The sequence below is a fragment of the Mesorhizobium sp. WSM3859 genome, assembly GCF_002295065.1.
Lineage (GTDB): Bacteria > Pseudomonadota > Alphaproteobacteria > Rhizobiales > Rhizobiaceae > Mesorhizobium.
In genome coordinates this window covers 173,015-217,479 of record NZ_NSGG01000013.1, presented here as the reverse complement: position 1 = coordinate 217,479, position 44,465 = coordinate 173,015, and the positions used below count along the sequence as shown (strand labels likewise).

The 44,465-nt window shown below is 62.0% G+C and carries 50 protein-coding genes and 3 tRNA genes; 35 read left to right on the top strand and 18 right to left on the bottom strand.

Annotation, left to right across the window (positions count from 1 at the left end; genetic code table 11):
* From CK230_RS24750 to CK230_RS24740, 3 genes are all read left to right on the top strand, one after another.
* Positions 1–2,506, top strand: a 2,506-nt coding sequence (locus CK230_RS24750; RefSeq protein ID WP_141246084.1) for a type I secretion C-terminal target domain-containing protein, incomplete at its 5' end; no start/stop codon positions are given.
* Between the two features lie 92 nt (positions 2,507–2,598).
* Entirely contained in the window at positions 2,599–2,967 is a 369-nt protein-coding gene (locus tag CK230_RS24745; protein ID WP_041010296.1) for a hypothetical protein, read from the top strand.
* A gap of 41 nt (positions 2,968–3,008) precedes the next feature.
* A complete protein-coding gene (locus tag CK230_RS24740) occupies positions 3,009–4,388 on the top strand; it encodes an ABC transporter substrate-binding protein (protein WP_245430054.1) in 1,380 nt (459 codons plus the stop codon).
* 319 nt (positions 4,389–4,707) lie between these two features.
* Here the strand turns inward: CK230_RS24740 and CK230_RS24730 are convergent, their stop codons facing one another.
* Genes CK230_RS24730 through CK230_RS24705 form a run of 6 tightly spaced genes read right to left on the bottom strand, consistent with a single transcriptional unit; the run spans position 4,708 to position 10,188 of the window.
* The gene (locus CK230_RS24730; RefSeq protein WP_095819740.1) at positions 4,708–5,703 is read right to left on the bottom strand and encodes a phosphatase PAP2 family protein; all 996 of its coding nucleotides are present in this window, start codon (positions 5,701–5,703) and stop codon (positions 4,708–4,710) included.
* Positions 5,704–5,715: 12 nt separating this feature from the next.
* A complete protein-coding gene (locus CK230_RS24725) occupies positions 5,716–6,261 on the bottom strand; it encodes a prepilin peptidase (protein ID WP_348629167.1) in 546 nt (181 codons plus the stop codon).
* Positions 6,258–6,812: a tetratricopeptide repeat protein gene (locus tag CK230_RS24720; protein ID WP_176480200.1), complete on the bottom strand. Its 555-nt coding sequence runs from the start codon at positions 6,810–6,812 to the stop codon at positions 6,258–6,260. The genes CK230_RS24725 and CK230_RS24720 overlap by 4 nt, the downstream gene beginning before the upstream one ends.
* Before the next feature lie 54 nt (positions 6,813–6,866).
* Positions 6,867–7,823, bottom strand: a complete 957-nt coding sequence (locus CK230_RS24715; protein ID WP_095819739.1) for a type II secretion system F family protein — start codon at positions 7,821–7,823, stop codon at positions 6,867–6,869.
* Positions 7,824–7,831: 8 nt separating this feature from the next.
* Complete coding sequence (locus CK230_RS24710) at positions 7,832–8,803, bottom strand: type II secretion system F family protein (protein ID WP_095819738.1); 972 nt, start codon at positions 8,801–8,803, stop codon at positions 7,832–7,834.
* The gene (locus CK230_RS24705) at positions 8,803–10,188 is read right to left on the bottom strand and encodes a CpaF family protein (RefSeq protein WP_095819737.1); all 1,386 of its coding nucleotides are present in this window, start codon (positions 10,186–10,188) and stop codon (positions 8,803–8,805) included. The genes CK230_RS24710 and CK230_RS24705 overlap by 1 nt, the downstream gene beginning before the upstream one ends.
* 494 nt (positions 10,189–10,682) lie before the next feature.
* On the opposite strand from CK230_RS24705, the gene CK230_RS24700 reads away from it, so the two are divergent.
* Genes CK230_RS24700 through CK230_RS24655 form a run of 10 tightly spaced genes read left to right on the top strand, consistent with a single transcriptional unit; the run spans position 10,683 to position 18,782 of the window.
* A complete protein-coding gene (locus tag CK230_RS24700; protein WP_095819736.1) occupies positions 10,683–10,889 on the top strand; it encodes a Flp family type IVb pilin in 207 nt (68 codons plus the stop codon).
* A 30-nt stretch (positions 10,890–10,919) separates the two neighbouring features.
* The gene (gene cpaB / locus CK230_RS24695) at positions 10,920–12,017 is read left to right on the top strand and encodes a Flp pilus assembly protein CpaB (protein ID WP_245430053.1); all 1,098 of its coding nucleotides are present in this window, start codon (positions 10,920–10,922) and stop codon (positions 12,015–12,017) included.
* Between the two features lie 51 nt (positions 12,018–12,068).
* On the top strand, positions 12,069–13,514 hold the full coding sequence (locus tag CK230_RS24690; protein WP_095819734.1) for a type II and III secretion system protein family protein: 1,446 nt from the start codon (positions 12,069–12,071) through the stop codon (positions 13,512–13,514).
* Entirely contained in the window at positions 13,501–13,803 is a 303-nt protein-coding gene (locus CK230_RS24685) for a hypothetical protein (protein ID WP_095819733.1), read from the top strand. The genes CK230_RS24690 and CK230_RS24685 overlap by 14 nt, the downstream gene beginning before the upstream one ends.
* Positions 13,804–13,848: 45 nt before the next feature.
* On the top strand, positions 13,849–15,366 hold the full coding sequence (locus tag CK230_RS24680; RefSeq protein ID WP_095819732.1) for a pilus assembly protein TadG-related protein: 1,518 nt from the start codon (positions 13,849–13,851) through the stop codon (positions 15,364–15,366).
* Complete coding sequence (locus tag CK230_RS24675) at positions 15,293–15,868, top strand: TadE/TadG family type IV pilus assembly protein (protein WP_245430052.1); 576 nt, start codon at positions 15,293–15,295, stop codon at positions 15,866–15,868. The genes CK230_RS24680 and CK230_RS24675 overlap by 74 nt, the downstream gene beginning before the upstream one ends.
* Entirely contained in the window at positions 15,862–16,497 is a 636-nt protein-coding gene (locus CK230_RS24670; RefSeq protein WP_095819730.1) for a TadE/TadG family type IV pilus assembly protein, read from the top strand. Before CK230_RS24675 ends, CK230_RS24670 begins: the two co-directional genes overlap by 7 nt.
* Complete coding sequence (locus CK230_RS24665) at positions 16,494–17,657, top strand: AAA family ATPase (RefSeq protein WP_095819766.1); 1,164 nt, start codon at positions 16,494–16,496, stop codon at positions 17,655–17,657. The genes CK230_RS24670 and CK230_RS24665 overlap by 4 nt, the downstream gene beginning before the upstream one ends.
* A complete protein-coding gene (locus tag CK230_RS24660) occupies positions 17,644–18,225 on the top strand; it encodes a L,D-transpeptidase (RefSeq protein ID WP_095819729.1) in 582 nt (193 codons plus the stop codon). The genes CK230_RS24665 and CK230_RS24660 overlap by 14 nt, the downstream gene beginning before the upstream one ends.
* Positions 18,222–18,782, top strand: coding sequence for a hypothetical protein (locus CK230_RS24655; RefSeq protein ID WP_095819728.1), 561 nt, complete (start codon positions 18,222–18,224; stop codon positions 18,780–18,782). The genes CK230_RS24660 and CK230_RS24655 overlap by 4 nt, the downstream gene beginning before the upstream one ends.
* Positions 18,783–18,809: 27 nt before the next feature.
* On the opposite strand, the gene CK230_RS24650 is transcribed toward CK230_RS24655, so the two are convergent.
* The gene (locus CK230_RS24650) at positions 18,810–19,295 is read right to left on the bottom strand and encodes a hypothetical protein (RefSeq protein ID WP_245430051.1); all 486 of its coding nucleotides are present in this window, start codon (positions 19,293–19,295) and stop codon (positions 18,810–18,812) included.
* Between the two features lie 256 nt (positions 19,296–19,551).
* Here CK230_RS24650 and CK230_RS24645 point away from each other — a divergent pair, with 256 nt between their 5' ends.
* A complete protein-coding gene (locus CK230_RS24645; protein ID WP_245430050.1) occupies positions 19,552–20,247 on the top strand; it encodes a thermonuclease family protein in 696 nt (231 codons plus the stop codon).
* Between the two features lie 269 nt (positions 20,248–20,516).
* A complete protein-coding gene (locus tag CK230_RS24640) occupies positions 20,517–21,263 on the top strand; it encodes a GGDEF domain-containing protein (protein WP_245430049.1) in 747 nt (248 codons plus the stop codon).
* A gap of 66 nt (positions 21,264–21,329) precedes the next feature.
* Here CK230_RS24640 and CK230_RS24635 read toward each other — a convergent pair.
* A tRNA-Cys gene (locus CK230_RS24635) sits at positions 21,330–21,404 on the bottom strand.
* A 304-nt stretch (positions 21,405–21,708) separates the two neighbouring features.
* Here CK230_RS24635 and CK230_RS24630 point away from each other — a divergent pair.
* Positions 21,709–22,614, top strand: coding sequence for a LysR family transcriptional regulator (locus CK230_RS24630; protein ID WP_095819725.1), 906 nt, complete (start codon positions 21,709–21,711; stop codon positions 22,612–22,614).
* Here CK230_RS24630 and CK230_RS24625 read toward each other — a convergent pair.
* The 4 genes from CK230_RS24625 to CK230_RS24610 all read right to left on the bottom strand — a co-directional run bounded on the left by CK230_RS24625 (position 22,598) and on the right by CK230_RS24610 (position 26,811).
* Positions 22,598–23,302: a peroxiredoxin-like family protein gene (locus CK230_RS24625; RefSeq protein ID WP_095819724.1), complete on the bottom strand. Its 705-nt coding sequence runs from the start codon at positions 23,300–23,302 to the stop codon at positions 22,598–22,600. The genes CK230_RS24630 and CK230_RS24625 overlap by 17 nt on opposite strands.
* Positions 23,303–23,427: 125 nt before the next feature.
* Positions 23,428–24,822 carry an NAD(P)/FAD-dependent oxidoreductase gene (locus CK230_RS24620; protein WP_245430048.1) on the bottom strand — a complete coding sequence of 465 codons (1,395 nt, stop codon included), beginning with the start codon at positions 24,820–24,822 and terminating at the stop codon, positions 23,428–23,430.
* 32 nt (positions 24,823–24,854) lie between these two features.
* On the bottom strand, positions 24,855–26,006 hold the full coding sequence (locus CK230_RS24615) for a patatin-like phospholipase family protein (protein WP_095819723.1): 1,152 nt from the start codon (positions 26,004–26,006) through the stop codon (positions 24,855–24,857).
* A gap of 22 nt (positions 26,007–26,028) precedes the next feature.
* Complete coding sequence (locus CK230_RS24610) at positions 26,029–26,811, bottom strand: 3-hydroxybutyrate dehydrogenase (protein WP_095819722.1); 783 nt, start codon at positions 26,809–26,811, stop codon at positions 26,029–26,031.
* A gap of 252 nt (positions 26,812–27,063) precedes the next feature.
* Here CK230_RS24610 and CK230_RS24605 point away from each other — a divergent pair, with 252 nt between their 5' ends.
* Positions 27,064–27,975 (top strand): LysR family transcriptional regulator, encoded by a 912-nt coding sequence (locus tag CK230_RS24605; RefSeq protein ID WP_095819721.1) that lies wholly within the window; start codon positions 27,064–27,066, stop codon positions 27,973–27,975.
* A 61-nt stretch (positions 27,976–28,036) separates the two neighbouring features.
* Here CK230_RS24605 and CK230_RS24600 read toward each other — a convergent pair whose 3' ends face one another.
* The 5 genes from CK230_RS24600 to CK230_RS24580 all read right to left on the bottom strand — a co-directional run bounded on the left by CK230_RS24600 (position 28,037) and on the right by CK230_RS24580 (position 31,864).
* On the bottom strand, positions 28,037–28,501 hold the full coding sequence (locus tag CK230_RS24600) for a DUF302 domain-containing protein (protein WP_095819720.1): 465 nt from the start codon (positions 28,499–28,501) through the stop codon (positions 28,037–28,039).
* A 41-nt stretch (positions 28,502–28,542) separates the two neighbouring features.
* Positions 28,543–29,745, bottom strand: coding sequence for an MFS transporter (locus CK230_RS24595; protein ID WP_095819719.1), 1,203 nt, complete (start codon positions 29,743–29,745; stop codon positions 28,543–28,545).
* A 91-nt stretch (positions 29,746–29,836) separates the two neighbouring features.
* The gene (locus tag CK230_RS24590; protein ID WP_095819718.1) at positions 29,837–30,337 is read right to left on the bottom strand and encodes a cupin; all 501 of its coding nucleotides are present in this window, start codon (positions 30,335–30,337) and stop codon (positions 29,837–29,839) included.
* Between the two features lie 186 nt (positions 30,338–30,523).
* Positions 30,524–31,438 (bottom strand): LysR family transcriptional regulator, encoded by a 915-nt coding sequence (locus tag CK230_RS24585; protein ID WP_095819717.1) that lies wholly within the window; start codon positions 31,436–31,438, stop codon positions 30,524–30,526.
* Between the two features lie 171 nt (positions 31,439–31,609).
* Positions 31,610–31,864 (bottom strand): hypothetical protein, encoded by a 255-nt coding sequence (locus CK230_RS24580; RefSeq protein WP_141246083.1) that lies wholly within the window; start codon positions 31,862–31,864, stop codon positions 31,610–31,612.
* Positions 31,865–31,974: 110 nt separating this feature from the next.
* Here CK230_RS24580 and CK230_RS24575 point away from each other — a divergent pair, with 110 nt between their 5' ends.
* The 6 genes from CK230_RS24575 (at position 31,975) to CK230_RS24550 (ending at position 36,395) form a co-directional block, all read left to right on the top strand.
* The gene (locus CK230_RS24575) at positions 31,975–32,832 is read left to right on the top strand and encodes a hypothetical protein (protein WP_095819716.1); all 858 of its coding nucleotides are present in this window, start codon (positions 31,975–31,977) and stop codon (positions 32,830–32,832) included.
* A 232-nt stretch (positions 32,833–33,064) separates the two neighbouring features.
* Positions 33,065–33,334, top strand: a complete 270-nt coding sequence (locus CK230_RS24570) for a DUF2282 domain-containing protein (RefSeq protein ID WP_095819763.1) — start codon at positions 33,065–33,067, stop codon at positions 33,332–33,334.
* 43 nt (positions 33,335–33,377) lie between these two features.
* Entirely contained in the window at positions 33,378–34,412 is a 1,035-nt protein-coding gene (locus CK230_RS24565; RefSeq protein WP_095819715.1) for a DUF692 domain-containing protein, read from the top strand.
* Complete coding sequence (locus CK230_RS24560) at positions 34,399–35,184, top strand: DNA-binding domain-containing protein (protein ID WP_095819714.1); 786 nt, start codon at positions 34,399–34,401, stop codon at positions 35,182–35,184. Before CK230_RS24565 ends, CK230_RS24560 begins: the two co-directional genes overlap by 14 nt.
* 11 nt (positions 35,185–35,195) lie before the next feature.
* On the top strand, positions 35,196–35,672 hold the full coding sequence (locus CK230_RS24555) for a DoxX family protein (protein WP_095819713.1): 477 nt from the start codon (positions 35,196–35,198) through the stop codon (positions 35,670–35,672).
* Positions 35,673–35,699: 27 nt separating this feature from the next.
* Complete coding sequence (locus CK230_RS24550; RefSeq protein WP_095819712.1) at positions 35,700–36,395, top strand: NAD(P)H-dependent oxidoreductase; 696 nt, start codon at positions 35,700–35,702, stop codon at positions 36,393–36,395.
* Between the two features lie 53 nt (positions 36,396–36,448).
* On the opposite strand, the gene CK230_RS24545 is transcribed toward CK230_RS24550, so the two are convergent.
* Positions 36,449–36,523 (bottom strand) — tRNA-Thr (locus tag CK230_RS24545).
* Between the two features lie 227 nt (positions 36,524–36,750).
* On the opposite strand from CK230_RS24545, the gene CK230_RS24540 reads away from it, so the two are divergent.
* From CK230_RS24540 to CK230_RS24485, 12 genes are all read left to right on the top strand, one after another.
* Positions 36,751–36,975: a hypothetical protein gene (locus tag CK230_RS24540; RefSeq protein ID WP_095819711.1), complete on the top strand. Its 225-nt coding sequence runs from the start codon at positions 36,751–36,753 to the stop codon at positions 36,973–36,975.
* 139 nt (positions 36,976–37,114) lie between these two features.
* On the top strand, positions 37,115–38,407 hold the full coding sequence (gene murA / locus CK230_RS24535) for a UDP-N-acetylglucosamine 1-carboxyvinyltransferase (RefSeq protein WP_095819710.1): 1,293 nt from the start codon (positions 37,115–37,117) through the stop codon (positions 38,405–38,407).
* Between the two features lie 196 nt (positions 38,408–38,603).
* Complete coding sequence (locus tag CK230_RS24530; RefSeq protein WP_095819709.1) at positions 38,604–39,038, top strand: DUF2948 family protein; 435 nt, start codon at positions 38,604–38,606, stop codon at positions 39,036–39,038.
* 6 nt (positions 39,039–39,044) lie between these two features.
* Positions 39,045–40,337, top strand: coding sequence for a histidinol dehydrogenase (gene hisD / locus CK230_RS24525; protein WP_095819708.1), 1,293 nt, complete (start codon positions 39,045–39,047; stop codon positions 40,335–40,337).
* Between the two features lie 2 nt (positions 40,338–40,339).
* Complete coding sequence (locus tag CK230_RS24520) at positions 40,340–40,825, top strand: UPF0262 family protein (RefSeq protein ID WP_095819707.1); 486 nt, start codon at positions 40,340–40,342, stop codon at positions 40,823–40,825.
* A gap of 328 nt (positions 40,826–41,153) precedes the next feature.
* Positions 41,154–41,603: a low molecular weight phosphatase family protein gene (locus CK230_RS24515; RefSeq protein WP_280952568.1), complete on the top strand. Its 450-nt coding sequence runs from the start codon at positions 41,154–41,156 to the stop codon at positions 41,601–41,603.
* 87 nt (positions 41,604–41,690) lie between these two features.
* Positions 41,691–41,909 carry a translation initiation factor IF-1 gene (gene infA / locus CK230_RS24510; protein WP_006200926.1) on the top strand — a complete coding sequence of 73 codons (219 nt, stop codon included), beginning with the start codon at positions 41,691–41,693 and terminating at the stop codon, positions 41,907–41,909.
* A gap of 19 nt (positions 41,910–41,928) precedes the next feature.
* Positions 41,929–42,555 carry a Maf-like protein gene (locus CK230_RS24505; RefSeq protein WP_095819705.1) on the top strand — a complete coding sequence of 209 codons (627 nt, stop codon included), beginning with the start codon at positions 41,929–41,931 and terminating at the stop codon, positions 42,553–42,555.
* Entirely contained in the window at positions 42,552–42,773 is a 222-nt protein-coding gene (yacG, locus tag CK230_RS24500; protein ID WP_095819704.1) for a DNA gyrase inhibitor YacG, read from the top strand. The genes CK230_RS24505 and yacG overlap by 4 nt, the downstream gene beginning before the upstream one ends.
* A 229-nt stretch (positions 42,774–43,002) precedes the next feature.
* Positions 43,003–43,078, top strand: a tRNA-Phe gene (locus tag CK230_RS24495).
* 236 nt (positions 43,079–43,314) lie between these two features.
* Positions 43,315–43,938 (top strand): NAD(P)H-dependent oxidoreductase, encoded by a 624-nt coding sequence (locus CK230_RS24490; RefSeq protein ID WP_095819703.1) that lies wholly within the window; start codon positions 43,315–43,317, stop codon positions 43,936–43,938.
* 190 nt (positions 43,939–44,128) lie between these two features.
* Positions 44,129–44,398, top strand: a complete 270-nt coding sequence (locus CK230_RS24485) for an acylphosphatase (protein WP_095819702.1) — start codon at positions 44,129–44,131, stop codon at positions 44,396–44,398.
* Positions 44,399–44,465: the final 67 nt, after the last annotated feature.

The following is a 44,465-nucleotide window of genomic DNA, read 5'->3' as shown; positions in this document are numbered from 1 at the left end:
CGTGGTCGGCGTCGTCGCCGGCGACACCAATGCCGCCCTCGACAATACCGCGACGCTGGGCATCCAGATCCAGGGCACCTACGGCAAGCTGACGCTCAATGCCGACGGCTCCTACAGCTATACCCGCGATGCCGGCAGCCCCGGCGGCCATGACGACGTCTTCACCTACACCATCAAGGACGCCGACGGCGACACCTCGCACACCACGCTGACGATCTCGATCGGCAACACGCCGCCGACCATCACCGACCTGACGCCGGCCGCCAATGGCGGCGACGTCACCGTCAACGAGGACGACCTCCTGGCCAGCCGTGGCGCGGGTGAATCGGCCGGCTCCGACACCTCCAAGGAAAGCACCACGCAGGGCGGCACCTTCACCATCACCTCGCCCGACGGCATCGCCTCGCTCAGCATCGACGGCCACGCCTTCATCACCAACGGCGTCTTCAGCGCCGGCTCCTTCACCACCGCGCTCGGCAACACGCTCACCGTGACCGGCTACAATGCCGCAACCGGCGTCGTCAGCTACACCTACACGCTCAACGACAACGAGGCGCATGCCTCAGTCCAGGGCACCAACAGCCTGTTCGAGAACATGAGCGTCTCGCTCACCGACCAGGACGGCCAGAACGCAACCGGCACACTCTCCGTCAACATCGTCGACGACGTGCCGACCCTGAACAGCGTCCAGAGCCAGCAGGCCAACAACGACCCCGCGCAGACACCGGCCGTCGGGGCCATCAATCTCGTCCCCGGCGCCGATGGCGTAGGGACCGCCATGACGATCACGGCCAATACGACCGGCCTGACCTCGAATGGGCACAATCTGGTCACGGAACAGGTCGGCAACGTGCTGACGGCCTATGCCGACAACAACAACAACGGAAGCCATGATGCAGGCGACACGGCGGTTTTCACCATCACCGTGAACACCGCGGCCGGCACGTCGGGGCAATATACCTTCGATCTGCTGGCGCCGCTGGACGGCACGGTCTCCAATGTCTCCATCGCCTCGAGCGGCTCTTTCGGCTCCGGCCCCAGCAATTCCATTGTCGTGACGGCGGGAGGCCAGAATGTCGTAATGGTGACCGGCTGGTCGCCGACCGATGCCGGCGGAATCTTCACCGGAGCCCATGAGGCTGCCTGGCTTGCCGGTGGTAATCCGGCGCTGACGCAAACAAACAACGTCAACGGTTCAAACGTCGGTTGGGGTCTTGCCAACAACAATTTCGACGCCGGCGAGTTCATGCGGTTCGACTTTGGCACGCCGAACGACTATGACGGCGCCGGGCCCTACACACCGCCGGCCATCACCATAGCAAATGTCAGCTATGCCAAGTTCTCTTTCGATGCGGTCAGCGCGAGCAACAAGGTCGAGTTCGTCGCCCACTACACGGACGGCAGCACGGCTTCCTTCGTCCCCACGACCGGAGCGACGGCGCTGACGATCAATGCGCCGGCCGGACTGCAGATCGCCTGGGTCGACGCATACGAGTCGTCGGGCAAGACCAAGCTCAACCTCACCGACCTCGGAGTAACATCGACTACAGTCGACCATACAATTCCGGTAACGCTGCAGCTAACGGATGCCGATGGTGACCAGACCGGGACAGCGAATTTCACCGTTCACGTGCAGGACGGTTTGACGCCTTTCGCCGTCGCCACCCCGGTGGTGCTCGATCTCAACCACGATGGCGTCCAGACGACCGATCTCACGCATTCGACGGTATCGTTCGACTATAACGGCGACGGCGTCGCATCGAAGACTGCGTGGGTCGATCCGCATGACGGCATTCTGGCGATCGACCTTAATGGCGATGGCAAGGTGAACAACGGTTCAGAAATCGTCTTCACCCAACACGCCGCGGGGGCTGCGACCGACCTTGCCGCACTTGAGCAGGTCTACGATACGAATCATGACGGCAAGCTGACCGCCGCAGACCACGACTTCGCGCAATTCGGCGTCTGGCAGGATGCCAACGGCAACGGCGTATCGGATGCGGGCGAGTTCAAGAGCCTTGCCGCGCTGGGTATCGTCGAGATCGGACTCGAGAGCGACAATCATCAGTCAATTTCTGCCGACGGCTCGGTCCTGACCTATGGGGAAGCCACGTTCACGACCGCCAATGGCGAGAGTGGCGCGGTTGCCGACATCGGCTTCGGCAATTTCGATTGCGCTGGGGCCACATCGACCATGGCCGGCACTTCGGGCGCCGACACGTTTAAGCTCGATAGCCTCGACATCAAGGACTTGATCACCGACTACCATGGCTCCGAAGGCGACAAGATCGATCTGTCGTCGCTGTTCGAGACGGCGGCGGGAGGCAACATCGCCGACTACGTGCACTATGATGCCGGCACGAAGACACTGAGTGTCGACACCAACGGCACAACCGGCGGCGCCAACTTCGTCGACGTGGCGCAACTGACGAACGCACCTGCCGCCGGCACGATCAACATCCTGTACGACGACTCGAACCATCAACAGCATACGGCCAAGATTTAGCATTTATGTGTGGCGGCTTAGCACTTATGTGTGGCGGCATCCCATGCTATGCATCAGCGAACCGTGAATTCGCAGTTTGGAGAGGGGCTTACATGAAACATTCCGCAAGATTGCTGGCTTCGGCCGCGGCGCTGCTGCTGGCCGGGTCGACGGGCTTCGCCGCCGACATCATCGGCGAGCCGGCGGTGAATTATTGCCGCACCGTGGGCACCTCGGACCTGGTGCTGACCGACAACATGGTCGAGCTCAAGGACCATGTGGTGAAGCTGATGGACGAGTCGGTCGCCGTCGCCAACAGCCCGGAATGGATCAACTCGTCGCGCCCCGCCTTCGTCTGGGCTTCGGAGGCCAAGGTCGCCTGCGGCATGGCCTATGGCTACCTCAAGACGAACTACAAGGACGAAGACACGCTCAACAAATGCGAGTGCTTCCACGACCGCATGGTCGAGTACATGCACTGAGCTGACGGGCGAGCGAACACCGGCTGGCTACGATGATGGCCATGAAAGCCCGGGCGGAGGCGGACGCCTCCGCGACCCCGGCGCAGGCTGCCCGCGTGGCGCCGCAGGCTGATTTCCGACACAAGCGTTGGCGAGCCCTGGTGCTCGCCTTTGTGGTTGCCGCAGCCGCCTCCGGCTGCCAGTCGAAAAGCGGCGCGTCTGACGTGCTCGACCCATCGGCGATCGCGGCGCCCGCCGGACAGGCGGGCAACGCGGCGGCGCAGCAGGCAAGCAGTGCGACCCAGGGCAGCCCGACCCAGACCCTCGCGGCCCAAGCCCCCGCGACTCAAGGCGCCGGAACCGCGAACAGCGCGACCGTGAGCGGCCCGACCTCGGTCGCGGCAGCGAAGGCCAACCTGACGCTCGGCACGGGGTCGACCAAGGTGACCATGCTGCTGCCGCTTTCGGCGCCCGGAAGCACGGGCGAGAACGGCCGAAAGATGTATGACGGCGCGCGGCTCGCGATGGCCGATCTCGGCGACAAGCTTCTGACGCTGACGATCCAGGATACGCGCGGCGACAGCGGCTACGCCAAGGACCTCGCGGTGAAGGCGATCACCTCGGGCACGGCCAAGGTCGTCGTCGGACCGTCGGAGCTTGCCGCCACGCAGCACCTTGCCAAGCTCTCCGGCTCCAAGCGGCCGCCGGTGCTGGCGCTGGCCGACAATTTCGCCGGCGGGCCTGGCGTCTATTCCGTGCGACTGAGCGAAGCCGACAGCGCCGCGGCGGGCGCAGCGGCAATCGCCGGCAAGGGCGCCAGGAAATTCGTGCTGATGGTGCCGGCGGGCGCGGATTCAAGCGCCGTCGAATCCCGAGTCGCCAACGCGCTCAGTATCTACGGCGCCACGCTTGCGGTGACGCTGCCCTATTCGCCGACGGATGGTGGCGACAAGGTGGTGTCCGACATGGGCTCGCTGGTCGAGGCGCCGGATGCCGTGGTCGTCGCCTGCGGCGACGGCAGCCCGGCCGCGGTGCTTGCGGCGCTGAAGGCCAAGGGCATTCCTGGCAAGACGGTGACGCTGATCGGCACCGACCGCTGGCTCGAGCGCCCGATGGATCCGCTCTATGAGGGCGCCTATATCGCGACGCTGGACCAGAGCGAGACCGGGCCGATCGCCGACCGCTTCAAGGCGACCTACAACTACCAGCCGGACGTCAACGTGGCCTATGCCTACGACATGGTGGCGCTGAGCGCGGGCATAGCGAGCTCCACCGGCCCCGACGGCTTCAACAAGCAGGTGCTGGAGAACGCGACCGGCTTCCGCGGCTCGACCGGCCTGTTCCGCTTCCGCAGCGACGGCTCGAGCCAAAGGTCGATGCCGTTTTTCAAGGTGGAGAAGGGCCAGCTGAAGCTGGTGGAGAAGCAGACGTCGGGATTTTGAATTTCACCGGATGGGCGAGCGTTGGATCTTCTTAGAAAGCTTCTTATCCTAGCCGTCGCTGGCGCGGTGGCAGCGGGTGCCGTCGCGCTAGTCGAACAGCTGATGTTTGAGGCGCCAAGGCCAACCGTCTCCGATGAGCCGCTGCCTGCGCCGGTCGTTAAGAAGAAGCCGGTGCGGCAATGGAACCGGCATCTGACATAGCTGCGAAATGAACCGGCAGTCAGCCCTCGCAGCTTCTTGCTTGCACACCGCACCCCGGGTTCGCAGGTTCGGAAGGCACTACCGCGGAAAACCGTTCCGTCGCAGGAAGCGCAGAGCGTCAAACCTTGTTTAGCGGGAAAACCGCCGGGGCGGCATGGGTTTCCCCACGATCGTAAGAGGCGATCGTCCTGACGGCAACAATGGAAGCAACGGCAACCACCGCACCCGCAATCACGTCGATGAGGTGGTGTCCGCCTTCTGGAAGTGTGCTGACAATCATTACGGCATTCACGCACCCAACAGACCAGAACAGCCAGCGGTGGTCTCGAAGCGCGTAAACTACCATGATGCCGAGCGCGGTGTGATAAGACGGGAACGTGACGAGACCTTCGGCCCTTGTCACGAGGAGATTAAATGGCTCTCCGGATCGTAGCCTCATCAGCTCGGTGAAATGCCACATTCCCGCTCGCGCCGTGAAATTGCTGAAGTCGACCGGTTGCGGTTGGAAGTAGGCATAGGCCCCAGCCGCCGGAACGAACGACATTAAAGCGCCGGTCAACGCCCCCGAGACCGCCAGCAAGGCAATGAACTCTGTGAGCCGGGGACGCTTTGCAAAGGCCAGCAAAAGGAGCAGAACCGGAAGCTGCCGCGCAAGCGCGTGGTAGGCGAAAACTAGCGCCCCTGCCGCTATCGGCTGCTTGTTCGTGAGATCAAGAAAGGCTCGCCAGTCGAACCCTATAGCTGCGTCTAGCGCTGCCAATGTTTGGTCCATCAGCGGCCTGTTAGTTGCGGAAGCCAGATACATGAACCAGACCGACGCAAAACTCATTGGAACGAAAAGGCAGGCATTTTTGGCGAGCAAGCGGACGGAGGCGGCACTGGCCGCGATCAAACGCCCCACCCGTGACCTGTCTTTTGCGATTCGCCATTCCACGAGCATCATCGCGACAATGATTGCCGCGAGCACTACTATTACTTTAGTCAATTCGAACCAATTGTTCGAATCGAGAATGACGCTAGAGCGTGGGAAATAGAACAAGTCCACAACAAAGAAGGCTAGCGTGACAGTTGCTATCGTTGCAGCCAGTCTGAACTCGCTACTGCGCACCGTCACGCCTCAGCTTTGTCAGTTGAGTTGCTCAAGTATTCCCGAACTGGTTGCAACCACCAGAGCGTGATACATCTGCAAAACTATTGCACAGATCGCCGCCATCGAAATTGGCACGCCGAACGGCACGACACCCTTGCGATCCATATGCTGCACATAATGGCGAAACATCCCTGCCGGCAACAGGAAGGGATTCTTGACCAAAGCAGCCGTCGCGACCGCGAAGACCAGCAGGAACACTGAAAACACCGCGAGATTGCTCCCGCCCACCAGAAACGGAGTTATACTCATCAGCTTGACGTCGCCGGCGCCAATCTTGCGCAAAAGCCAGAATGGAAACAACGCAAGGAACAGTGCACCACCACCAAAAGCGCTGATCCCCATCTCCAGCCATGAGTGAGTTTGCAACGCCTGGAATTGCAAAGTTCCGAGGCCAAGGCAGAGCAGCAGCAGCACGTCACGGTTCGATATGCGCTGCGTGGAAAAATCTGTCCAGGCGACACGCCCGAGCAGCAAGATCGCCAGCCCTTTGAAGACGAGCGAAGCGGTCAGCAAAATGGTCATGACCGCTCAATGTTCCGGACGCTGGACGATAGCAGCTTCAAATTGTTGGCCACGGTCGGATCGTTGGGCGCCAGCTCGTAGGCCTTGAGGAAGTTGCCGCGCGCATCCTGCAACTTGCCGCGCAGGAGATAGGAATAGCCGAGATTGTTGTAGTATTCGGGCGTCGCGCCGAGCAGCCGGTAGGCCCGGCCGTAGGCCATGTCGGCCAGATCGAAGCGCCGGATGCGGTCGCAGGAGGCTGCGAGACCAAGCCAGGCGACGCCATCATTCGGCGCCAATCTCGTCGCTTTGTAGAACAAGGCGCCGGCATTGCCGTAATTTTCGGAACGGAATTGCGTCTTGGCTTCGGCAACCGCCTGGTCCGAGGCGTAGTAATCGACATCGCTGATCGTCTTCAGACCGTCGAAGGTATCGCCAAAGGCAGTGTAGTCGCCTTTGGCCGGCTCGTTGGTGCGCACGACGCCGGTGCTGGTGCCGTCGGTCGACTGGCAACCGGTAAGCACGAGAAGCAGCACGCTGGCTGCGGCGGCGAGGCGCATCGGCTTTGTCATCTTGTGCCCCAAGGAGCCCTCCGACTCAATTTTAGAAGATAATCATACGACAGATCAGAAGAAAATGCCCTTCATGCGAATGATGACCGGCAGCATGATGATCATCAGCACCACCGGGAAGATACAGAGACCAAGCGGGATCGTCATCTTGACGGGCAAGGAGTTGGCGCGCTCTTCCGCTCGCAGGATGCGCTGATCGCGCATCTCGGCGCTGTAAACACGCAGCGCGTCGGTAAGACTGGTGCCCAGCTCTTCCGACTGCCGGAACAGTACCGCCAGGGCCTTCGCTTCGTCCAGTCCGATGCGATCGGCGAGCTCTCGCAAGGCCTCGCGCAACGGCTTACCAGCCCGTAATTGCAGGTTCATGATCGTGAGCTGGATGCCCAGCCATTTATGCGTGCCCGCCAGTTCCTGGCTCACCCGTTCGACCGCCGCCTCGAGGCTCATGCCGGCATCGGCGCAGGTGATCATCATGTCCATGAAATCGGGAAAGGCGCGACGATAGATCTGCTTCTGCTTATTTTCGAAGCGATCGAGCATGATGCTCGGGATGACGATGCAGCCGAGCCCGATCAGGCCCGCGCCCGCAAAGGCAAAGACGCCGGGCAATCGCGCCGGAAGTACCCTCGACAGGAGGGCATACATAAGCAGAAAGCCTATGGCGACGGCTCCCAGCCGGCAAAGCGTGTAGATAAGCGGTGCGCTGGGGCCATAAAAACCGGCGCGAAAAAGCTTGGCTTCGAGAGCGTCAGGCTCGTTGCGCTCCTTTTCCATGGATCGGAAGTAGGCCTCGACCGGCTTTTGCGCCGCGGCCCGGACGAGATGGTCCTGCCCAAGGATCGAGCGGCGATCCATATGCCCGTCGCCGACAAGACTGTCCGTCACCAGCCTGCGCGTCTGCATCGCGGGCAGGAAAACCAGCGCGGCGAACAGGAACAGGGTCACCGCTGCCACGAAAACGGCGAGTGAGACCAGAAAGGTCAGGTCGTTCGTGTTGGAAAGGAGGCTCATGGTCGCTCCTAGAAATCGAAAGTGACCATGCGGTACATGATGTAGACGCCGAGCAACGCCCAGCACCCGAATGACAGGAACACCGGCAGGATCAGCGGATTACCCCAGATCTTGCCATAGTAGGACGGCGCCACGAGCATCAGGATCAGGAACATAAAGGGAGGAAACAGCGAAATGATCCATGCCGATACCCGGCCCTCGGCCGAGAGAGCCCTGATCTTCAATCCAAGTTTCCGCCTTTCGCGCAGCACGGACGACAGGTTCGCGAGAATCTCAGTAAGGTTACCGCCCGTCTTGGCCTGAATCGAAAGGGACACCGACAGCAGGTGCAGACCCTCGAAGCCGACGCGCTCCGACAGTTTCCGCACCGCCTGTTCCATGCTGAGCCCGAAGGTGATCTCGTCGGCGACGATGCCGAACTCCGTACCGAGCGGATCGGGCATCTCGCGGGCGACGAGACCGATTGCGACCGAGGCTGGGTGGCCGGCACGAAGCGAACGGACGATCATGTCGAGCGCATCGGGCAATTGCCCCGCGAACTTCGCTATCCGCTTTTTGCCGGCTCGGCGCAGGATAAGCAACGGCAATGCAAACCCCACGCCTAGAAAGATCAGAAAAGCCGCCGGCGCCGAGACACCAATCATGAACCAGAGAAGCAGCGCCAGTCCTAAACCGGCGAGAAGAAACGACACCGCGAAAGTCAACGGGTTTCCGGTTATCCCGGACCGGGTGTACAGCCGGTTCAACCAAATAAAGTTGGACGCGAAGTCTCCTGAACCAGTCAGGCCACGCTCGCGCAGCAGGCTTTGCAGGGTCTGCTCCGCGGGAGCCTCATCGGCGAGGCGGCGAAGCCGGTGATTGACTGCGAGCAGGTGCGAACGCCGGCGCGTGAGGGAGAGGTAGAATGCCTCGCCGGCAAGGATGACGGAGGCGGCCGCAACCACGTAGATGAAATAGAGCAGCGTCTGTCCGGTCAGCATTACATGGCTACCTGCGGATTGAAAGCGTCCTTGGCGAAATGGAGGCCAAGCGTTGCTGCCTCAGAGGCGAAACGGGGACGCACGCCGGTGGCACGGAACTCGCCTATGATCGTGCCGTCGGCGGCAACGTCGCGCCGGACATAGTGATAGATTTCCTGAAGCTGGACGACATTGCCTTCCATGCCAGTGATCTCCGAAATCGAGATCACGCGCCGACCGCCGTCGGAAAGACGCTGCGTCTGCACGATGATGTCGATGGCGGAAGCGATCTGGGCACGAATAGAGTCGTGCGACATCGGCATTCCCGCCATGCCGACCATCTGTTCCAGGCGCGAGATGGCATCGCGCGGCGTGTTGGCGTGGATGGTCGTCATCGAGCCTTCGTGGCCGGTGTTCATGGCCTGCAGCATGTCGAAGGCTTCCTCACCGCGCACTTCGCCGACGATGATGCGGTCGGGTCGCATGCGCAGCGCGTTCTTCACCAGCTCGCGCTGGCGGATCTCGCCCCTGCCCTCGACATTGGGCGGCCGCGTTTCCAGCCTGCCGACATGCGGCTGCTGCAGCTGCAGTTCCGCGGCGTCCTCGATTGTGACCAACCGCTCCTTCGATGGAATATAGCTGGAAAGCGCATTGAGCAGGGTGGTCTTGCCGCTGCCGGTGCCGCCCGAGACCAGGATCGACTTGCGCGCCTGCACGGCGATCCTGAGCATGTCGATCATCGGCTGGCGGATCGAATTGAATGCCATCAGGCGTTCCAGCGAATAAGGGTTCTTCGAGAATTTGCGGATCGACACCAGAGGGCCGTCGATCGAAACCGGCCGCACGGCGATATTGACGCGCGAGCCGTCATCGAGGCGCGCATCCGCCATTGGGGAGGATTCGTCGACGCGACGGCCGATATTGGAGACGATCTTGTTGATGATCCGCAGCAGATGCGCCTCGTCGCGGAAACGGATCGAGGTTTGCTCGATGATGCCGCGACGCTCTATAAAGACGCGCTCATGCGTGTTGATCATGATGTCGGTGATCGAGTCGTCCTTGAGAAGCGGCTCGATCGGACCGAGGCCCAGCATCTCGTCGGCCGTGTCGCTGGTCAGCTGATCCAGCTCACGGGCATTCAACGGTACGTTCCGGCCGCGCACGAATTCGCGCACGATCGGTCGGATTTCATTCAGGATCTCGTCCTTTGAGGCGCTTTCCAGTGCCGTCAGATTAAAGCGATCGATGAGATGGCGATGCAGTTCGACCTTGAGGGTCAAGAAATCATCGCCCTGCGGCTCTGCTTCCGCCGCGGGAGTGCCGGCAGCTCCATTCGGCGCAGCGACGACAACCGGCGACAACGGCGTCTTCTGTTCGTTCGGCCCTTTGATGAAGCGACCCAGCATGCCGCTTACCCCCTTATATTTTCCCCGGGTCGAAACTAAGCGTTAACCACGGGGGGCACAAGCGGCCTGGAGGACACACTAGAGGTATTACTTGCGACATAGTTAAGAAATCGAGTTTGATAAATCGTTTTATTTTTTACTTGCTTGGCGATGACCGACCAAAGTCCTAAGACTTTTGGTGACTTTCGAGAAATCGGCCCGCTAACCCTCTTGATATAAACGGATATGTCGTATTTCTAATGTGGCAACCTCTGGCCGCGGGTGTGGCCGAATTGTGAATGAATGGTTAAGATCGCTTGAAAAGCGAAGCGAATCAAGCTGTTGTGGAAGCTGAGAGAACTTCAAATCGAGTATTGAAAGGTTAAAGGACTGTTAATCCGTTTGACCGGATTTTTAGCGCGACCTAGGATTGAACGTGACGGGGGATGCTTGGGTATGGAGTTCATCCTTGGCTCTGTCTCGTCGGGTTCAAACCTCCAAAGGGAGAAATTGGCATGAAGAAGCTCATGGCGATGGCCCGGCAGTTCCGCGATGATGAAAACGGCGCTGCTATGGTCGAATATTCGATTCTGATCGGCATCATCACCGCTGCGGTGATCACGTTCATTATCGCTGTCGGCGTGTATGTCACCAATGCATGGAGCACCCTGTGCACCAATCTCGCGACCGACGCCGTGAACGGCGCGGGCATGAACTGCTAAGCTAGACATGGCCAGGCCCGGGGACGCCTCTTGGGCCTGGCCGAACTGATATTGCAATCTCGGGCTGAGCCCGAGCTGCAAGCGCCGAGGCGGGTCCAAGGGGTTTGGGAAATGCGCGCCAATACACTCATCATGATTGTTCTCGCCGGTATATTCGGCGTTCTGGCGGTCGTGCTCGTCAACATCTGGCTGGCGGGGCAGCGCAACGCAATGGCCAATGGTGTGCAGGCCAGCACGGTGGTGGTCGCGGCGGTGCCTTTGAAATTCGGAGACGCGCTGAGCGCCGACAAATTGCGCGAAATTGCATGGCCGGCGGGAGCGGTGCCTACGGGCGCCTTCAAGACGGTCAAAGAAGCGATGACCGGTAACGGGGCGCGCCAGGCGCTGCAATCCATCAGCGCGAATGAGCCGGTTCTCGCTGCAAAGATCACCGGCCCGGGCCAGCGCGCCACGCTTTCGGCCGTTCTTGACGAGGGCATGAAGGCCGTTTCCATCAGGGTCAATGACGTGCTCGGCGTAGCCGGCTTCGTCTTCCCTGGCGATCGCGTCGATGTACTGCTGAGCCGCACGGTTCGCGACAATGACGGCGCCGATAAGAGTTTCGTCGATGTGCTGCTGCAGAGCGTGAAGGTGCTTGCCGTCGATCAGGTCGCGGATGCGACCAAGGACAATCCGACTGTCGTCAAGGCGGTGACTGTCGAAGTGAGCACGAAAGATGCGCAGAAGCTCACATTGGCTGCAGGCGCGGGCCAGTTGTCCCTGGCTTTGCGCCAGGCTGCCGGCAGCAAAGGCGAGATGAACGAGCGGGTGACGCTGGCGGATCTGACCGGCGACACGCCGGACGATGTCGCCAAGCGCCAGGCCGAGCTCGACAGGCAGGCGGCCGAGGAAGCGGCGCGCAAGCAAGCCGACGAGAAGATTGATGGCCTCGCCAAGGCGGTGGAACGGGTCGGCACACAGATCGATCAGATGAGCAAGACAAAGCCCGTCACGGTCGTGGCCGCCGCGCCTCAGCCACAGGTGAAGGAAGTGATCAAATACGTCCGGCCGGAACCGCCGAAGCAAGCGACGGTCGGTGTTTTCCGTGGTATCAAGCTGGAAACATACGAGGTGCCGCGACAAGACTGACGAAAGTCGGCGCGGCGGGCTGCCACAAGCAGCAAATTGGGGAGACGGGGAATGCAGGGATTTTGGTTCAGGATAGCGGCGGCGGCGCTATCCATAGTGGGGGTGTCAGCGATCTCTGCGGCGCCGGCTGCCGCGGCTGACCGCTTCATCGACGTGTCGAGCCCCTCGCTGCACCGCGTCTTCGTGCCCGTTTCCCAATCCGCCACGATCCAGGTGAACGCCACTTTGGGCGATATCGTGGTCGGCGACGAGAAGATCGCCGACGCGCAGCCGATGACCGACAAGACGCTGTATATCATCGGCAAGAGCGTCGGCACCACCACGGTCAATCTGTTTTCTGAAGACAAGCGTTCGCTCGGCGCCATCCAGATCGAGGTGGGCCAGGATGTCAGCGACATGGCGGTGGCCATTCGCCAGGTGGCGCCGAAGGCGCGCATCGAGATCGGTTCGATCAACGGTAAGATTCGGCTGAGCGGCCACGTCAAGGACGCCGCGACGCTGGCATCCATCGTCGAGGTCACCCAGCAATATGGACCCGACGCCATCATTAACGCCGTGACGATCGACGACAGCGAGCAGGTCAATCTGTCGGTGCGCATTCTCGAGGCCAAGCGCAATGCTGGCCGCGATCTTGGGGTGTCGATCAGGAGCACGAATAGCCGAGGCACGACTCGAACCGGTACGGGCGATGCGGCAGTCGATAAGGATAATATCGTCCTCGGGCCGGGCAATCTTCTAAGTGGGCTTCTGTCTGGTTCAAACCCGTTCGCCGCTCTCATCACCCGCGTCATCGACAACAACCTTAAGGTTGATCTGATCATCGAGGCGTTGGAGGCAAAGGGCGTCGTGCGTACGCTCGCCGAACCGAACCTCACCACGGTTTCCGGTGAGACGGCGAGCTTCAATGCCGGTGGCGAAGTGCCGGTGCGCAGCGTCAATGCACAGGGAGAGGTCGAGATCGTATTCAAGCAATTCGGCGTCAATCTGAACTTCACGCCGGTGGTGCTGGACGACGGTAAGATCCACATGAAGCTGGCGCCGGAAGTGAGTGACTTGAACGGCTTCACAACTGCAGGCGACCCGATTTTCACCAATCGCAAGCTGTCGACCGTGGTCGACCTGCGCGACGGCCAGAGCTTCGCCGTGGGCGGCCTGCTTTCGAGCAAGAACACAATACAGCAAGACCAGGTGCCCTGGCTTGGCCAGGTGCCGATCGTGGGAGCACTGTTCCGCAATTCGAGCACCCAGAAGGAAGAGACTGAACTGGTTGTCATCGTGACACCACATCTGGTGCGGCCGGTGAAGCCTGGCGAACAACTGGCGACACCTTTCGACAAGACGAAGCCGGCCAACGATCCGGAGCTCATGCTGCTCGGCCAGCTCGAGGTCAACAAGGACATGATTCGCATGTACGAGCATGGCGACGGCGTCACCGGCCCCTATGGCCACATGCTGGATGTCAAATCGAAGGACAAGCTGGTCTATGTCAAGAAATAAGCTCCTGCTCGTTCTTCTCGGCACCAGCCTACTCGCGGGTTGCGCGGCCGACTATCTGCACAATTACGACACGATGACGCTGGCTTCCGGCGACTCGCAGAAGGCCAACCAGCTGCTGCAGACGGTCGATCCGTACAACCCGGCTTCCAACAACACGAAGATCGAGGGCGATGGCGCACGTTCCGTCGGCGTCGTTCAGAAATACAAGCTGCCCCCAGGCGGGTCCGCGCCGACGACGAACATGACAGTCAATGTCGGGCCGTCGAGCGCAACCAGCGGGGTAAACTAAAGAGAAGGATGCGGCGCGTCGGGCGCGCGAGGACACCCGACACGAATGGAGAGTAGGGCCATGTTGGGGACCATTCGTGAATTCTGGAACGATCAGCGCGGCATCGCGATGATCCTCGTTTCCGTTATGCTGCCGGTTCTGGTCGGCTTTGCATTGCTGGCGATCGACATGAGCCGCGCGAGCGGGCTGCACAGCGATCTGCAAAAAGGTGTCGACGCGCTTGCGCTGGCCGGCGCGGCGGAACTCGATGGAAGAGCGGACAGCATCACGCGCGCCAACAACGCCATCAATAACCTGGTCGCCAACAGAACGCTCTTTTCAACGGATGGCCTCCACCAGATAGCGCGCGCCGACATCACCGTGGCCTATCTGACCGGGATCCCTGCCAGCGATGACACGGGTCTCGGGGCCAACGGTGTCGACGCCAACGGCGTTACCTGGGCGAGCACCGATCCGACAGCAGTCAGCTTGGTCGTCGTCACCTTGAACGCCTCGAGCGGCGGCACGTTCGAAAGCTTCTTCCCTGTAAGCTTTACCAGCGGCAATGGCGGTTTCGATATCCGACCGCAGGCTGTGGCCGGTTTCGTCCAGTCGATCTGCGAAACCGTGCCGCTGTTCATGTGCAACCCGTTCGAGACGACGACGCCGGCAACCAGCAAGACGATCCAGCAAGCCTTTGCCTCCGGCGATACCTATGGCCGGGAGTTCCGCATCCTCAAAGTCGATTCCAATCCAGGCCCCGGCAATTTTGGACTGATCGATAACAATCTGAGTTCGTTGCGCGATGCTATCGCCATGGGCACGTCAGGCGTCTGCTACAACCGAAATGCGCTCACCACGAAGACCGGCGTCACCCTTGGCCAGGTCAACACCGGCCTCAATGTCCGGTTCGACCTCTACAGCGGCTCGCTGAACAAGTATGATAGGGACTCCAATTATCGTCCGGCGAGCAACGTTCGGAAGGGCCAGAAGACCGGCTGCAGCAAATACGATCCGGTGACCGACGGGACGGCGCTACCCCTTCCTCCAGGCACAAACTACAATGACTCCAAGGGTATGTCAGACCCCATCACCGCCCAGAACTTCTGGAGCAATTACTGGCTGATCAACCATGGGACGGCTTATCCAAATGTCCCGAGCGCCACAAACCCGACCGGCTCCAAGACCGCTCCAGCGTCACGTTTTGACGTCTACAAATACGAGATCGCCAACGGGCTTGTCGGTGACAAATCGAAGGCGCCGACGAAGGAAACCGGAACGCCTTCTTGCTTCAAGGGTGCCACACCGACGCCCGACCCTGACCGCCGTCGGCTCAACATGGCAATCGTCAACTGCATAGCGAACCAGGCAAAGATCAATGGCCATACCCAATTGAAGCCGGACGGTTATGTCAGCGTGTTCATCAATACTCCGGTTCAGAAGCAGGACAACACCAAGGACCCCGAAGACCCATCAGCCGGCGAGAAACCGATCAGCCTGGAGATCGTCGATGTCGACGGCGCATTTGCCAACAACACTCTTGTCGACAAGGCGTTTCGGAACGAAGCGCAGCTCTACCGGTAAAGCCATGTTGACCCCGCTCAAACAAATCATCCGCCGTTTCACGCGCGACGACGACGGGGCCATCCTGGTCGAGATGACCCTTGTGACGCCTTTCGTGTTGCTGTTGTCGGCCGGCGTCTTCGAATTTTCGAATATCCTGAATACGCGCATGCTCCTCGATGCCGGCGTCAAGGACGCGGCCCGCTACATGGCGCGCTGCAGCAGCGATTGGAACACTTGCTCCGGATACGCAACAAATCTTGCCGTGAATGGCGCCATAACCGGCGGCAGCGCAAGAGTTCCAGGATGGACCACCGGCCAGGTTACCATCACCAAGTCATTATCCATTCCAGCGACCGATCCCGCTACCGGCACCGAGCTCTATCTCAGCCCCACCACCAACGTCGAGGTCGCGCAGGTCAGCACGACATTTCCGTATGCAAATCTCGGGCTGTGGTCCTATCTCGGCTTTCCTCAACTCAACCTGACCGTTGTCCATCAGGAGCGTATCTTCGGATGGTGAAACCGCGCAACAAGTTCTGGGCGGCAGAGTCCGGTGCCGCGATGGTCGAAGCAGCGATAGTCATGCCGCTGCTGCTGACCCTCCTGCTCGGCTTCGTGGACTTCGGCTATGCCTTCTATCAGTGGAATGCGGCCGACAAGGCAGTCCAAGCCGGTGCAAGGCTGGCGCAGATTTCGTCTCCAGTCGCCAGCGGGCTTGCGCTCGAGGCAAAAACGCCCAGCAACTCGTTGGATGTCGGCAAAGCGGTTCCAGCCAACACGTACAACTACATCTGCACGGCCAACGCGGCGGGAGCAGTCTCATGTTCCTGCGGAACGGGCGCTACGTGCCAGAGTCTGACCGCAAGTCAGGCCGCCTTTGACTTTATTTTCAACGGCGGCGGCGGCCGGGCTGGAATGCATTCATACCTGCCGATTCTGACAAAGTCCCAGGTCCGGATCCAGTATCAGGCCTCGGGCCTTGGCTACTGGACGCGGCCCGGCGGGCCCGTTCCGACCGTCACCGTCAGCATCGTCAATCATCAATTCCAGTTCTTCTTCCTGGGCGGATTGCTCGGGTTCAACACCATCACCATGCCCTCCATGCTGAGCACGGTCACGGGCGAAGACATGAAGAGCACATGGCCATGAACGCCATCGACACCAGAGTTCTTCCGACCAAGCGAAAGCAGGTGGCGCTGTTTTCGTCCGATCCGAATTTCAAGCGCGACGTCACGACAAGGCTCGACGCGCTGGCGATCTATGACGTCAAGATCTCGGAGGCGGCGGAGTTCCTGAAAGGGCCGCCGGTCGACAGCCGTCCCGGCATCATCATCCTCGATCTCGGCAATGGCGAGCTGCTCGGCCAGCCCGGCGTCGTCGAAGCGCGATCAAAGTGGGCCTCGGTGCCGCTGATTGCGATTTCCGACGAGCTCACCTCCGAGCAGACGCGCGTTCTAGTGCGCATGAACGCCTCCGACTGGCTGCATAAGCCGCTCGACGCCAAGGAGCTGCTCAACGCCGTCACCTTCCACGACACCGGCAACCAGGGCACCAAGAGCCGCATCATCACTTTCATCGCCGCGAGCGGCGGCGCCGGCGCCACCACGCTGGCGATCTCGGCGGCGGAGCATCTGGCCTCGAAGTCGACCGAGCGGGCCGCCTCGACCTGCCTCATCGACCTCGACTTCCAGAGCGCCAATTGCGGCGCCTATCTCAACCAGTTCAACCAGTTCGACCTGACCAGCATCATCGGCCAGCCGGACCGGCTCGATGTCGAGCTGATGGACGTCATCAAGCTGTCGCGGCCGTCCGGCCTCACGCTCTATTCCTTCGAGCGGCCGCAGCTGCCGTTCGAGCCGCACGGTTCCGACTTCGTGTTCCGGCTGCTCGACCTCGTCGCCTACCGCTTCGACGACATTGTCATCGACCTGCCCAACATCGAGACGCCGTGGCACGATTCGGTGCTGCGCACGAGCGACGAGATCTTCATCGTCTTCGAGCTCAACGTCGCCTCGCTCAGGCAAGGCAAGCGGCTCTACAAGAAGATCCGTGAATTGCGCGGCAACAAGGTCAGCATCACGCTGGTCGCCAACAAGCACAAGCGCAAATGGTTCGGCAACCACTTCTCGCGCAGCGAGCTGGAGAAGATCTTCAAGGCGCCGCACATCAAGTCGCTGGCGCTGGACAACGCGCTCTTGGCCGACGCACTGAATCGCGCCATCCTGCCTTCCGAGGTGGACAAGCGCGCTCGCTTCAACAAGGATCTGAAGGCGATGTTCAAGGAGCGGCTGGACAATGCCCAGCGCTAGCTCGAAGCGGCGCGTGATCGCGCGCCTCGCGGCTGCCTGCCTGATCGGCATGGCGTCGACGTCGGCCTGCGATTTTGCGCAGGCCGCATCGGGCCTGCCGCCGCTGCCCGCCATGGGTCCCAGCCTGCGCAGGGCGGTCGCCTTCCAGACGAGCGAACAGCCGGGCACCATCGTCATCCGCAAGAACGAGAAGGCGCTTTACCTGGTGACCGTACCGGGCAAGGCGCTGCGCTACCAGATCAGCGTCGGCCGCGACGGCTTCGGCTGGACCGGAACGGTCAAGGTCGCGTCGAAGACCGAATGGCCGGAATGGCGCCCGCCCAAGGAAATGCGCGCGCGCCGGCCGGAACTGCCGGCCATGGTGCCGGCCGGCCCCTACAATCCGCTCGGCGCCAGGGCGCTTTATCTTTCGCGGGACGGGCGCGACACGCTCTATCGCATCCATGGCACCAACGATCCCAAGGGCGTCGGTTTCGACGGCACGTCCGGATGTTTCCGGCTGACGAACACCGATGTGATCGATCTCTTCAAGCGCGTCGCGGTGGGCGCAAAGGTGGTGGTTGAATGACGATGATCAGCGAGCCGGACGTTCCGGCAATCGAACTCGGTCAACGGGAACACGCTCCGGGAAAGCCTAGCCGGGCCAGGCTGATCGGCGTCGTCGCCGTCGGCGCGTTGCTTGTCACCGCCGTCAACGTGACGGCCGCCGTCTATCTCTATCGCGGCGTCAACGACCTCAAGACGATTGAGGCGCGGCTGGAACAGCTCGGCCAGTTCGAGCAGCGGATCGGCACCCGCATCGACACCGTCAACAACGGTTTCCAGAGCCGGTTCGAGACGCTGGACCGCCAGCTGCAGGCGAATTTCGGCCAGATCAACGGCAATATCGCCAAGCTGGAGCAAGGCCAGCCCGTCGCGGTCAGCGAGCCGGCGGCCAGCGCGCCCGAGCCGGCCATGCTCGACAACACCACGGTGGCGGATGCGTCGGCGGCCGATGAAAGCGGCGCAGATCCTGCCTACACGCAGCCTTCGTTCAAGCGAAAGGTCGCGCCTCCGGGTCCCAACCCATCCTACCAGCGCATCCAGCAGCCGGACGGCAAGGTCTATTACAAGAAGATCAACTGAGAGCGCGGCCCGAGCTGGACCGGCCGGTTACAGATCGCGCTGCAGCGCAAGCATGCGGACCGCGCGGGCCTCGGCGCGCACCCTGGCTTCGCGCAGGAAAGCGACGTGAGTGTAAGCGCAGGCCGCCAGGCCCAGGCATAGCACCAGGCTGTTCTTAAAGCTGAAGTCGAGCATAAGCGAAAAGCGCAAGCCGTTCGGTATGGCGAACGCGGCAATGGTGCTCGCCGTTTCCGCATTGCTGCTCAACGCCATCATCTTGCCGGCAAAGATCAGGGCGGCGTGGTTGGCCAGAAAGAAACCGGCCGACCTTTTTGCCTGGCAAATCATCCAGCAGGCGCCCGCCGCGAAAACAAGGATAGCCGCGTCGACGGCCATCGACCCGCCGAGATAGAGGTGCGCCTGCTGCCAGAACATGGTCGAGTAAGGACGCAACTCCAGCCAAACGCGCCACACAGCGGGGCTGGCCGGATAAAAGCCGAGAAGCAGCGCTGCCGCCCGCTCCGCCGCCAGCATTAGCACCATCAGGGCGGGAAAGGCAAAGAGCAGTACCGGCTTGCGCATCGTGTCATCCCCTCGACATCCAATGGCCGATTCTAGGTTGCATTGGTTGCGCGAGACTTAACGCAACGCCTTGCTTTTCAAGGAATGTCGCTCATGTCTAATGTGTGGACGGGTTCAACGGTCGGGATGGCGCCGTGTCGACAGGAGCTAACGGGCTGGGCTCGAGCAGCATCACCGGCTGTCGGCACGATCCCGCGGGTGCCTTCGCGTGAGCCGGGCGCGGCCGCCCAGCCGCCCGCTGCTGGCGCCGATGCTCGGTGGTCTCGGGCTGCTCGCCGGCATGCTGCTGATCGCCGAGGGCAGGCGCTGGCTGCCGCCCGACCCGCCTTCGTTCACGCCGGCCCAAGATGCCGGCGAGCCGGCCTTTTGGGCCCCGGTGCGAGACACGCGGCCGGGCGAGCCGGCACGCAAGATCGCCGAGGATCTCATTGCGCCGCCGCCGCTCGACCCATCCGGGATCGAGCGCATCGAGCCGCGCCCTCCGCTCGGCGAGCTCGGGCTCGCGCCGCGACCGAAAACACCGATGCCGCGGGAGACGCTGCTCTTTCGCCCGGTCGCGACATCCTCGGCGGTCTTCGAGGCCATGGGACGCACGGTCGCCATCAGCGGGACGACCGACATAGACCCCGGCAGGACCTGCACGTTCGACAACACCGCCTGGCCGTGCGGCCAGCGGGCGCGGGCCGCCTTCAACGCCTGGCTGCGCGGCCGGGCGCTGAAATGCCTGCTGCCGTCGGATGCCGACCGCTTCGCCATCGCCGCGCCTTGCGCGCTCGGCAAGCAGGATGTCGGCGCCTGGCTGGTCTCCAACGGCTGGGCGATGGCCGCTCCCGCCGGCATCTACGGCAAGGCGGAAGCGGTGGCGAGAGAAGCCAGGATGGGCATTTTCGGCCCGCCGCAATAGCGCAATCGCGGGAAAGCCCGTTACAGGTTCCGTCATGGAATTGCGTGAAAGCAGAATGGTCAGAGCGATCGAGCGATTCTAGAAACCGTGGACTGCTCCTGCCGGGCAGGTCATCAAGCGCGCAGGCCGCGGGCCGCGGCCACCTGCGTGGGCCGGATACATCGCTTCCCATGGAGAAGAAGCCGATTTTGCATCAAATTGTACGCTTCCCTGAAACCGAAATTGCAACGGACTCCTGTAAGCCAATGCGACGAACAGGAGATTGGCCCTTGACCGCGAAAACACCGACCGCGCCGGCTCAAACGTGGAAGCATCTCATCTTGCTGGCCGTGCTTGGCACCGCCGGCTGCGTCGCTCTTTCGCTCGCGCTGAACTACCTGATGCTTTTCAGCGACAGCCTGACGCCGTTCGCCCGAGGGGCCGTCACGGCCATCATCGTGCCGATCGCCATCGGTCTGCCGCTGTTTGCCGTACTCGGCTGGCAACAGATCGAGATCCGTCGTTACCGGCAGGAGCTCACCAAATCCGGCACCTACGACCAGCTCACCGGCTGCCTGAACGGCAAAGTGTTCACATCGATGGTCGACAGGAGAGCGGCGAGACCGGCTGGTCCGCGCTCCGGCGCCTTTCTGGTCATCCATCCGGAGCATCTAGCGTCGATCAACCTGCGCTTCGGTCTGGAATGGGGCGACGAGGCCTTGCGGCTGATCGCATCGGCCATCCGGTCCGCGGTGCGCAAGGACGATCTGATCGGCCGGCTCGGAACCTCGATGTTCGGCGTCTTCCTTCCGGGCGCGAGCGAAGAGGACGCCAAGGACGTCGGCGAACGCGTTCGCGGCGCGGTCGGCGAGATCTATTTCGCACCGAAAGGCGACAAGGACGTGCTTTCGATCAGCGTCGGCGGCGTCATTTTCGAGCGCGAGCTGGATTTCGAGGACATGTTCCGCTTCGCGGAGGAAGGCATGGCCGAAGCCCCCGACGAAGCCGGCCTGCGGCTGTCGCACGTCACCAACTGAGCCGGCGCGAGCGGTCTGCTTCTCGGTCGCACCGTAAGCGCAGCTGGGCTGCGGGTGCGCGGGAACTGGAGGCCTCGCCCGGAATTGAACCGGGATTGAAGGATTTGCAGTCCTCTGCGTGAACCATTCCGTCTCGAGGCCTCGCAGGCGAGGCATTGCCATAGGTTGGCGGCAGACCATCGTCAAGCGCTGCCCGATGCGGCAATTACAGGGAAACGCTGGTGCTGCGAGAGAGGATTGAACTCTAGGCAATTTCAATAGAATCAATTGCTTAAGTGCAATTTTGTAACATTGTGACGTCCAGTAAAATGACCATGCCGCTCGACCACGGACGATCCTGTTCGCTCGAAACGGCGGGCGCCTTTGCCCTTGGCCTCCTGTTGCGATAGCATGGCCAGATTAGCTGTGCCTGAAAAATCGAATTTCGCTGAGGGGGCGAGATTTCATGGAGATGCAGCAGGTCCGCTATTTTTTGGCCCTGTCGAACACGTTGAATTTCACCAGAGCGGCCGAGGAATGCAACGTCACTCAGCCGGCCCTTACGCGCGCGATCAAGACGCTTGAAGACGAACTGGGCGGGGAGCTCCTGAGGCGCGAGCGTCAGCACTCGCATCTCACGGAACTCGGGCGCCGCATGCTGCCGTTGCTGCAACAGTGCTATGATGCGGCCACTTCCGCCAAGTCACTGGCCAAAGCTGTGCAAAGCAGTGACGTGGCACCCCTCAACGTCACCATCTCCAACAGCATCAACATAGCGCTGCTGGTTCCGCCCTTCACGGAGCTTTTCCGGGCCTATCCCGGCGCCCACCTCAAGATCAATCGTGGCTCGCCCGCTGCTGTCGTCGACGCGTTGAAGAGTGGCGACGTCGAGCTGGCAATTGCCGGCCCCCTGGGACAGGCCTGGGACCGCCTGGACATATGGCCGCTGTTTCGGGAAGAGATTGAACTCGCTGTAAATGCCGATCATCCACTGGCCCGGCGCAACGAGGCCGACGTCGCATTGGCTCAGCTTGCCGCCGAACCCGTGCTCAGTCGGATCGATTGGGAGACGAGCGAGGAGCTGTCGCGTTCCCTGTCCGCCAGGGGTCTTACGCCTCGAACCGCGCATGAAGTCGAGACCGATCAGGACCTTCTGGCGTTGCTCGAAGCCAACGCCGGGGTCGGCTTCGTGTCGCTGACGGCACCGCGATCCTCGAACACCCGCCGGCTCAAGCTGCGCGATCTGGACGTTTCTCGGATCGTTTCCGTCTATGCGGTAGCCGGCAGGCACCGCTCGCCTGTCGCGACAACGCTGCTCAACCTGTTGAGGGCCGCCGACTGGTCGTCCTTCGGCGTCAGCGAGCCCGCCTGAGCGCCGCGATCAGGTCGTCAATGTCCATGCGGCGGCGGTAGTCCGGATCGACGAAGCGATCCGTGATGATCCCGTCGGTTCCAACGATGAAGGTGGCCGGGATCGGCAGAAACCAGCTGCTGTTGCCCTGATAGTTGGGGAGATCGAACCCCAGGCCCATCAGCCGCTCCATCTCGGCGCCGACCCAGATCGCAAGGTTGAGCGACAATGCATAGCCGTTGTCCATGTCGACCAGGAAGGGAAACTGCGCGCCAACTGCGGCCTTCATCGCTTTGGCAAATTTGCGCCGCTCCGGCATGATCACGACCACCTGTCCGCCCAGCTCCGCGATCTCGCGCTGCACCTCGACGATGCCGATGGCGTTCAAGCGGCAATAGGGGCACCAATGCCCGCGCTGAAAGGTGATGACGGCTGGCCCCTTTTCCAGGATCTGGGCCAGGCTGACGAGCTTGCCCTCGTCGTCAGGCAGGAGGAAACCAGGCATGACCTCGCCCTGAGCCGGCGCCATGGTTCCGGCTCCCTGTTTCTCAAGGCGATCCACCAGTCGCTCTACGGCGTCCGCGAATTCCGCGTTCAGACGGCGAACTGCCGAGGCGATCACTGCCAGCCGTTCGTTTAGAGGCGCATCAAGTTCGATGGCTGCCTGGACGGACTGCTCGAATGTCATTGCCTGGTCGTCGGCGGCCATATCTGCACTTTCACGTGTCCCGCATAGCCTACCACCGTAACCCCTCGGCAATCGCCATGTTTTTCCTGCATGGTTTTGATGCCCTGCGTGCATCGACACATGCCATCGCACCGCCTCCGCCGACCTCAGTGAAGCTTGATCCGCGGTCTGGCGCGCCTGACGATCATCTCGCCGATCGAAGCAAGCGTTGTCTTCGCGAGGCCGTGCACCGCCTTGAGATGCATCTTGTGCAGCGAGCGATAGACGAGCCTTGCAACGAGACCTTCGACCTTCAGCCCTCCGATCAGGCTGCCGAACGCACCGTAGTCGGCGAGTGAAACGAGTGAGCCGTAGTCGCGGTAGCGATACGCTGGCGCGGCATGCCCTGCGAGACGCGCCGCGATCACCTTGGCCATGTGGTCTGCCTGCTGATGAGCCGTCTGGGCTCGTGGCGGCAAGGCGCTTTCTTCGCCCGGCAGCAGACAGTTCGCGCAGTCGCCGATAGCGAACACATTGTCGTCCCCGACCGCGCGCAAGGTTTCGTCGACGATCAGGCGGTTGATGCGGTCGGTTTCTAGACCATCAAGGCCCTTCAGGAATTCCGGCGCCTTGATGCCGGCCGCCCAGACGACCAGTTCGGCAGGCACGAAAAGCTTGTCGCCCAGCCGAATACCGTCTTCGGTCACTTCGGTGACTTTGATCCCGCATCGTATCTGGACGCCCAGCTTGATCAGCAAGCGTGCCGTTGCGCGCGCCATCTGCTCAGGCAGCGCGGGCAGGATCCGCGGCCCGGCTTCGACGATGGTGATGCGGATCAGCCTTTCGAAATCGATGTTGTCGAGGTTATGCGATGCAATCTCCCGCATCGACTTGTGCAGCTCCGCTGCCAGTTCGACACCGGTGGCGCCGGCGCCGACGATGACGCAATGAAGCTGACCAGGCGAAAGCGGCTCATATTGCGCGTTGGCGCGCAGGCATGCGTCGATCATCCGCTTGTTGAACCGGGCGGCCTGCTCCGCGGTGTCCAGCGAGATGGCGTGGCGCGCGGCGCCCGGCGTGCCGAAATCATTGCTGACGCTGCCCACGGCCATGACCAGCGTGTCGTAGCCCAGGACACGTGGCGGGATGACCTGGCGGCCATCATCGTCGAAGCTTGGCGCGACGAAGACCTGGCGCTTGGCACGATCGATGCCAACGGCCTCGCCAATGCGGTAGCGGTAGCCGTGGCGGCTGGCATGGGCGATGTATTCAACCGCGTCGTGCGACGCGCTCAAGGCGCCGGATGCCACCTCATGCAAAAGCGGCTTCCAGATATGGGTGCGGCTGCGGTCGACAAGCGTAACGGAAAGCCGCCGGTTGCCGAATCTGCGGCCGAGGCGCGTCGCCAGTTCGAGGCCGCCCGCGCCGCCGCCCACAATGACCACGCGATGCAGTGACTTGTCCGCGTGCGAGGGAGTCTCCGGGATCGTGCGGAACAGCGCAGCATCGTTGGCAAGCACGGCTTCCGGGATCAACCGCATGCCGGGGGTGATGATCTGCATCGTGGTCTCCGTATCTTTCTCGGCGCGACGCATCACTCTTGGGATTCGTGGATCACGATGCCCTGCAGCATGTCGACCTCGCATTCCCAGGGCTTGTCGGTGAGAACGCGTTGGCCATGCTCGTATCCTGCCTGCCAGCGCGTGCGGATGCCCGAGCGGGTGAAGTCGATGTCCTTGGTATGGTCCTCGCCGTCCAGTCGCGGCGAAAGCAGCCTGACGAGGTGCATGACCGACGGGCAGCCATAGGAGGCGAGTTCCTTGAACATCGGATCCTCGCGAAGCTCCTCGGGCACGAGCTTTCCCATTTCGCGCACGACATGCCGAAGCCGATGCAACTGCTCCTGCCGTGCAACGTGGCTCCGGCCACGGCTGGCGTATTGAAGGTCCTTCTGCCGGCCCATGACCTGCCAGATCGATTTGGGTTCGGTGGCGCGGGGCTGCCACATGTTGACGGCAAAGATCAGCGCGTCTCGCCTGGGTCGCGCATCAAGCACCACCTCGATCGGCGTGTTCGAATAGATACCGCCGTCCCAATAGGGCTCGCCATCGATGCAGACCGCCGGAAACGCCGGCGGCAAGGCGCCCGACGCCATGATGTGCGCCACCGACAGGATCATCTCGCGCGTGTCGAAGTATTTGAGCTCGCTGGTGTTGACGTTGACCGCGCCGACCGTCAGCCGTGTGTGGCGGCCGTTGAGGTAGTCGAAGTCGACCAGATCGTTCAGCGTCCTTTTGAGCGGATCGGTGGTGTAATAGGAGGCATTCTCGACACCGACCTCGCGGTTCACGCCAAACATGGCGCTTGGGTTCGGTTCGAAGAATCCCGGGATGCCGCGCATCACCGTGCCCATATTGGCAAAAATGTTGCTCGGAACCATCATCCGGAAGAACTCGTCGAATGGACTGCTGCGGCTGACGCTGTCCCAGAATTCCTGAAGCCTGGGCAGACGATCGCCGGGCTTGTTCCCGGCAACCAGCGCGGCATTGATGGCGCCGATGGACGTGCCTATGACCCAATCCGGTTCGATGCCGCCTTCGACCAGCGCCTGGTAGACGCCGGCCTGATAGGCGCCGAGCGCGCCGCCGCCTTGAAGGACAAGGACGGTCTGACGCTTGGCTTCGTCCTGGTGGGCGACCGCCGGTTCTGCTTGCGGGGCCGATAGGTTTTGCGTGATCTTGTTCATGGCCTTCGCTCCTCGTGCAGGTCTAGTGAGCGGTCCAACCGCCTTCGATCGGCATCACGGCACCGGTGATCGAAGCCGCATCGTCCGACGCGAGGAACAGGCAGAGCGCGGCAACCTGCTCGACCGTGACGAACTGCTTGGTGGGCTGCGCAGCCAACAGAACATCCTTGATCACCTGCTGCTCGGTGATCCCGCGGGCCTTGGCCGTGTCGGGTATCTGCTTCTCGACAAGCGGCGTGAGCACATAGCCGGGGCAAACGGCGTTGACCGTGATGCCTTGTTCGGCAACTTCCAGTGCGACGGTCTTGGTCAGACCGGCGACGCCGTGCTTGGCAGCGACATAGGCGGACTTGTAGGGAGATGCAACGAGCGCGTGCGCGGAGGCCACATTGATGACGCGACCCCATTTGCGCGCCTTCATCGGCTGCAACGCGCGCCGGATCGTATAGAATGAGGACATGAGATCGATCGCCACGACCGCTTCCCATTTCTCGACCGGAAAATCGTCGATCGGCGCGACATGCTGAATGCCGGCATTGTTGACCAGTATGTCGACGGCGCCAAACTCGGCGATGGCCTTGTCCATCATCACGGTGATCGCGTCGCCCTTGCTCATGTCGGCATTGTCGTAGCGGACAGCGACCTGATGATCGGCCGCGAGCCTGGCCCGCAGGCGTTCGATCTCGGCGGCGTCGCCAAAGCCGTTCAGGACGATGTTGCAACCTTTCGCCGCGAAAGCTTCGGCAATGCCTTGCCCGATGCCGCTGGTCGAACCGGTGATGAGTGCTGTCTTACCTTTGAGCATCGTCTTGTCCTTTGATTGCGCGGCTATGAGCCATGGCGCGGGTCGGCTCTGGATCTGATGATAAGTATGATGAACCGCCGCAAGCTGCGGAAATGCCGTTGAGACATAGATTCGATAGCTGACGGTCAGATCGTTGGCTTCATGCCCTGGGTGTCGATCGACCCGGTCGGGTTGTTTGACGTAAGGGCAGCTAGTAAGATTGCGTGGCAACGCGGGCGGTGCCGTATGCGCGTCCAGTGAGGGGAGCGTGCAGTGGAGATCAGCCAGGTCCGATACTTCTTGGCCGTCGCCAAGGAGCTGAATTTCACCAGGGCGGCCGAGCAGTGCAATGTCACGCAGCCGGCGTTGTCGCGCGCGATCAAGCTTCTGGAAGATGAATTCGGCGGGCCGCTGTTCCACCGTGAGCGCCGGTTCACTCACCTCACCGAGCTCGGCCGCATGGTCGAGACCTATCTCGAAGGCGTCTTCGAGAATTCTCGCCAGGCAAAGCAGATCGCCGAGCAATATGTGACCCTCAAGAAGATGCCGCTCAAGTTCGGCATCATGAGCACGATCGCTCCGGACGAGATCATCGAGCTCATCGCGGCCGTGCGCGCGCACCACCCGGGCGTCGAGTTGCATCTTTGCGATGCGGATGCGGTGAGCCTCAGGAGAAGGCTGCTCGAGGGCGAACTCGAGGCTGCTATCTACGCGTTGCCTTCAGATGTTGCCGACGAAGAGGTGCACTCCCTGCCGCTTTTCCAGGAGCAGATGGTGATGGCCGTTCACCTGACACATCGCCTTGCCAATCGGCGCGCGGTGCGGGTGAAGGATATGTCAAACGAAAGCTACATCCACCGCAACAATTGCGAGTTCGCTGGCTACGCCGATGCCATCCTTGCCGAACAGGGCGTCACGGTCAGTCCGGTCTACTGGAGCGATCGTGACGACTGGACATTGGCGATGATCGCCGCCGGGCTTGGTTTCGGATTCATGCCCGAGCATACCGTCAGGCATCCCGGCGTGGTGCCTTTGCCGATCACCGAGCCCGAATTCTGGCGGGAGGTCAATCTCGTCACAGTGCGCGGCCGCAGGCACTCGCCCGCGGTCGGCGCATTGGTGCGCGAGGCCACGCAGAAGAAATGGTTCGGCGAGCGGGTGAAGGCGTTGTCCGCCGCCGAGTAGGTTCGCCGCGCAGCATGCTTTGCAGCCCCTGGGCAACGCATCTGTGGCTGCATGTCCTCCATTAGTTCTTTTTGACGGTTGAGGTCACCGACTGAATGACTTCGGTCGCCATCTTGAACTGCGCGGGGCGGTCGGTGATTCCGTGCCGCTTGGCGATCCAGTCGAAATCGCTGTAGGCGGCGTAAACCGAACCGTCGGCGGTCTGGTAGACCAGAACGCGGACAGGCCAGTCGAGCCCGGCTTCGGGGTTGGATGTGATGAAGGTCGTGCCGAGCGCCGGATTGCCGAACATGACGAGCCGCGACGGCCTGACGTCGTTGCCGGCATTGTTGCCAAGCTGGGCCTGGTCGATGACGCCGAAGAATTTGATGCCTTTCTTGAGCACGTCCTTCTTGATGCGGGCGACGGTCTCGGCGACGGAATAGTCGCTCTTCACCGTGACGACGCCGTCCGAGGCGGCGGCCGGTAGGGCGATCGCCACCAGCATGGCGGCGCCTGCAAGCAGAGTTTTGAGTTGGTTGGTCATGTCGGTCTCCTTGGTTGGATAACTAAGTTTCGATTTCAGTCTCAGCTCTTAGGCGTTCGCAGCACGCGCGCGATTGCGATCGCGCCGGCGAGAACCGCGGCCAGCACGACCACACATGCGGTCCAGCCGACACGGTCGTAGATCCGTCCGATGAGGAAGCTGCCGGCGAGCCCGCCCGCATAGTACGATGCGAGATAGATGCCGCTGGCAGCGGCGCGATCGCGCGACGCGGTGCGGCTGACATGCCCCGTGGCTATCGCCTGAGCCAGGAAGGTGCCGACGGCAACGAGCGCCATCCCGCCGAGAACGATCGGAAGACTGGTTACAAGCAGCAGAAGCAAGCCGACGATCGCAAGCGCGAGCGTCGCTCCGATTCCTCCGCTGGGGCCAAGGCTCGCTGCGACTCGGCCGGCAAGCGGGGTGGTCAGCATCGATGGCAGGAAGACGAAATAGACGGCGCCCAAGGCCATCGGGGTCAGCGACAGGGGCACTGCAACAAGCTGAAAGTTCACATAGGTGAAGGTGCCGATAAAGACGAAGAGGATCAGGAAGCCGATCGCGAAACAGGCACGCAGCTCGACGTTCTGCAACGGGGCTTTCCAGGCCGCGCGGGCAGGCTCGCCATCCGCGTCACTGCGCATCATTGCCGAGGTCTTTTGCAGCGTGAACCAGACGAGGGCGGCGCCGAGCAGATTAAGCCCCGCGAAGGTCAGGAAGTTGGTGGAGATGCCGAACATGTCGGCGACGGCCGCCGACATCAGCCGGCCGAAAAAGTTGCTGGCAACATTGCCGGTCACATAGGCCGCAAGCGCGCTCGTGGTCTGCCGCGCCGAAAAATGCTCGGCCAGATAGGCCATCGTCAGCGTGAAGGCTGTCGACATGCAGAGCCCTTGAGCCACGCGCAGCAAGGCGAAAACGACGATGTTGTCCGTCTGCGACAGCAGCGTCGTCGGGATCGCCAGGATGGCCAGGCTGATCCAGATACCGTTGCGGCGATCAATGCCGCGCCCAAAGAGAGCAACGGCGATCCCGGCCACCGCCATGCCGAAGGTGCTGGCGTTGACGGCGAAGCCCATGGTGGCGCGGCTGACGCCGAATTTCACCACCAGCGAAGGCAGGATGGCCTGGGTGGCGAACAGGTCGACGAGCGTCAGGAACGCGATCAAGGCGATCAGTCCGAAGCGCCAACTGTCCGCGGCCACCCTGCGGAGCCCCATCAATTCGGTATGTTCACTGGTCGTCATCACAGGCTCCTGGTCATGCGTCCTCGGGCGATCACCCGAGGACGCGCTGTTGGTTGCTTGCTGCTGGGATCCGCTGGCCGCGACGAGCGGCTCACATCATGTGATCGTTGTGCATCGCCGGCGGCAGAACGTCGGCTGAGTAGAGCACCGCCGGGACCTTGCCGTTGTTCTTCCACCAGTGGGCGAGCTGGCCGAACTCGGCGGTCACGTCGCCGGCCGGATGTTCGATGCCGACCTTGCAGGTGCTGGCGTATTCGGTGATGGAGCCTTCGACGACGATAATGTTGGCGGGGCGAGCCGTGTGCTCATGCCACGGCACCACGCCGCCCGGCTGAACGACAAGCTTGCGCAGACGCAGCATGTTGCCCTTCCACGCTTCGCCCTTCGGGCTGAGGTCGATCGCCGAAAGAACCGTATCCGTCACGCCGACGGGCTTGCTGGGATGTTCCTGGATGTCGGTCGTGGCGGCCCGGCCGGCAGGGCAGTCGCCGGCGAAAACCGGGGCCACCGAAAACGCGGCGGTCGCGGTGAGAAGTCCGAGTGTCAGCGCCAGCTTCAGCGGCACCCGCAATGCAATAGTCTTGGAAGCCATGTCTATTTCTCCTTTGTCGGTGCCCAATCGCGGAAGCGGGGCATAGGACGAGAGTGACGGCAGCCTCGGGAAAAGAGAAATGCTGACTGGCTCTTAATTCGATACCTGAAAACTATGGTGGACGACGGCGCCAGCGCGACTATCCGCCACGACATTTATCGCGGCGTTCGGCTTCATTTCGAATTGCTATGCGGCCGTTTTTCTGGCCGACAGGTCGATGCCGCTTTCCGGCCAGCTGTGCGCCTTGACGCTGTTGACGAAGGTCGATGTCGCCGGCGAGAAGCGGCGTCCGGCCACCACGACGAGCGAGACTTCGCGCCAAACTTCAGGATCGACGACCGGCCTGATCTGCAAACCCGGAATCACGGCGCTGAATTCCGGGATGAAGCAGATTCCCAGCCCGCCGGAGACCATGTTTTGAATCCAGTCTTCGCGTTCGCTGGCGTAGGAGATCCTGAGCTTCACGCCACGCTCATTGCAGAGGCCGGCGAGGTAATCCCGATACTCGCAATTCAGGCGTCTGAGATAGTTCTCGCCGTCGAGTTCCGAGATCGCAACATTGTCGTTGCGGGCCAGCCGATGCCCGTTGGGGAACGCGAGGACGAACCGTTCGCGATAAAGCGGCGTGACGTCGAAGCGCTCCGGAAAACTGTTGCTCGACGCCATGATGGCGACATCGATCTCGCCGGCTTCCAAGAGTTGCGAAAGGGAGGCCGGCACGCCCTCGACAAGCTGCAGTTGGATGCCCTGCTGGCGCCTGTTGAAATCCGTCAACAGTCCGGTAAATCGGCGCGGACCGATTGTGCACATCACCCCAACCTTGAGATTTGCGTTTTCCAGGCAGAGGAATTTCGACGCTTCCTGGCGCACGCCGCTCACCTCGTCGAGAATCTGCTGAAACCGCGGGCGCAACAAGGCACCGAGATCCGTGAGATGGGTCAGGTTCCGCTCGCGGCGAAACAGAAGGCCGCCGACCTCATCCTCGAGCTGTTGGATCGCGCGCGACAGCGCCGGTTGGGTAATGTTGCACTTCTCGCCGGCGCGCGTGAAATTCCGGGTCTCGCAAACGGCCAGGAAGTAGCGGATGTGGTGGATGTCCACGCGTATCGTCCCTCAGCTGCATAGATGCATTTGCATGCTCGAAGACTGCCGCAATGGGTCGCATCATGCCAATGCGCGGGGGCTATAAAGTCGATAGCGTTTCGTCATACGACGATGGCGGGGCAAGGCCCGCCATCCATTGTCTGGTCGAGTGGTTGACGCGAAGGAGCGTCAGCTGTGATGGTCCAGGGCAAAAAGCTGGGCGCAGAACTGCGCGTGCGGCTTGCTCATGGCGGCGTCGTTGCATTCCTTCATCATCGAAACCTGCATCGCCTTCGGCGTGGCTTTCCATGCCGTCTCGAAATCTGCGCTCGACTTCATTGTCTTCATGCCGGAATCGCCCCTGGTGACGGCATCGGCGCTGGCAACGCGGATCGCCTGGCTTAATCGGTAGGAAGAATGCGGCGCGCGACGACCGGCAGCCAATGCAATCTGCCTATCGACTTCATGCCACCTTGGCATTTCGGCTGAACAAGAAGATGCGGCAGTCTCTCTCCAGTCGCCTTGCTGGCGACCTTGGGGATGGAGACCAAACCATGCTTGCCCAGTCCGAAGTGAGAACAGTCGAAGCCGCCGCGCCAGTGGGGCATCTCGGTGTCGAAAGCCGGACGATCGACATCATGCTGGCGAACGACGCGCATGGCGCCTTCGTCTGGGGTGTGCTCGATCGGCTGCTGGACGAGGCTAACTGCAGCGTCAGCGGCGTTACCGCATCGGGCTTTGCAGCAATGCAGGCGGCGGTCTTTGTTTATGGCTTAAGCGTCGGCGGCAGGCGCGGCGCGCGCACGGCACTTGCCAACTTCTGGCGGCGCGTCAGCCATGCCTCCATCTTCGCTATCGACAGAACGAGCCTGCTGCGATCGATGTTGGAACAGTCGATCGACCTCAAGCAGATCAATAACGAAGACTGCCCGGTGAAACTGGGCGTGCTGGCCGTCAATGCCCGCACCGACGCCGTGAAGATATTCTCCGGTGAGCAGCTGTCGATCAACGCGATCGTGGCGGCAGCCACCGTCCCGTTCCTCTCCCCGCCTGTGGAAATCGACGGCCATAGCTATTGGGGGGACGGCGACATCTCGCAATTGCCGTCTGCTCGATCACCGAAAACGAGCCACCGCCTGATCATCGCAGGCAGGCCTTCGCTGTTCACGACGCTGTGTCCGGACCGCAGCTTTTCCTCCACCCATTGCGCGACCAAATGCGCGCCGGTTCACACCATCTTCGACAGTCAATACCGAGCAGGGGCTGCACTCTTCGTCAGACCCTGGATCGACTGGGGCGAACTGACCGACATGCGTGACAGAGGTCGACAATGTGCCGAAGGCTGGCTTGCGACTGATCTTTTCAGCACCGACAAACGCCCGGCCATCGGCTGTCGAACCCAATACATCTAGGCGTCTCCCTCCCGCCTAGCCGCGCCTGCAACGCATACTCCCGAACGCAGGTGCCAAAGCCCTCCGGTGCCCCGCCGGAGGGCTTTTTCGCGCCAAGCTCCTGAACATAGTGGCCGCGTATCAATTCCATGCCGAGACAGCATTTCAGCTCGGCGCCACGATCGGAGAGACTGATCTGCAGACGGGCCTAAGGCCGGTCTTCCCCTCGAAACGCCAACCAGGAGACAAGCCTGTGATCAACACCAAGACCCTCATCGGATCGGCCCTCGCGGCTGCCACCACGCTCGCCGCGACGGCGGCATACAGCGGCCCGGCCGCCAAGCCCGGCTTCGCCTTCGAGAAATGCTACGGCGTCGTCAAGGCCGGCCAGAACGACTGCCAGACCGCGACGCATTCCTGCGCCGGCACCGCGACCGCCGACAACCAGCCGGATTCCTGGCTCTACGTGCCCGCCGGCAGCTGCGCGAAGATCGCGGGCGGCAGCGACAAGCCGAAAGCCTAACAACTTCCACCTCGAGCCAACCAGACCAAAATGGAGGAGACCGATGTCCAGCATGTTTTCACCTCTTGCAATCCCCGCTTCGGCGGGCATTGGTCTTCGCTCGCCTCACATCGCGGAGATGCTGACGCGGCGCCCTTCTGCTGGCTGGCTCGAGGTCCACGCCGAGAACTATATGGGTGACGGCGCTGGCGTCGAAGCGCTGGAAAGGCTGCGCCAGATCTACCCGCTGTCCGTGCACGGCGTCGGCCTGTCGCTGGGCAGCGCGCAAGGCCTGGATCGCGACCACCTTGAGCGATTGCGTAAGGTCTGCGAGCGCTTCGAGCCCGATCTCGTTTCCGAGCATCTCGCCTGGAGCGTCGCGGACGGCGCATACCTCAACGATCTCTTGCCGCTGCGCTACGACGAGGAAGCGCTGGCGATCGTGGCGCGAAATGTCGAGACGCTGCAGGACACGCTGAAGCGGCGCGTGCTGATCGAAAACCTGTCGGCCTACCTGGCATTCGCGGACTCCTCGATGAACGAGGCTGAGTTCCTGGCGGCGTTGGTGGCGCGGACGGGCTGCGGCCTGCTGCTCGACGTCAACAACGTCCATGTTTCCGCGCACAACCTGCAATATGACGCCAAGGCTTTCATCGACGCGTTGCCGGCGGGGGCTATCGGCGAAATCCATCTCGCGGGCCACGCGACCAACCATGTCGGCGCCGACACTGTGCTCATCGATGACCATGGCTCGCGCGTGCCTCCCGTCGTCTGGACGCTCTATCAGCATGCCATCGACCGGCTTGGCCCGCGCCCAACCTTGATCGAATGGGACACCGACGTTCCCATCCTCGACGTGCTGCTTGGCGAAGCGATGTGGGCCGACATGCTGACCGCTTCGATCATGTTCAACCGCAAGCAAGCTGCGCGGCGCGAGCAAACGACCAAAACGCGAGCGACGCCGATCCACCTTTCTGTCCAAAGCGAAACGACGACCGGCATGCCCGTCCTTGCGGCGTTTGCCGCTGCCAGACGTGCCAGGCCGTGCATGTCCGCGGCGATTGTCTCAATCGAGGAGGAATACCATGCTGCCGCTTGAACATTTGCAGACCACCATGGCGCGGTCGGTGCTGGCCATGGAGCCGGTGATCGCCGCAAATATCCTGACCGCCGGCAAGGCAGATCCGTTGGCGCGCCTGCGGATTTACCAGAACAACACGCGCAGTTCCCTCACCGCAGCGCTGATGGCGGTGTTTCCCGTGACCGTCCGCCTCGTTGACGAACGCTTCTTCCGCTTTGCGGCAAGCGAATTCATTCGGCGGCATCCGCCAGTGGAGTCGCGGCTGGCACGTTATGGCGCCGGCTTTCCACGCTTCCTGAAAACGATCGACACGTTGTCCGACATGCCGATCGTCGCCGAAACGGCGCGTCTCGAATGGGCCATAGCGGAGGCGCTCGACACGGCGTCGCTGCCGCCTCGCAGCCTCCCAGAATATGACAACACCGATCTTGGGCTGTCGCCGGATATCCAGCTCCAGCCCTCGCTGCGCCTGATCGTCTCGCACTGGTCGATCCTGTCGGTATGGATGGCGCATCAACAGGAGACGGCTGTCGACGAAAATATCACCTGGGCAAGGCGCCCCGAACGAGTGGCGTTGTGGCGATCGGGGAACTACGTGCGGCTTTTTCTGCTCGACCGCGCGAGCTTCGCCTTCTGGCATTCGCTGAAGCACGGTTTCGGCCTCGAGCATGCCACTGGCCGCGCCTTGGCGCTCGACCCTGCCTTCGACCTGGTTTCGGCCCTTGTGCGTCTGTTCCGCGACAGGCTCGTCACCGACGTGCGGGTCGCCTCGAATTCCCCCTCAAACTGACGGAGACGGTCATGACCGCAATATCGGAGCAATCCTCGTCCAACCCGGCCGGCTTTGTCGGCCTCTACAGGCGTATCATCAAGCTGCCCGAACACATTCCTTTTTCGCTGGTTCAGCTCGCCGCGCGCGTGGCCGTGGCCCATGTCTTCTGGCAGTCGGCCCAGAGCAAGCTGGCGTCCTGGCCAGTGACGCTGGAGCTGTTCGCCAACGAATACAACCTGCCATTCATCGATCCATCGATCGCGGCGCCGTTGGCGACGACTGCCGAAATCACAGGCTCTGTGTTGATTTTCTTCGGGCTGTTCTCGCGCCTCGCCGCCCTGATGCTGCTCGGCGTCGTCTCCGTCATCCAGTTCTTCGTCTATCCGGAAAACTGGGCCGAGCATCTGCTGTGGGCATCGTTGCTGCTTCTGGTGCTGACACGCGGCGCAGGTGCTTTCTCGCTCGACTATGTCGCCGAGCGAGCCTTTTCGGCGTCCAGAAAATGAACATTCCGACCGGATGGGAAAAGCACGGTGCGCATCTTCATCGTTCACGCCCACCCCGAGCCGAACAGCTTCAACGGTGCCCTAACCCGCGCGGCTGAGCAAGCGCTGGCTGCGGCTGGGCACGAGGTCGTGATCTCCGACCTTTATGCGATGGGCTTCAATCCGGTGTCGGATCGCCACAACTTCACGACCGTGCTCGATGCGCACTACTATCGCCAGCAGGCTGAGGAGGCGAACGCCGCCGCCCAGGACGGATTTGCTCCAGATATCCAGGCGGAGATGGACAAGCTTTTTTGGTGCGATGTCCTGATCCTTCAGTTTCCGCTCTGGTGGTTCGGGCTGCCGGCGATTCTCAAAGGCTGGGTTGACCGGGTCTTCGCATCGGGTGGCCGCATCTATGGCGGCGGCAAATGGTATGATCGCGGCGTCTTCGCCGGAAAGCGCGCTATGTGTTCCGTCACGATCGGCGGGCCGCCGCCGATCTATTCCGACCGAGGACTGAACGGCCCAATCGGGTCAATCCTGTTCCCTATCAACCATGGGATGCTCTACTTCGTCGGCTTCACGGTAATCGAGCCTTTCCTCGTGCACGCGCCGGCGCGCATCAGCGACGGTGAGCGCCGGATGTGGCTCGATCGTTATCGCGACCGCATCCTCAGCCTCGCACACGCTCCTACGATCGCGTATCCGAAGCTGGCGGACTTCGACGGCACCATGTTCTGAAGTCGGCTTGAACAAATGATCGCAAAAGTGTCAGCGATTTCAATGGGATAAGCTGGTGCTGCGAGAGAGGATTGAACTCTCGACCTCTCCCTTACCAAGGGAGTGCTCTACCACTGAGCTACCGCAGCCTGCGATGGCGGCGCTTCTGCCATATCGAACCGGCAAGCGCAAGGCCAAGAAAAACCCAAAGCGTCGCATGCGATTCCTGCCGACAATTTATGCGGCTCGAAGCGGCATGCGCGGCTGATCCACAAGCCCGAAGCCCGCCTGGCCGCCTGCTTTCATGACATCGCTGGGCCAAAATGCTACCCATTGCGGAATCGCAGCCGGCTGACCACCGGTCACGGATTGGACGATGGGCGAGAAGACAAATCCACCGAAAAAGGGCGAAGCCGCTCGCAAGGAACGGTTGGCCAAGGCGCTGCGCGCCAATCTGCAGAAGCGCAAGGCGCAGACGCGGTCCCGGCGCGCGGGCGACGCTGACAACCAGCGCGCCCGCGACGCTGACAACCAGCGCGCCCGCGATGCCGATCAGCGGTCGGAAGGCTTGCCGGCTGCTGGAAAAATGCACAAGGACTGACCAAATCAGCCATACTGCCCGGCCATAGTCGGTCCGGTTTTAAGAAAATCCTATTTCTTGAACCAAGCCGGCCAATGGTCTAAGCCGGGCACACTCAACCGATTGAAGCGGCCTGTTCTGGCCGAGGGGACGTTTTCTTATGGATCGCATCAGAATTGTCGGCGGCAATGAGCTTGCCGGTACCATTCCGATCTCGGGCGCCAAGAACGCGGCGCTGCCGCTGATGATCGCCTCGCTGCTCACCGACGACACGCTGACGCTCGAAAACGTGCCGCATCTGGCCGATGTCGAGCAGCTGATCCGCATCCTTGGTAATCACGGCGTCGACTACTCCGTCAACGGCCGGCGCGAGAGCCAGCAGAAAGGCTATTCGCGCACCATCAATTTTTCCGCCCGCAACATCGTCGACACCACCGCGCCTTACGAGCTGGTGTCGAAGATGCGCGCCTCCTTCTGGGTGATCGGGCCGCTGCTTGCCCGCATGGGCGAGGCCAAGGTGTCGCTGCCCGGCGGCTGCGCCATCGGCACGCGCCCGGTCGATCTGTTCCTCGAAGGTCTGCAGGCGCTGGACGCCCAGCTTGACGTCGACAATGGCTATGTCGTGGCCAAGACAAGGAACGGCCGTCTCCACGGCAATCGCTACGCGTTCCCGAAAGTGTCGGTCGGCGCCACCCACGTGCTGATGATGGCGGCCTCGCTCGCCAAGGGCGAGACGGTGCTCGAAAACGCCGCCTGCGAGCCGGAAATCATCAATCTCGCCGAATGCCTGATCGCCATGGGCGCCAAGATCCACGGCGCCGGCACCCCCACCATCACCATCCAGGGCGTCGAGGCGCTGTCCGGCGCCCGTGTCCGCGTCATCCCCGACCGCATCGAGACCGGCACCTATGCCATGGCGGTGGCGATGACCGGTGGCGATGTGATGCTGGAAGGCGCGCGGCCCGACCTGTTGCAGACGGCGCTCGACGTTCTCGTCCAGACCGGCGCCGAGATCACGCCCACCAACGAGGGCATTCGCGTCAAGCGCAACGGCGCCGGCATTGCGCCGGTCGACGTGACCACCGCGCCCTTCCCCGCCTTCCCGACCGACCTGCAGGCGCAGTTCATGGGCCTGATGACGATGGCCAAGGGCAAGTCGCGCATCACCGAGACGATCTTCGAGAACCGTTTCATGCATGTGCAGGAGCTCGCGCGCCTCGGCGCCCACATCACGCTTTCCGGCCAGACGGCGATCGTCGACGGCGTCGCCAAGCTCAAGGGCGCTCCCGTTATGGCGACCGACCTGCGCGCCTCGGTATCGCTGGTGATCGCCGGCCTTGCCGCCGAAGGCGAGACCACGGTCAACCGCGTCTACCACCTCGACCGGGGCTTCGAGCGGCTGGAAGAGAAGCTCTCGGGCTGCGGCGCGGTGATCGAGCGCATTTCGGGCTGACGTTCCGCGGCATTCTTTCCGAGCGGTTGCGCCGAGCGGAAAGACCCACTAGAGCGTGATTGAACTCGACCTAGCCGAGTTCAATCACGCTCTCGCTTTTTGTGTGAGCATGATCCTTGCCGAAAACCGGTTTCCACTTTTCGGGATCATGCTCTAACAGAACGCTGACTTATCAACGTTCAGGTGCGCATCCCGCATGGCAGCCCTCAAGCTCATCGCGTTCGACGACCAGGATCTGAGCATCGTCTCGGCGCATGTCCAGGACGCCGTGATGAGGGTCTCCGACTTGGAGTACCTGCCGGCGGCCAAGCGTTTCGTGCTGACCATGAATCGCTTCGTCTGGGAAGCGAAATCGGGCCTCTTCCGCCAGCACAATGAACGGCGGCAGAGCGTTCTGCATTTTGACCGCGTGCTCGGCGTCAAGACCAGCGGCATTCAACGCGACAAGCCCGCCGAAGTGCTGTCGCTGCTGGCGATCAGCTTCATTGCCACCAGCAAGCCGGCCGGCATCATCGAATTGGTGTTTTCGGGCGGCGGCACCATCATGCTCGACGTTGAATGCATCGAGGCCAGGCTTGCCGATGTCGGCGGCTCCTGGGAAGCCGCCTCGCGACCTGTGCACAGAGGCTGAAGCGCAATGGCTATCACGCTCCGACAGCAGGACGCCGATTTCGAACAGCGTTTTTCGGCTTTCCTCACCACCAAGCGCGAGGTTTCGGCCGATGTCGAGGCCGTGGTGCGCGACATCATCTCCCGCGTGCGCGCCGAAGGCGACAAGGCGCTGATCGACTACACGCTGAAGTTCGACAGAGCCGATCTCGGAACGCTCGGCATTGCCGTCTCGAAGGACGATATCGCCAAAGCCTATGAGGCGGCCGATCCGGCCACCGTCGAGGCGCTCGAATTCGCGCGCGACCGCATCCGCTCGCATCATGAACGGCAGAAGCCGAAGGACGACCGCTATACGGACGCCGCCGGCGTTGAGCTCGGCTCGCGGTGGACAGCGATCGAGGCCGTCGGCCTTTATGTGCCCGGCGGCACGGCGAGCTATCCGAGCTCGGTGTTGATGAATGCCGTGCCGGCCAAGGTCGCCGGCGTCGAGCGCATCGTCATCGTCGTACCGGCGTCGGGCGGCGTCATCAATCCGCTGGTGCTGGTGGCGGCCGACCTTGCCGGCGTCTCGGAGATCTATCGCGTCGGCGGCGCGCAGGCGGTTGCAGCACTTGCCTATGGCACCGAGACCATCAGGCCCGTCGCCAAGATCGTCGGGCCGGGCAATGCCTATGTCGCGGCGGCCAAGCGCCAGGTGTTTGGTACGGTCGGCATCGATATGATCGCCGGGCCATCGGAAGTGCTGGTCGTGGCCGACGCCGACAACGATCCGGACTGGATCGCGGCCGACCTTCTGGCGCAGGCAGAGCATGATGTCTCGGCGCAGTCGATCCTGATCACCGACAATGCCGAATTCGGCAAGGCGGTCGAGCAGGCGGTCCAACGCCAGCTGAAGGTCCTGCCGCGCGCCGATACGGCGGCCGCCAGCTGGCGCGATTTCGGCGCGGTGATCCTAGTGCCGACGCTGGAGGCCTCGCTGCCGCTGGTCGACAGGATCGCGGCAGAACATGTCGAGCTTGCTTTCGAGGATGCCGAGGGCTTCCTTTCCAGGATGCGCAACGCGGGCGCCGTGTTTATCGGGCGGCATACGCCTGAGGTCATCGGCGACTATGTCGGCGGCTCCAACCACGTGTTGCCGACAGCACGCTCGGCGCGTTTCTCCTCGGGTCTGTCGGTGCTCGATTTCGTCAAGCGCAGCTCGATCCTGAAGCTTGGGCCCGAACAGCTCAAGGCGCTGGCGCCCGCCGCGATCGCGCTCGCCAAGGCCGAAGGGCTCGACGCGCATGCCCGCTCCGTCGCGATCCGGTTGAACATGTAGCGATGTCCGGCCGCGACCAACCCCGCGACAGGCTGATCGACGTCGAGCTCGACGAATCGATCGGACGTTCGACGCCCGATGTCGAGCACGAGCGGGCGGTCGCGATCTTCGACCTCATCGAGGAAAACAGTTTCAAGCCGGTCAACGACGACGGCGCCGGTCCCTACAAGCTCAAGCTGTCGCTGGCTGAGTCGCGCCTGGTCTTTGCCGTCAGCCGCGAGAACGGCGCCGAGGTGGTCACCCACATCCTGTCGCTGACGCCCCTCAGGCGCATCGTCAAGGACTATTATCTGATCTGCGAGAGCTACTACGAGGCCATCCGCTCCTCGACGCCGAGCCATATCGAGGCGATCGACATGGGCCGGCGCGGCCTGCACAACGAAGGCTCGCAGACCTTGATGGACCGGCTCGCCGGCAAGATCGAGATCGATTTCGACACGGCGCGCCGGCTGTTCACGCTGGTCTGCGTGCTGCACTGGCGGGGCTAGATCGGGATGATGTTTCGTTGAAACACCATCCTGATCCAGCTCTTTGTCGGAGCATGATCTTTTCCAAGAACCGGTTCCCACTTTTCGGGATCATGGTCTTTTGTTGGAGCATGATCTTTTCCAAGAACCGGTTCCCACTTTTCGGGATCATGGTCTTTTGTTGGAGCATGATCTTTCCCAAAAACCGGTTCCCACTTTTTGGGGTCATGCTCTTTTGTTGGAGCATGATCTTGTCCGAAAACCGGTTCCCACTTTTCGGGATCATGGTCTTTTGTTGGAGAATGATCTTTCCCAAAAACCGGTTCCCACTTTTTGGGATCATGCTCTAGTGCCCGCCCTGCCCCACTCGATCCTGTTTTTGTGCGGCATGAACGCCGTACGCTCGCCGATCGCGGAGCAACTGGCGCGCCGCATGCTGCCCGCCACCACCTTCGTCGCTTCAGCCGGCGTGCGCGCCGGCGAGCGCGACCCGTTCGTCGACGCGGTGCTTGCCGAGGACAGCCTGTCGCTTGGCGAGCGCCAGCCCCGGACGCTGGAGGATCTGGAGGATGATTATTTCGACCTGATCGTGACCCTGGCGCCGGAGGCGCACCACGCCGCGCTCGAGCTCACCCGCTCCCTCGCCGTCGAGGTCGAATACTGGCCGATGCCCGACCCGACCGACACTGGCGGCAGCCGAGAACACATCATGGCGGCCTATCGCGATGTGCGCGAGCGGCTGAAGGCGCGCATAAGCCGACGTTTCCTGCCTCCGAAGGCTAAAAACGCGACAGATTAAGCGTGTTCACAAGCGGACGATTATCATATAGGTTCCGCCGCAATTTCCAGCCGAGTCCTGGAACGCCCATCCAAGCAAAGGTATCGAATGCCGAAGGAAGAAGTCCTCGAGTTTCCAGGTGTGGTCACCGAACTGCTGCCCAATGCGATGTTTCGCGTGAAGCTCGAAAACGAACATGAAATCATCGCCCACACGGCCGGCCGCATGCGCAAGAACCGCATTCGCGTGCTGACCGGTGACAAGGTCCTGGTCGAGATGACGCCTTACGACCTGACCAAGGGCCGCATCACCTACCGTTTCAAGTAGCAAATCGGCGTCAAGCGCGATGAGCATCCTGCAGAAGCTCGTGCTTGCCTCGGGTTCGCCGCGCCGCATCGAATTGCTGCAGCAGGCCGGCATCGAGCCGGACCGGGTGCTGCCCGCCGATGTCGACGAAACGCCGCAGCGCGCCGAGCATCCGCGTTCGCTGGCCAAGCGCCTGTCCAAGGACAAAGCCGAGAAGGCGCTGGCCTCGCTGAAAAGCGAGGAAGATTACGCGCCCGCCTTTATCCTCGCCGCCGACACGGTGGTGGCGGTGGGGCGGCGCATTCTGCCCAAGGCCGAGACGATCGACGACGCCATCAATTGCCTCGGCCTGCTCTCCGGCCGTTCGCACCGCGTCTATTCCGGCGTCTGCCTGATCACGCCGGGCGGCAAGCTGCGCCAGCGGCTGGTGGAGACCAGGGTGCGCTTCAAGCGGCTGCCGCGCGAGGAGATCGACGCCTATGTCGCCTCCGGCGAATGGCGCGGCAAGGCCGGCGGCTACGCCGTGCAAGGCCTGGCCGGGTCCTTCGTCGTCAAGCTGGTCGGCTCCTACACCAATGTGGTCGGCCTTCCGCTTTATGAAAGTGTCGCTTTGCTTTCGGGCGAAGGGTTCAAGGCGCACCGGAACTGGCACGCCTCACGCTCATGAGCCTGGACGACAAGGTGACACCGCTTCGGCCGAAGCGGCCCTGCCCCGAGTGCGGAAAACCTTCCTCGCGCGAGCACTATCCGTTCTGCTCGGCGCGCTGCAAGGACATTGACCTCAATCGCTGGCTGAAGGGCGCCTATGTCATACCCGGACGTGACGGCGAAGAGGAAGACGAGGACAGCCCGAAGCCGGGACCCGCGCCCAAGGACGAGGGCTGAGCGCGAGCCGCAAGCCGCCGTTCCACGGCGGTTGCGGGCAATCAGATCCCGGCTTTGCCGGCAAGCGCGACTGCTTCGTTCGAACCTCATCACGCGCCTGCGACAATTGCCCGGAAAATCGCTCCTTAGGCGCTGGACAGCCAGGATTCCCGTGCTATAACCCACGCGCTTTCAAGGGGCCGCGGCGCTTCCTTGAAATCCGGCGGGCGGTTCCCGTTAGCCGGCGCAGGCCCAGATAGCTCAGTTGGTAGAGCAGCGGACTGAAAATCCGCGTGTCGGTGGTTCGAATCCGCCTCTGGGCACCAACAGCTTTAAAAGACTCAGCGTTCTGGCTTTCGTTTCCATAGCTTGGCTGCAACGAACTCGACTCCGTCAACCGGAATCGAACCGGCGCCCAAAGGCGCCTGAGGTCGCGACGGCGTTCTGGCCGAGCCGATCCCGCCAATGAAACACCTGACCCTTTCCGGATGGTTGTTGCATAGAGAGAGGCAACCAGTGTCGACCCTCCGCGTTGGTCACCAGATTCAGCCGGGAAGTTTCGATGCCGCTCAACGCTTTCGCTTTGAATTGCACACTTAAGATGCCTCGGGACGGCGAGGAGTCCTCCACCGATCGAATGCTTGCTGAGTTGACCGAGGCCTTGGCGACACATGACATCGAATGCGAAACGGCACGTGCGCTCGCCCACAACATCAAGCCAGGCGTGCTCTCCGACATGGGCGAAGGCGACGACTGGCCGAAGCTGCGCAAAAAGATCCCGGCCGCCGACATCTTCATCCTTGGCCTGCCAATCTGGATGGGGCAGCCGTCCAGCGTTGCCAAGCGCGTGATGGAGCGGATGGACGCTTTCCTGTCCGAGACCGACGACAGCGGACGCATGCCGGCTGCCGGCAAGGTCGCGCTGGTGGCGATCGTCGGCAATGAGGATGGCGCACATCACTGCCATGCCGAGTGCTATCAGGCGCTCAACGATGTCGGGTTCACCGTTCCCGCCAATGGCGGCGTGTACTGGGTCGGAGAAGCGATGGGCGACGTCAACTTCGTCGATCTTCCCGGGACACCGCAGAAAGTCGTCGGCATGATCAAGATGGCGGCCTCCAACGCCGCCCATCTGGCCGGACTCTTCAAGACGCAGAATTATGTCGGCGTGCCTTCCGGGAATTGATATCGCTCCTATCGCCCGATCAGCGTCAGCCCGTTGGCGCGATGCTCACAGAAGAAAATTTGCGGACGTCATAGAGGATTGAGGGATTGCAAGACGCGCACCACAGCCTGTTCATAGCGCTTGGTCAGGTGCTTCAGCGATTGAGCATAATGCAGATAAATGGATATCTGTTTCATTGCCGAGGTTTTCTATGAGCGAGCAAAATCACCATTCCTGGCGGGAGCGCATGACGATCCTCGGCGATGTCAAGGCGGCATCCTTCCTTCCGTGGATAGAGCGTCATGCCGCCAAGCTCGGGCTCGCACAGGCCATATGCGTTGCCGGTCCCGACCGCATCGAACTCGACATTGCCGGGCCGGTCGAGCTCATCGACATGATGGAGATGGGGTGCTCTCTTGGACCAATCGATGTCTGGGTCGAGGCCATCCGGCGGGCGCCGATAGAGGGCGAATCGGGCTAGGTTTTCCAGTCGCTGGTCTCCCTACCAGGGTGACATGCACCTTTTTTGGGCATTGTTGCCAGTGAGG

Excerpts from the sequence above, each read along its gene's own strand:
- CK230_RS24745 (WP_041010296.1), top strand. The coding sequence starts at position 2,599 with ATGAAACATTCCGCAAGATTGCTGGCTTCGGCCGCGGCGCTGCTGCTG.
- CK230_RS24740 (WP_245430054.1), top strand. The coding sequence starts at position 3,009 with ATGAAAGCCCGGGCGGAGGCGGACGCCTCCGCGACCCCGGCGCAGGCT.
- CK230_RS24725 (WP_348629167.1), bottom strand. The coding sequence starts at position 6,261 with ATGACCATTTTGCTGACCGCTTCGCTCGTCTTCAAAGGGCTGGCGATC.
- CK230_RS24720 (WP_176480200.1), bottom strand. The coding sequence starts at position 6,812 with ATGACAAAGCCGATGCGCCTCGCCGCCGCAGCCAGCGTGCTGCTTCTC.
- CK230_RS24715 (WP_095819739.1), bottom strand. The coding sequence starts at position 7,823 with ATGAGCCTCCTTTCCAACACGAACGACCTGACCTTTCTGGTCTCACTC.
- CK230_RS24710 (WP_095819738.1), bottom strand. The coding sequence starts at position 8,803 with ATGCTGACCGGACAGACGCTGCTCTATTTCATCTACGTGGTTGCGGCC.
- CK230_RS24705 (WP_095819737.1), bottom strand. The coding sequence starts at position 10,188 with ATGCTGGGTCGCTTCATCAAAGGGCCGAACGAACAGAAGACGCCGTTG.
- CK230_RS24700 (WP_095819736.1), top strand. The coding sequence starts at position 10,683 with ATGAAGAAGCTCATGGCGATGGCCCGGCAGTTCCGCGATGATGAAAAC.
- CK230_RS24690 (WP_095819734.1), top strand. The coding sequence starts at position 12,069 with ATGCAGGGATTTTGGTTCAGGATAGCGGCGGCGGCGCTATCCATAGTG.
- CK230_RS24685 (WP_095819733.1), top strand. The coding sequence starts at position 13,501 with ATGTCAAGAAATAAGCTCCTGCTCGTTCTTCTCGGCACCAGCCTACTC.
- CK230_RS24680 (WP_095819732.1), top strand. The coding sequence starts at position 13,849 with ATGGAGAGTAGGGCCATGTTGGGGACCATTCGTGAATTCTGGAACGAT.
- CK230_RS24675 (WP_245430052.1), top strand. The coding sequence starts at position 15,293 with ATGTCGACGGCGCATTTGCCAACAACACTCTTGTCGACAAGGCGTTTC.
- CK230_RS24670 (WP_095819730.1), top strand. The coding sequence starts at position 15,862 with ATGGTGAAACCGCGCAACAAGTTCTGGGCGGCAGAGTCCGGTGCCGCG.
- CK230_RS24665 (WP_095819766.1), top strand. The coding sequence starts at position 16,494 with ATGAACGCCATCGACACCAGAGTTCTTCCGACCAAGCGAAAGCAGGTG.
- CK230_RS24660 (WP_095819729.1), top strand. The coding sequence starts at position 17,644 with ATGCCCAGCGCTAGCTCGAAGCGGCGCGTGATCGCGCGCCTCGCGGCT.
- CK230_RS24655 (WP_095819728.1), top strand. The coding sequence starts at position 18,222 with ATGACGATGATCAGCGAGCCGGACGTTCCGGCAATCGAACTCGGTCAA.
- CK230_RS24650 (WP_245430051.1), bottom strand. The coding sequence starts at position 19,295 with ATGCTGGCGGCGGAGCGGGCGGCAGCGCTGCTTCTCGGCTTTTATCCG.
- CK230_RS24630 (WP_095819725.1), top strand. The coding sequence starts at position 21,709 with ATGGAGATGCAGCAGGTCCGCTATTTTTTGGCCCTGTCGAACACGTTG.
- CK230_RS24625 (WP_095819724.1), bottom strand. The coding sequence starts at position 23,302 with ATGGCCGCCGACGACCAGGCAATGACATTCGAGCAGTCCGTCCAGGCA.
- CK230_RS24620 (WP_245430048.1), bottom strand. The coding sequence starts at position 24,822 with ATGCAGATCATCACCCCCGGCATGCGGTTGATCCCGGAAGCCGTGCTT.
- CK230_RS24615 (WP_095819723.1), bottom strand. The coding sequence starts at position 26,006 with ATGAACAAGATCACGCAAAACCTATCGGCCCCGCAAGCAGAACCGGCG.
- CK230_RS24610 (WP_095819722.1), bottom strand. The coding sequence starts at position 26,811 with ATGCTCAAAGGTAAGACAGCACTCATCACCGGTTCGACCAGCGGCATC.
- CK230_RS24600 (WP_095819720.1), bottom strand. The coding sequence starts at position 28,501 with ATGACCAACCAACTCAAAACTCTGCTTGCAGGCGCCGCCATGCTGGTG.
- CK230_RS24595 (WP_095819719.1), bottom strand. The coding sequence starts at position 29,745 with ATGACGACCAGTGAACATACCGAATTGATGGGGCTCCGCAGGGTGGCC.
- CK230_RS24590 (WP_095819718.1), bottom strand. The coding sequence starts at position 30,337 with ATGGCTTCCAAGACTATTGCATTGCGGGTGCCGCTGAAGCTGGCGCTG.
- CK230_RS24575 (WP_095819716.1), top strand. The coding sequence starts at position 31,975 with ATGCTTGCCCAGTCCGAAGTGAGAACAGTCGAAGCCGCCGCGCCAGTG.
- CK230_RS24565 (WP_095819715.1), top strand. The coding sequence starts at position 33,378 with ATGTCCAGCATGTTTTCACCTCTTGCAATCCCCGCTTCGGCGGGCATT.
- CK230_RS24560 (WP_095819714.1), top strand. The coding sequence starts at position 34,399 with ATGCTGCCGCTTGAACATTTGCAGACCACCATGGCGCGGTCGGTGCTG.
- CK230_RS24555 (WP_095819713.1), top strand. The coding sequence starts at position 35,196 with ATGACCGCAATATCGGAGCAATCCTCGTCCAACCCGGCCGGCTTTGTC.
- CK230_RS24540 (WP_095819711.1), top strand. The coding sequence starts at position 36,751 with ATGGGCGAGAAGACAAATCCACCGAAAAAGGGCGAAGCCGCTCGCAAG.
- murA (WP_095819710.1), top strand. The coding sequence starts at position 37,115 with ATGGATCGCATCAGAATTGTCGGCGGCAATGAGCTTGCCGGTACCATT.
- CK230_RS24530 (WP_095819709.1), top strand. The coding sequence starts at position 38,604 with ATGGCAGCCCTCAAGCTCATCGCGTTCGACGACCAGGATCTGAGCATC.
- hisD (WP_095819708.1), top strand. The coding sequence starts at position 39,045 with ATGGCTATCACGCTCCGACAGCAGGACGCCGATTTCGAACAGCGTTTT.
- CK230_RS24520 (WP_095819707.1), top strand. The coding sequence starts at position 40,340 with ATGTCCGGCCGCGACCAACCCCGCGACAGGCTGATCGACGTCGAGCTC.
- infA (WP_006200926.1), top strand. The coding sequence starts at position 41,691 with ATGCCGAAGGAAGAAGTCCTCGAGTTTCCAGGTGTGGTCACCGAACTG.
- CK230_RS24505 (WP_095819705.1), top strand. The coding sequence starts at position 41,929 with ATGAGCATCCTGCAGAAGCTCGTGCTTGCCTCGGGTTCGCCGCGCCGC.
- yacG (WP_095819704.1), top strand. The coding sequence starts at position 42,552 with ATGAGCCTGGACGACAAGGTGACACCGCTTCGGCCGAAGCGGCCCTGC.
- CK230_RS24490 (WP_095819703.1), top strand. The coding sequence starts at position 43,315 with ATGCCGCTCAACGCTTTCGCTTTGAATTGCACACTTAAGATGCCTCGG.
- CK230_RS24485 (WP_095819702.1), top strand. The coding sequence starts at position 44,129 with ATGAGCGAGCAAAATCACCATTCCTGGCGGGAGCGCATGACGATCCTC.